Below are 56895 nucleotides of genomic sequence, written 5' to 3'. Positions count from 1 at the left end.
GCTGATCCCAATTTTCAGGTGGAGCTTCCGGATCAAGTCCGGCTTCTTTGAATGCGTCCTTATTGTAGTAAAGGACGATCGTACTGCGCTGGAACGGCAAGCTGTACACTTTATCACCAATGGAAGAGTTCGCCATGAATCCATCATAGAAATCATTCAAGTAATCTTCTTTAAACATCGGCGTCAATTCCTCGATCAAGTCATTCTCAAGCAACGTAAAAAGGTCGATGGAGAATAATACGGCAAGCTCCGGTGAATTTCCTGCCTGGGCCGATGCCATTACCTGGGTCATTGTCTCGGCATAACTGCCTCCGTATTTCGCATTCACCTTGATGTCGGGATTCTCTTTCTCGAAATCCGCCACAAACCCATCCACGATCTTCGCTACATCCCCGCCAACCGCTACCGGGAACCAGAAATCAATTTCAGTCGTTTCACCTCCAGCGGTATCACTGCTGCTGCATCCGGCAAACACAACCATCAACACTAAAACGAATGATAAAAGCCTGATCTTCATGTCATTTCCTCCCCTTTTTTTTCATAAAAAAACCCATGAACAATAAACTGCAGCACAAAAATGTGGCATGCATTTTATTGGTCACAGGGATTCTCCTCATCTCTACCCTTAGACTAAAACCTGTCTAATATATATGTCTGATTATTCATAATAATACAACATTAACTAAAACTTGGCAATGGAATTCTTGTTATTTACAACAAAATAAAAAGCGGGAACTGATGATCAGTTCCCACCCTGTATTCAATCCTCTTTCTCATCACTTTTCTTCCTCAGCTTCGGCAGACTCATCGCCTTGATCTCCCGTTCTTCAAAGAAGTTACCAATCCTCGTCATGATGAAGGTGACAAGTGTGGCGAAGATGACAATCGAATAAAACCCTGCTCCGATGCCGATTCCGATACCCCCGACATAGAAAATCATCGCAGCCGACGTGAGCCCTTTCACCCGCAGTCCATCTTTCAGGATCACCCCTGCACCCAAGAACCCAAGCCCTGAGACGATCTGGGCAGCGAGACGGAGTGGATCCATCATCTTTCCGCTATCCGGTTCACTGAGCATATCGGCACCTTCGATCGAGACGATCGTGATCAACGTACATGCCACCGAAACGTACGTATAGGTTTTCAAACCGGCCGGCTTATTCTTCGATGACCGGTCCCATCCGATGATGAACCCCAACACCGCACTCACCACAATCCGGAAATAGATGTCGTGCTGCCAGAAGAAGTCTGTCAATTCATTTATGTAATGTGCCATGCCCGGCTTCCTCCTTAAACAAAAAGGGACCCCTTACAAAACGAATCTGCCTATTATGAAAAATCATACCGCTCGCTTTGTGAGTGTCCCTTCTATACTTTCCATCATGATTCGTTCGTTAAAATTTCTTTTTATCGTACACTAATTATTTTATGATAGCAATGCTGTATTTAGTGGGGAGGATGTTCGTGGAATCTTCCACTCCCCTCTTGTCTCAAACCAAAAATATATTTAAAGTAGAACCAGCCGTAGTAAATTGGCCGAGCTTATAAGCGGAGACGTTCCGGTTATAAGCAGCTCGGACCTTGTTTTTGGGATCAATAGGCGGAGGATTTCCGCTTATGCACAGAAAAATCCAACCATTTTTGTATTTTTAGGTAAATAGGCGGAATACTTCCTTCTATTTCAGCCTTTTTTAATAGAAATAAGTAATTAAGCGGAATCTTTCCGTCTATTTATCAGCTCTGATGCTAGCCTGAAAACGGAACCCTTAATTTTATCCCACAGCTTTAAATTTGAAACAACTATTGATTTGTTATCTCCACAAACGACTTCCCATTCTTCAATAAAAATTCAATCGTATACTCATCATCGTGTATTTTCTCCTGAATTTCTGGTAAAGCCAAATAGTCTTGTACGGCTTTTTCAATTTCAACGATCTGCTCTTGGGGAAGCGGTTTATCCAGATCCGTTTTTATCCAAACATAAGAGTGGCCATCCTTCACTTGGTACGACAGTCCTGCTAAATGAAAATTTTCTTCATATTATCCTCCTCTCAATTAAATTATATGGTAAAACTTTCATAAACTGCCCTTTAATGGAATATTCGCTATCTTTCTCTATCCTTATTTTACCACAGGGTAGACTGCCGATTTAACAGTTTATGAAGTTATCTGTGACAGACAAAACGGTCAGGTAATAGACTCTGACTCTCATTATGGCACTTTTTCGAAAGGGCAATTGCTGTTGTCCAGAATAAAAGTGTATTCATTTGACTTGCCATTTTTTCGTTAAAAACCTAATGAAGCTTGATATAATAAGAAACTGACCTATGCCAATTCATAAGTCAGTTTCAATGTCATTTATTCGAAAAGCACCTCAAAACGGAAGCCTTTATTAAAAAAGGTTCTGCTTTTTACCATCAAACGCATTATAAAGGTGGATGTTCAACGCCAAACTGAGCCCAGTCTTCTTTTGGCGGACCATACACTCCGAACGGTTTCAAACCTGCCTGTCTCATAAGTACGGTGATTTGTCCACGGTGATGGACAATATGCTTGATCAATCCCATCAGGTTTTCAGCATTTGTTTCCTGTCTACCGAAAGCCATTTGATGGTGACTCAAGGATTCATCTGTCCATTGCACTTCAAGTGCTCTGGCAGCCGCAGCACTGATCTCTTTAAACGCATCTGCCAGTTCTTTCGCAGTGGTTGGCACTGGTTCTTCATTTCTCCCTTCCATTTTTAATCCGAATTCAGTCAAGTATTCAGGAATGTTTATGATTAAATGCCAAGCAATCCTTCCCAAGTTCCGTCCTTCCGGATAAACCTGTTGTTTTAAGGACTCATCACTCAATCCTTCTAATACACTTTGGGTCATGGCAGCTTCCTTGTTCCACTCTTTTATGAAGTCCGAAATGGTTACATACATATGACATTCCTCCATTTGATAAAGAATCTTTCTCTAATCGTGATTATATAGTACAATGGTGACAATTTATGTCACTGTTATGGATATTGGAGGAATATATGTCCCGAGCTAAACGATTAAATGAAATGATCATGTTGGTGAATCGCAAAAAACGGTTTACCGTTGGGGAACTGGCACAAGAATTCGATGTTTCGAAACGAACGATTCTGAGAGATTTACAGGAATTAAGTGAAATGGGCGTACCATTATACTCTGAAACGGGTCCACATGGAGGATATCAGGTATTGAATGAACGAATTCTTCCGCCAATGGTCTTCAGTGAAGACGAAGCCATTTCCATCTTCTTTGCCATTCACGCCTTAAGGCATTACCTGTCCCTCCCCTTTGACATTGAGTACGCTTCCATCAAAAAGAAGTTCTACCTCAACCTCTCAGGCGATATCCGGGATGCCATTGATCAAATGTACAATCGAGTGGATTTTGTTTCTGCCCCTCAACAGGAAGAGATTCCGTCTCTTAGACGGCTCTTAGATGCCTCCATCCATCAGGAAGTCCTGATCATGGATTACGAAACCGGGGAAAAGACAAGTGTAAGAAGCATTCAGCCCATTGGCATCTACGCCAACGATGGAAAGTGGTATTGCCCAGCCTATTGCTTCCTGAGACAAGATTATCGGGTGTTCAGATGTGACCGGATCAAATCGCTCAAACGTGACAAAGTGAATGTTCCGATTGACCTCTCGACTATTGACTTGAAAAACCGATTCTCCATTCTGCACCGCAACAGTGAAACGTTGAAGCTACATGTGGAACTAACAAAAGCCGGAGTGGAAAAATACAGAACTGTGAATTGGACGGATATACATATATCCAAAAGAAAAGATGGTTCCGGGTATATAAAAGGAACCATCGCAACACATGACTTGAACTTTTACGCAAACTATTTTATCGGGTTCGGGGAACAGGCGGTTATTAAGGAGCCTGTTGAATTAATTTCATGTATAAAAGAGACATTGCAGAAGGTATTGAATCAGTATGACTGATTCTATACTTTACTATTAAAGCCAAAAAGTCTTGGGCATCTTAAGCTTTTTGGTTTGGATGTGTTGTTCTTATTACATTAGAGCCCCTTTAGCTGAATCCTATCTCAATGAAGATTTTTCTACTTTGGATTTTGTGAATGTGCTAAAAGGTATGTAAATGTATGTTTCTTCACAAAACTGAACTACTTACTTTTGAATGCACTGCCCTATCCTCTTTTCACATACAACACCCTGTACCCACCATCATCTTCCTCCAAGGAAATGCCGCGCCATCCTTCTTTCAATAATGCCTGCTGGCCCTCGACATCTCCCATCGGAACTCTGGCAATCTCGGAAATCTCTCCTCCACTGCCCTCTCCATCAAGTCGTTTAATGAATATATAGCGCAATTGATCGACGTATTTGATCTTAAGGGCAGCTATCTCCATTCCCTGCTTGAACTTATCTTTCAAACTGGGAATATTAAAGGGCGCGACCGTGCACGCCACATAGGTGAACCTTTGATCCTGCTTTCCCAGTTCCTGCATGATTAAATGAGCCAGTGTTTGCTGGAGCCGGTTGCCTCGGTAATCCGGGTGTACATTCGAAATTTCCTGATAGATGACCCGTGGCAGTTCCTCTGCTTCGAGTCCTACATCAAGCCCCAGATGCTCGTCATCAATAGGGGGGATCAACAAGGCGCGGAATGCGATTAATCCCTTCTCTGTAAATGCTCCGATCATCAGTCCATTTCCGGTTAATATATAGTCCAATTCCTCATATGTCAGGGGCTGTAAATTCTTTTTTTCCGTCAATGTATCCACCACTAGCTCCTGTAGCTGCTGTAATTGGCTCATATGCTCTTTACTTAACAAACGGACGTTGTATGATTCATTGTTTTTATCAAGAAAACCTTCGAATAGATGATCCATGATTCTATGCTCCTTACTCTATAATACTCTTGAACTCAGTCAACTCTTCCAGAATATCTTTATCTACTTTCACACCGAGACCCGCTTTATCCGACAGTCGGATATATGGGACGTCATACTGCAGGTCTCCGATGTCCTGTGAAAATTTAATCGGTCCCGTCAATTCTACACTAATGATGACCTTTTTGGAAAAAGCCACATGGAATCCGGCTGCTGACGCGATCGATGACTCGACCATCGAACCGACCTGGCATTCCATCCCTGCCATCTCAGCCATGTGGGCCAGTTTGACTGCCGGGTAGATTCCTCCGCTTTTCATCAATTTGATATTCACTTTATCCGCTGCCTGCTTCTGGATGATTTCACGCATGTCACGTACGCCTTTCAGCCCTTCATCGATCATGAGCGGGATATCTGTCCTCGATTTGATCCGGACCATCCCATCTACATCATCTGCCAAGACGGGTTGCTCAAGCCAATCGATGTTCAGGTCTTGAATATGCCGCAGTGCCTTCAGCGTCTGACTGCTGTTCTTCCAGCCCTGATTCACATCCACCCGGATCGGCACGTCCCACCCGACACGTTCCCTGACCTTCCGTATTCTTTCAATATCCTGATCGATATCGGTTCCAACCTTCATTTTAAAGGATTGAAATCCTTCCTCGATCATACTGGCCGCTTCGTCTGCCATCGTATCCGGCTCTGTTATGCTCAGGACGTGGGTAAGCTGGAATTCGTCATGATAACGGCCGCCTAGCAGCTGATAGACAGGCTGATTCACTTTTTTCCCAATGGCATCATAGCAAGCGATATCGATGGCAGCCTTTGCTGTCGGGGCATTGTAAATGGCTTTATCCATCAGCTCATGAATTCGTTCAATATGAAAAGGATTCTCCCCGATCAGTTTCGGGGCGAGGGTATGCTGAAGCACTTGAAATGTGCTTTCCCACGTTTCGCCTGTCACATGTTCATCAGCCACCGCTTCCCCATATCCAATAATTCCTTCGTCCGTCTCCATTTCCAAAATGATAGAAGGCATATCATCATATGTATGGTAACTGATGATAAAAGGCTGTTTCAGTGGTAATCGGATGGCATACAGATTTATTTTCTTTATAATCAAAAGATAAACACTCCTTAAACTAACAAATTTTATTTCTCCTTGGTATAATGTCGTTATATAGTCGTTAATTCAGAAAGGAGCTTGTCATGAAAACGAAAATCGCCCTGATTGGGTCCAGGGAGTTCCTAGAACGTGTCCAGACGTCCATTGCTTCTGATTTGAATGGTATCGAACTGGTCCCCTATATTTACGGTGAACCCCAGGAAGCAAGTAAGCTTATGAAAGACATCACACCCTGTGATGCCGTTTTGTTTTCCGGGGCACTGCCTTACTTTTTTTCAGAACAAGCCTGCCGCACACTTACTGTCCCGGTCCTTTACCTTGAACAGGATGAAACGGCCCTTGTGACATCACTGCTTTATATCCTGCACCATCATAGGATTGAACCAGACCGCGTGTCCATCGATTTGATGGATCGTTCTTTCATCGATCACGCCCAGTCAGACTTACACCTCAAGAACCCGCCCCAATATGTGATGGATTATAAAGAGAGCCTGCCCCACAACTTTAACATCAACGACTATACAGACTTCCACCGGCAGTTATTTCAAGATGGTAAAACGGAGATGGCCTTAACGAGCATCCATGCTGTTTATGACCGGCTCATCGAGTTGCAAATTCCTTGCATGAGAATGATCGACCCTGCCAAGTCACTGATACGGGCCATCGATGAAGCATATTCCCAATCCCTTCTTTCTAAACGAAAAGCAGCCACGATTGCTGCTGTCCGTCTTTCAGTCCAACAATGGGATGGCGAACATGAACATCTTCATGAGTTTGCCCGCTTGATGAAGGGATCACTTCAAAAACATGGGGATGATGCTTACACGATTTACAGCAATAGGGGAAGCATCGAACATTTCCTGGAAAGTACCGACTTCCCTTCCCTGTTTCAACTTGAACACCCCGTGCTTGCAGGATTCGGATACGGTCATACGGCAGCGCAGGCAGAGGCAAACGCAGAGACCGCGTTGTCATTTGCCAAAAAGGTTGATTGTGATGGCTGCGCCTTTATTCTAAATGAGGATAAAGAGTTGTCAGGACCTTATCCTGATAAAAGCAAGAAACAGCATCTGAAAAATGATACTCCCGAAATGCTGTCCCTTGCCAAACAATTAAAATTAAGTCCGTCGAACCTATCCAAAATCATTCAATTCTCCAAATCCCGTTCGTCCCGTGATTTCACTGCGGCAGAGCTTTCTGACTATATGCAAATCACCCGGCGCTCCACGGAACGGATCTTGAAGAAGCTTGTCGACAACGGTTCGGCGAAAATCATTGGCGAAGAAATGACGTATGCTCAAGGAAGGCCGCGGGCCATTTATGAACTGACCTTCCCCATTTATTGACCGGGTCAGGAGGAAAGTGTGGCATCCTCCTGCTCGGCGGCTTTCATTTCGGTTTCAGTCAGTTTGGTGATGCTGAAGCCCGTGAAGGCATAGATGATGGAAATGATCGGCACGATAAAATTCAACACCGCATAGGGAGCATAGTCAAATGCATGGACCCCTAGCGTTCCTAAAATAAAGACCCCGCATGTATTCCATGGGATGAAGACCGATGTCAACGTCCCCCCGTCCTCAAGGGCACGCGACAGATTCTTTGAATGCAGCCCTTTTTCTTTATAGGCATTCGCATACATCCTTGAAGGCACCACGACAGAAATATACTGTTCAGAGCATGATGCATTCGTGGCAAAACAAGAAACCACAGTGGAAGCCACCAAGCCTTTCGATGTCTTTGTCACCTTAAGGATCTGGTTGACGATGGCACGAAGCATACCTGTGTGTTCCAAGATCCCCCCGAAGGTCATCGCGACGATCGTCATCGAGACCGTGTACATCATCGAATCGAGACCTCCGCGGGAAAACAGATCATCGACCATCGTATTCCCCGTCTCGATCACGTATCCGCTTTGAAGAGCCGAAACTGCATCCGCAAACGAATCATGCTGAATGAATACCTGTGCGCCAAATCCAAGAATGATTCCCACGATCAGAGCCGGGATGGCCGGAACCTTTCGTGCAACGAGCACAATGACAAGCAGCGGTACAATCAGTAAAAATGGTGAAACAACAAAGCTGTCCTGCAGAACCCCGATCGTTTTTTCAATGTCCTCCGTATTGACCCCACTTTTCCCAAAGTTCCTTCCTAAATAAGCATAAACAGCCAGGGCAATCACAAAGCCCGGGATCGTCGTGTAAAGCATATGGCGGATATGTACAAATAGATCTGTGTTGGTCAGTCCCGAAGCCAGGTTCGTTGTATCTGACAGTGGCGACATCTTATCACCGAAATAAGCACCGGAAATAATGGCACCCGCAATCATCGGAGCCGGAATCCCCATGCTGATGCCGATTCCCATGCCCGCAACACCGATTGTCCCCATTGTTGACCAGGAACTCCCGATCGCCAGCGACACAACTGCACAAATGACGCTAATTGATAAAAGGAAAAGCGAAGGTGTGATCATCTTCAGACCATAATAGATCATCGTCGCCACGACTCCGCCGCCGATCCACGCACCGATCGTCAATCCTACAAGCATGATGATGACGACGGCAGGTAAAGCAAGACGAATCCCCTTATACATCGCTTCCTCTATATCCTTCCACTTGAACCCCGAAAACCAGGCGACAAGTGCAGCCGTGACCGTACCGATGATCAGAGGAATGTGCGGCCCCTGCTCCAAAACCACGATTGTAATGGCCATTACGGTGATCATGACAAGCAATGGTATGATTGCCAGCCAAAAAGACATTTCTTTCTTCATCCAAATTCCCCCTTGAAAGCACTCAGTTTTTTGACTATTCCTAATTGTCGTTAAATAGTCGCTATATGAGTATCATAAGGGCAGAAGTTGGAGTCGTCAATCCGTTTTTGGTACCGTTTCCAATCAGAATGATGCCTTTTTTAACGTCTCAGCTATTATTTTTGCAGCTTGATTCAATGCTGAAACATTAAACGTCATGTCCGGATGATGAAGCCCGGGAGTCAAATCCGCACCGACCCCGATCATCGCCGCCTTCACTTCCGGATGCTTGATCGTGTAAAAATGAAAATCATCACTGCCCGATGTCATGACCGGCGGAGCCAATGCTTCTTCACCCGCGATGGATCGAATCGCTTCCCTCGTGACAACCTCAGCATCAGCAGACACTTCCGCCCCAGGTGTATAGTCTGTCCATTCATACTCAATGGTGACTCCGTACAGATTGGCGATAGCATCGACCCCATCCTCGAGGCGGCGCTGTATTTCTTCCATCACTTCATTCTTCTGGGCACGTACATCGATTGCAAACTCCGCATTTCCCGGAATGATGTTCAGATTCCCCCCTCCTGCAGCAAGCTTTGTCAGTTTGGCAGAATATGATTCAAATGGAGACAAATAGATCGTTTTTAAAAAGGAATGAATGGCCGCCAACACATCGATGCTATTCTTCCCCTGATGGGGTCTCGCACCGTGCGCATCAACCCCTCTTATTTTCCCTTCCATGTAAATGCCTGCCCCATGATGAACTGAAGGCGAAAAGGACCCATGACCCAATTCTTCTTTCGGTCTCAAATGAACCCCGAATAAATAACCGACATCCTCAAGTGCCCCTTTCTCAATCATGGTCAGCGATCCATTCCCCTTCTCCTCTGCAGGTTGAAAAATGAAACGGATCCGCTTATCTTTTGGAGGATCCTGAAGGCAATAAAGAAGTGCTCCGAGAACCATCGACATATTGGCATCATGACCACAGGAATGATTCGCCTGCATCACCCCGTCCACCTCTTGCCAAAGGGCATCGATATCCGCGCGTACAGCCGTCACTTCATCTCCTTCACCTATTTCAGCGATCAACCCTGTCACATCAGAAAATCTCCTGTAGCTCACATTCAGTTCATCGAGGATCCCTGCAAGCGTATTCGTCGTTTCGTATTCATTCCAGCTCACTTCCGGGTGAGTGTGAAAATGAGTGAACCATTCTAAAATCTGTTTCTCAACATTCATACCCATTCTCCTTCCATTCCTTTTTCACTATGTATTCTGAGATGGGGAGGGAAAATCCTGCTTTTGTTCAAAAAGCAAGGGGCTGCACTATTACTTACTACCTTTTAATTGTCTATCACTATTTCCCCTTCTCCTTTAGGTATTTCAAAACCATTAAGATATGACGTTAAAAGTTCTTCTGAAATAGGAAAGGAATTTGCATCAAAACGCTGGTTCCGTAACGTAAGTCGTTCACGTAAAACATGTGGTTGAACCTTTAAATAAACAAGTATCCATTTACCTCCGGAATCCTCGATCAGTTTTTTATATTGATTCCTTCTTGCACGGTCCCAAAAACTAAAGTCAATCACCACCTGCTGTTTATCTTGAATGAATTCTATTAAACGATGGCGCAATTTTTCTTCTGCATCTTTTCTATATACCTCAACCTTTTCCATTGGGAAATCAATCCCCCATCGGCCATTAGTTGTCCATATTTCTTCATCGATTGAAAGGCGGGCAAACCCAGATCGCTCCAATATTTGTGAAAAAGTCGTTTTACCAGAACCAGCAACACCACACATCATGACCACTAATGGGGTTGCATCATTTCTTTCATGATAAATCAGGTCAAAATTAAATGTATCAAACATTTGTAAACCTCCTATTTCAACAGGATCTGACTAAACTAAATCGCTTATCAATGCCCTATTCGTCTTCACCAATCGCTCCGGAAGATCATTTCGAATGCTCTTCAACCCAAAATGAAATGTCTCCGGTTTATCTTCAAGCAGGCAATCATGAAACGTAACATCTTTATTCGTAAGATTGCCAACTAATTCCTCTACGAATTGAGCCTGTGTCATCATATCGATCGCACCCAGATGAAAAACTCCTTTAAGGTGATGAAGAATGATGTATTTCAACTGTTTGGCCAATAATTCATCCGTCAGATGATTACACACCAGATTACTGTACACATCAATCGTGCCTTCCTCAATCCCACTCTTGAGTTGGTCAAGTCTCGGAGACTTCTTCCCCCATATTTGCGGAATTCGTATCATGACGGCCTGTTCCAGTAATAATTCCTGCAACATTTTTTCACACCCTATCTTGAACTTTCCATAAGGTGATGCAGCGTTCGGGGTGTCTTCTTCCGTATGGTGCTTCGTGAAATCCCCATCGAACACGTTGGCCGTGGAAAAATAATAAAGTGTACTTTCTGTGTTTCTGATTTCCAATGAGAGCTCCCGATGAAATTCAAGCTGTTGATCGAACTCGCCTCTTAGGCATGAAATGATGGCATCTGGCCGTAAAGCTTTGACCATATCCTTCATCTGATCCGTATCGCTGACCTCTAATTGAAATTGTTTTTCTTGAGGCAGATCTACCGGTCGGGTTGCATAGGTCCCATATACATCAAAGGAATCTTTACATTCCTCCACCAGCGCTTTCCCCACTAATCCACTTGCTCCGAAGATAAGCAGTTTTTTCATTCTGAATGCCTCCATTCTTGAAATTGCCTTTACGCATGTTTATTCTACTAAACAGCTGTGAAAACCTGTAATGCCCAATAAAAAAATGAAAGGAGCAGGGATCGTCCCGCTCCTTTCATTTAATTTGATGCCTTCGACTTCTCCCCCACCATTACCGTCAAACTAATCAACGTAACCAATATGGTTGCACCCATATCAGACAGGATGGCAATCCATAGTGTCAGTAGTCCCGGAATGGTCAGGAGTAATGCAATCAATTTTAACCCCAATGCCAGGGAAATGTTGATCTTAATGATATTATTGACCCTTTTCGCAATCTTGATCGCGGAGGGAAGTTTGCCGAGATGATCCTGCATCAGCACGATATCGGCCGTTTCAATGGCGCTGTCTGTTCCCTTGCCCATGGCGATCCCCAGATCTGCCGTGGCAAGAGCAGGGGCATCGTTGATTCCGTCACCGACCATGGCCACTTTACCCTGACTTGTGAGTTCTTTTACTTTAGCGACTTTTTCGTCTGGCAGGAGACCTGCATAATAATTTGTCAATCCCACTTGCTTTGCCACTTTTTCAGCCGTCTTATCATGGTCTCCCGTCAGCATCACTGCCTGTTTAATACCGGCAGAATAAAGGTCTTGGATGATTTCCTTACTTTCTTCCCTGATTTCATCCGTGATGCCGAATAATCCAAGAACTTCTGTATCGCTTGAGACGATCACAAGGGTATACCCATTCGCTTTCATCGTTTGGATCTTTTGCTCGACTTCAGACGGAATGGGGCATTCGAGGCTTTTCTCGTTTCCGACTCTGTAGTTTTTCCCTTCGATCATGGCGGATACGCCTTGACCCGAGATGGTGTTGATGTCTTCAGGTTCCGAGAATGCCTGGTTTACTGAGTCTTCGCTGATCTTTTTCATGACGGCCTTTGCAATCGGATGTGATGATGATTTTTCGATTGAACCGGCAATTCGGAAAAAGTTTTCTTGATCGTAAACGGTCATTTCTTCTACATACGGATGTCCTTTGGTGAGCGTACCCGTTTTATCAAATGCAACGGTATCAATTTTCCCGAGTTGCTCAAGGAATACGCCGCCTTTCACAAGGATTCCGTTTTTCGCATTGCGGGCAATCCCGGACACGATCGCAATCGGAGACGACAGAATCAATGCACACGGACATCCGACAATGAGTACCGCGAGCCCTTGATAAAACCATTCTCCCCAATCCCCATTTAATAGAAGGGGAGGAACGAGTATCACCAATGCGGACACGATCATGATGATCGGTGTATAATACCGTGCAAATCGATTGATGAATTGTTCTGTCGGGGTCTTGGTTTCCTGCGCCTCTTCAACTAAATGCAGGATTTTCGCAAGGGAAGAATCTTTGTACTCTTTCGAAATCCTTACTTTGAGTACCCCTTCGTTGTTGATGCTTCCCCCGAACACTTTCTCATCCTTTTCTTTTTCCACCGGCATGGCCTCACCCGTGATGGCCGCTTCATTTACGGAACTCTTACCGGATTCGACGATTCCGTCTGACGGAATTTTCTGTCCTGATTTCACAAGGACAAGATCCCCTGTTTTCAACGAACTGATCGGAACGGTTCTTTCCTGGTCCCCTTCGATCAGGATCGCCTCTTTCGGCGCAACCTTCAATAATTCCTCCATGGACTTCCTTGCCTTTTCCATGCCCATTCCTTCAAGCAATTCATTGACGCCGAATAGAATGGCTACAAGCGTCCCTTCTTTCCATTCACCGATAGAAAATGCGCCTATCAAGGCGATCGTCATAAGGGTATCAATATTGAATTTGAATTTCAGTACATTCTTTGCTCCCTTGATGAAGGTGGGATATCCGCTTGTCGCAGCAGCCGTCAAATACATGATGACCGGTACCAGATTATTCAACTGCGAATCCACATAGATCGCTGAAAAAAAGATGATGGCTGAAATCCCAAGCAGGATCTTCATGTGACTGCTGTTGGTATGCTCGTGGGAATGGTCGTGGGAATGTTCATCCCCGTGATCCTTCACGAGGGCGGCTCCATCCGAAGAAAGGATCTTCTCCACTTTTTGCATATCCACGCCTTTATTCAGGATTAATTTGCTGCTGTTATAAAGAATTCTCGAGCCTTCTCCATTTTCAAGCTTATTGATTTCCTCTTCCATTTCCCTCGCACAATTTCCGCACGTGAGTCCTTGAAGCTTATATTCGTCCATTTTGAACTCCCCCAGTGTTCCTTAGTGGTGTCTCGCATGGTGCATCGTTTGCTGAAGCATGTTCATGACATGATCATCATCGGCAGAATAGTACAGTGTCGTGCCTTCGCGTCTATATTTGACCAGTCGTAAATTTTTCAAGAACCGCAACTGATGAGATACGGTCGTTTGAAGCAGCGACAGCTTTTCCGCGATATCATTAACAGAGTGTTCCTTTTGCGCCAAAAGATGAAGAATCTTTACACGAGTCGGCTCGGATAATGCTTTAAACGTTTGAGTGACGATAAATAACGTTTCTTCATCGATCTCCACACACGGTTCATCTATTTTTTCATCCTGTTTATGCCCATTCAGCCCCACTACATTTTCTTCCTGATTATTATTCTTTCGCATGTCGACACTCCTATTCTATTTCAATATATGACAATGTGTTCATGTATTCTTATTTATATGATAAAAAAAAGAACATGCTCCTGTCAAACAGTTTAGATATCCGGAAGAAATCTCACCGTCTAATTTTTTTTGCAAACCAGCCTTCCAATCATTTCTACCCATAGATGAACGTTATGTGACATTGACGTCAATCGATTGTGTTCCTTCTCACAATCCTGTTAGTATATGAACAGATATCAATATATGATTGATTCTAACACGAAAGGACTACAATGATATGAAAAATAGATTTTCGTTCTTTACGATCATCGTCACCATTGCTGCATTAGTGCTCGGCAACCTGGTCGTAGCGACACATTCAGGCGATGCATGCGGGAGTGATTGGCCGATCTGTAACGGGAAAATCATCCCGGATATCACCAATTATCGCATCGTGATCGAATACTCTCACCGGTTATTCACGACACTGCTCGGACTGGTCATTCTGATCAATGCCATCATTGCCTGGAGAAAGACAACGGATAAAGCTGTCAAAGTCATCTCGTTACTATCCCTGGTTCTCTTATTTACTCAGGCGATGATTGGCGGGATGAATGTTCTGCTCGGAACGCCGACCGGTTTCACGACACTCGATGTTATGTTCAGCCTCTTTCTATTAATCTCTCTTATTTTCCTTCATGAAGGATTACAAAGAGGAACTGGAAACATGAAGTTGAATGAAGTAAAGAAACCCTTATTGATTGGGTTTTCAGCACTCATGCTCGAGGTGTTAATCGGTGCCTTGTTTAAACATTTTCAGCTCAGCCAATTACTGTTTGAAGTCAAGAACACGGATGTGGAACTGGCCAACTTCACTTATGTGATACACGGATTGCTCGGTATGATTGCGTTATTCTTCATAGGATATGCCGTCTTCCTTGCGTTGAGGTTTAACGTCATGAGGAAATCCTCCTTACTCTTGATTCTCCTATCCATTCTGACAACCTTTGGTGGATTTGTTGTAAAAACGGAAGAATTGAGCCCTGTCACATCGTCCGTTCACATGATCCTGTCCATTCTTACCGTCGCTCTATTGAGCCGGATGACGGCAGTCAGTTATTTTAATCAGAAGAAGTAAGCCAGGCAGAATGAATTGCCTGGCTTTCTTGTGTCTTCGCACCCCCACACCGCATAATTCTCCTGCCATTTCCCTATACTATTCCAGATTGACCCATTGAATTGAGGTGAGATCCTTGGAATCAACTGGTTTGACTGCAAACGAACTATATACCATAACAAGTGCGATAGTCATCGGAACAATGGCCAGGATCCTGACGATCAAAGAAGACTTCAGGCAGTATCCCAGCTATCCGAACGGCTTTTTCATTCAAATCATCACGGGTTTTGTAGCAGCGGCTTTGGGAGCTGTGGCGATTCCTGCTCTATTAAGCAAAAACTTTGTGGCTGTAACGTTCCTCACACTTGCCCTCCAGCAATTCAGGGATGTCCGAAAAATGGAGAAAGAAAGTTTGAGCGACTTGGAGGAAACAGAGTTCACCTACCGGGGGAAAGCCTACATAGATGGAATCGCCAAGACATTCGAAGCCAGAAATTACTTGGCATTTATCGTGGCACTCGTCACGTCCCTTACGATATCCCTTCTCCAAAACGCATTCGATCTGGATAACCTTTTGATCTGTATTGCAGGGGGTGCCCTGACAGGTTTCGCTCTCCTCTATTATTTGCAGAGATTCACCAAGGGAAAAACGATTGGCGATATTGCAGAAGTCAAAGAAGGAAAAGTGGTCGTAAAACATTCTTCCCTGTATGTGGATGACATGTATGTCAGCAACCTCCTTGGTACGGACAATGCTGAAAAGCTATTTTCTGAAGAAGGAATGGCTGTCGTCATCTACCCGAAAGAAAATCATTTCAGGATCAATCTTGATAACTTCGGTCAGCGTCAGGCCGCCTTATTTGAAGCATGCAGGGCATTGGGGGTCAAACGTTATCAATTCACCAGAAAAGACTATGAAGATGGAAAGGTCATGATCACCCTTGTTCCGATCAAACGCGACATCGATGCTTTCATCGAGGCCGTCAAAAAATGTCCATTACTCGAAAGCACGAAAAAATCTCATGCTGTCATGAAAACCAACTTGAAAGGGTGATCCTTCTTGGGCAGGGAAAATTCAATGAAACCACCTTATCAAATACTAGCCTACTTAACGTCAAACCGGGACAGAGTGATCAACGGGGGACCGCTGCTTTTATACAGCGATGATCGTGAGGAATTGAAAGAAATGACCGTTGATATCGCAAAAGGATTAAAGGCTGACGTAGTCCAGATGACGAACGGGGATTACTTGGTCATCAGAATATAGAATAAGCCATGGGGCCATGGCTTATTCTTATTTCTACTCATTTGTTCCTTCTATTCAAACTTCACCCTTCTCAACCCCACCATCAAAAACACAACCGCAAACCCAAGGAGGATCCCAACCGGGGTAACGATATCTCCAATGCCGCCACCTCTTACAGTCAACTCAGCAAACCCTTCCATCCCCCAATACTGGGGAAGGAATTTCGCGACGTTCCGGATTCCGTCCGGCATGATGTCAACCGGCCAGTAGACTCCTGCAAGCATGCAGGTGGAAATGATGATCAGGTTCCCGAAAACTGATTGCTGTTCTGACGTTTTGACGAATCCGGCAAGAAAGAGACCAAGTCCGATGCTGCAGAGAAGCAGACTTGAAACGAGAACCATGTTGGCGAACGTGTTGCCCCATTCGATGTGAAAAATCTTCTGTGACAGAGTCATCAGTATTCCGAACTGGATCCAGCCGATGAGGAAGAATGCCAGCATGTATCCACATAAGAGTTCCAGCTTGGTGGCAGGAGTGGACATCATCCGATACCAGACTCCGTTTTGTCGCGCTTCGAGAAGAATACCGGTGCTCGATAGCATGGCGATCATGACGAACATGATCGTGAAGCCCGCTGAACGCGCAGTCAGATTGTTCATCGATTGCATGTTTTCATTTTTCGTAACGGAGACGGTTTCAACAGCTGCCGGTTCAGGCGTCAGTTCATCTGAGATTTTTTCCTGGATGGCGGCCGGATTTTCACCCGTTGTTTCTTGATAAAGGTTGGCAGCAGCCGTGCTGACATTCTGTTTCTCGAGGCTGTCATTGATGAGCTGTTCCACAAGGGCCGCCCCTTCGAAGGAAGGAGCTGAAACAAAGACGACTTCCGGTTTTTCCTGATTTTGAAGTTTTGCTTCGAATCCTTTTTCCACAGAGATATATCCCGTTATTTCCTGGTTGTCGAACTGATCGGCAACTCTCTTGGCCTCTCCTTTTGAGAAGGTAAAGGCATCGCTTGTTTTCATATCATTGATCAGTGCCTGTGACGTTCCCGTCTGGTCTTCGTCCACCACGGCAATCTCCGGCTTATATCCCCCATCCCCGTTTATGACTCCTCCGAAGATGAACGTGAATAACAGGGGCATTCCGAACAGCAGAAGGAATGTCCGGCGATTTTGAAAAAGTCGTTTCACTTCAAATCGGGCTATGCTGATGATTTTTCTCATCCGATTTCTCTCCTTATCTAAGCTTTAATTTCAGTGAACCGATCCACAATGAGGCAATGCCGATCAGTACGAGTACCATTGCAGGCAGGGTAATGGTGTCCCACGACGTCCCGTTCATGATATCGAGAAAGCCGCCGAGGGCCCATTTATTGGGGGCGATGGAGGCGAATTCCTGCATAGCCTCTGGAAACGAAGCCAACGGAATCATCGAACCTCCGAGAAGTGCGAGAACCTGAACACCAATTCCACCGATGGAGTCAACCGTCTTTTCTTCAGTCATGAAACCGGCAAGCATCATGGCAAGCCCCGAAACCGAAATGGAGTATACGACTCCGAGTAGGATGAGCTGCGCAACATTACTGCCCCAGTTTACTCCAAAAAGATAATGGGTAGCAATGACAAACACTGTGAACTGAAGGAAGGTGAACGAAAGGGTGCCAAGGAATTTTCCTCCTATGATGGATGAGTGGCGGATGGGACTGATCATGAGTCTCGCCAATGTGTCCGTGTTCCGCTCCTGAATGATCATTTTGGCTCCCATGGTCGTGTTGAACAGGAGGAACATAACTCCCATGGCAGCTGCGTAATACTGCATGCCGGAAAGGGGTTCTTTGCCGTCTTTTTGAGTGATGACCCCGTTTTCCTTTGAATTTGCAATTGCAGTAAGTTCTTCTGATAGATCCTTCATTGTAGCGGAAAAGTCGATATTCTGATTGGACAACGGTACAGCCGAGCTTAACTCCTGACCCACGGTCCGTGTAGTAGCTGATACCGTTGTTACACGGTTCGTGAAGGATTCGGTGATAGTGGAAAGGATGGAGTACTGAATGTCTTTACCAGGATCTTTGAATATCTTGACCGGTACGGTTTCCCCCTTCAATATCCCTTCTCCCCAACCGTCAGGGATTACGAGGCCGGCATCCACTTTCCCCTCCTCGGTGGCGTTCCGTAAGGCGGCTTCTGTTTTATAATTCTTTAAGGTGATGCTGTCCTTCAATTCTTTTCCCTGCAAAGTGTCGTGAAGGAATTGGTCTGTCAATTCATCGTGTGTGTTCACGACGACACCAGCAGTCAGTTCTGGAAGCGATCCACTTTCACTGAATGCCCCGCTTAAGGCTGATCCGAGGATGGCTGTCAGAACGATCGGCATAAGTAATAGGGTGATAAAGGACTTTCGATCCTTGAGGCGGATCCTCATATCTTTCCATGCAATGGTGAACATGCTCATTTCTTTCTCCTCCTAATCCCGTAACGTTCGTCCTGTCAGCTGCAGGAAAAGTGTTTCCAGATTCGATTCTTTGATTTCAACAGATTCGATCTTCAATCCGGCGTGGACCGCTGAGGTGATGACTGTGGCCACTGCTTCCTGGGGGTTCGGTGCAAACACTTCGAGGATGCCGGCTTCTTGTTGAAAGGAGATTTGAACCATTCCTTCTACCTTTTTCAACTCCAGCATCGCCTCATCAGATAGGTTTTCCACTTTTATCTGGATGAAGCTGCTTCCCGCAAGGCGGCTGCACAGTTCCGACTTCGTCCCGAGGGCGATCACTTCTCCATGATCCATAATGCCTACACGGTTACAAAGGAACTCCACTTCCTCCATGTAATGACTCGTATAAATGATGGTCATGCCTTTTTCATTCAGTGCTTTGACGGTCTCCAAGATGTGATTGCGTGACTGCGGATCGATCCCCACCGTCGGCTCATCCATGATCAACAACTCCGGTTCGTGCATCAGGGCGGCTCCTATGTTGATCCTCCGCTTCATCCCGCCTGAAAAAGTTTCAATCCGGTCTTTCCCCCGCTCCTTCAGTCCGACGATTTCGAGTACTTCATCCACCCGTTTCTTTGCCTGTGCCCCGGTCAGTCCGTACATCTTCCCCCAGAACAGCAGGTTATCCCTTGCCGACATCGTTGGATAAAGGGCAATTTCCTGGGGAACCACCCCGATTTTCTTTTTGATGAGGACCGGAAATTGTTTCACCGATTGACTGGCAACGAACACTTCCCCGTGATCATACGGCACGAGACCGCAAATCATCGAAATCGTCGTGGATTTTCCCGCTCCGTTCGGTCCAAGCAATCCGAACGACTCCCCCTTTTCGATCATAAAGGATACGTCCTTCACAACCTCTTTTTTCCCGTAGCTTTTCTTCAGCTCTTTCACCTCTAACATATCTCCACACCCTTTTTTCTTTGACTATACTTAAAGTATAGCGGGGATTCCCTCTTTCCAAATCCCCCCCGCGATAGAATTTGAACGTAAAAAAATACAGCTGTGATAGCTGTATTTCATAGGAGTACTATGCTAAAAGTCATGGATCAATAATGCGTGATGTGGTAACGGACGGCAAAAATCGCCGCCTGAGTCCGGTCCCTCAATTGGAGTTTGCTGATAAGGTTGGAGACATGATTCTTCACAGTGCCTTCGGATATATATAGCTGCTCTGCAATCTCTTTATTGTTCATTCCGAGCCCGAGGTATTGAAGAACCTCCCGTTCCCGTTCCGTCAGTTCCTTTACGATTTCCGGCACTGTGTTGATTTGTTCTGCCGGCTGATTTCGTCTCATTTCCTTGACGATATCCGCCGTCAGTTCTTTCGGTAGCACCATGCCACCCGATTGAACGGTCATGATCGCCTGGACGATGGCATCCGTCGGCATATCCTTCAATAAGTAACCGCTTGCCCCCTCCTCCAATGCCTCAAAGATGAGCTCACTGTCATTAAAAGTCGTGAGCATGAGGACCTTAATGTCCGGATAGGCGGTTGTGATGAGCTTCGTTCCTTCCACCCCGCTCGCAATTGGCATGCGAATATCCATCAGCACGATGTCCGGGCGAAGCTCCCCTGCTTTCTCGAACGCTTCCTTTCCATTCGAGGCAACACCTGCCACCTCGATTTCCTGTCTCAAATCCAATATGGTGGCAAGTCCGTCCCTCATTAATTCCTGATCATCCACGATTAAAATTCTGACCATTATGATCCCCCCATTTGCCATTTCATCTCTATTAACGGCACCGTTGCTTTCACACGGAACCCTTCTTTCGTGCTTTCAAATACGGTGGTCCCTCCATGTTCGTGGATTCTGTCCCGCATATGCTTCAAACCGAAACCGGGATTGATGTCCGAAGTACCTTTTCCATCGTCTTGAATCGTGATTTGAATCTTGGACTCGAAAACTTCAAGAACGACGCTGCATTCTTTTGCCTGACCGTGCCGAACCGCATTGGTGATTGATTCCTGAATGACCCGGGTCAGGTCGAGTTGGATGGAGATCGGGATTCTCGTAACATCCCCTTTGACCATGAAGCTTGCCGTGAGACCCGTCATCATCTGATAATCCTCCAACAATTTGCGCACCGTCGTAACGAAGGATTGCGGCTGGTCGTGATCCTTCAATGTCCTGACCGACAGGCGGATTTCCTGAAGGGTTTCCCTCGCAAGGTCCTCACAGAGCTCCATCTTCTGTTTGCTCATGTCAGGACGGGAATCCATCACCTCTTTCGCAACCTGAAGCTGAACGAGGAGTGCCGTCATCTTATGGCCGACCGTGTCATGGATTTCCCCTGAGATCCGGTTCCGTTCCCGGATCAAGGTCAACTCCTCCACTTGCTTTGAGTAATGATGCAGCTGCTCATGAGCCGCGGTCAACGCCGTATGGGTATCCTGCAGCTCCCCGTACTGAGCTTCAATTTTGGCCCGTGCATGAAAAAGCTTGTAGATCAGGCGACCGACGACTGCTTCAAACAAGATTAAGCTGAAATTAATCAGATTCTCAATGAGGGAAAACTCACCTGTAACCAAATAAATATAGTACATCGAAGCCGTCCAAATGATGAAAAAGGCGACCGTGAAGCCCCAAAGGATCCGTCTGTTCTCAGTAAACAAAAACAGTGTCACTGCATTTACCCCGAACAGGATCAAGTATAGGGACGAGGCCGGGTAAACAATGACAAACCCGGTAATCAGGATGAAATCGAGAGCAAGAGGATAATAAATCCTTCTCCTCGTGGACGCCATAAGGATGTGATTCAGGATAAACCCGACTCCCGCTATGAACACATAAACGAGTTGAGCCATTGTAAGATTGGCTACAGAAGAATAATAGATATAACTGATCATGATGAACATGACGAGACGAAGACTGCTTAGGAATGTCAGTTTCATGGGATCACCCCCTTTTGTTTTTTCAGGTAGAAGATATTCCCATTATAATCTTATTTGGGTGGTTTGGTAAGGCGGGAATGAAATGCATGGACCTTCCTGCTCAATGTTACGTTTTCCCTTTTTATCAAAGGGTAAATAGTGTGTATCTCATATTCGAAGGGGGTGCAAGATAAATGGGTCGATACGTTGAAGTAGAGCCATACGTTTCATTATTTGTAGAAGATATTGGAAAAGGGCAGCCGATCGTGTTTATCCATGGATGGCCGCTGAATCATAAAATGTTTGAATATCAAATGAACGAATTACCTCAAAAAGGTTACCGTTTTATTGGAGTGGACTTAAGAGGGCACGGTCAATCAGACAAACCTGTTCATGGATATGATTATACTACTCTTGCAAAGGATATAGACGCAGTCGTCAAAGAACTGAATTTGGAAAGCTTTTTTCTTGCAGGCTTCTCGATGGGTGGACCAATTGCGATCCGTTACGCAACGAAATTTGCGACCGACAGCTTAAAAAGATTGATCTTAATGGGACCAGCTGCACCGCTTTTCACCCAGAGGGACGATTTCCCCTATGGAATAAAAAAAGAAGAAGTAAATATGCTCATTCGAGACATTGAAAATGACCGACCGGCAACATTAGCTGATATTGGCACTAACTCCTTCCACTCTGACGTTTCTGATCATCTCTCCTCATGGTTTGATGGACTCGCTCTCGAAGCCTCTGCCCACGCAACCATCGCTTGCGCCAAATCTTTGAGGGATGAAGACCTTCGAAAGGAACTGAGTGACATTGGCGTCCCAACACTTCTCATGCATGGCAAACATGATCAGACATGTGACTTTAATTTCTCTGTCGAACTCCACAAACACATTAAGGATTCTTCATTGATTCCATTCGAGGAGAGCGGACACAGACTGGTTTATGATGAGAAAGAAAAGTGCAATGAGGAATTGTTGAAGTTGATCCGATAATTTATTATTCACCAAGCGGCAATAGGTGCAGTCGCTTGGTAATTTTACGTTGGAATACGTTAGGTTAGGTGGTGACGATATGAATCGCTGGTACTTTCCATTTGTGGTCGGGATCATAATATTTTTGTTCTTATTCCTACTTGGGAAATACGAGATGACATTCATCCTCACATTGAGCGGTGGATTTACACTGGGCTTTTTTCTTATGTATTGGTTTAATCGTGGAAGTGATGAGGGAGCAGAAGGGAAATAGCTGGGCGTGGCGCAGAACCAAGATGGGGTTATTTGGAAAATAACGCAATTAATTTGAAAATGACGCAATTAACGAAAAAATGACGCAAATATTCTAAAAATGACGCAATCATGGCGGAAAATGGCGCAATTAATCCCTATCCCCTCTTCTCTTCAAGAAAAATATGACCAAATAAGAGTTCCAACCCTATGAGAAAGGGTGGAACTCTTTGGCTTGAACGGAATCTTGGACCATATTAGCCATATTTAAAATTTTTATACCTTTTTCGTTAACGGAAACAATACACAGTCCTTAATGGAATCACTATCTGTCAGAACCATCAACAACCGCTCAATCCCGAACCCCCATCCAGATATGGGAGGCATGCCATATTCCATGGCGGTTAAATAATCCTCATCCATTTCCATTGCCTCACCATCTCCACGGGCTTTTAATGCGGCTTGGGCTTTCAGTCTTTTTCTTTGCTCGATCGGATCCACCAGTTCAGAATACGCATTAATGACCTCTGCACCGTTTATAACCAGTTGAAACCTATCTGTCAGATTTGGGTCTTGATCGTTGCTCCTGGCTAACGGCGACAATTCAATCGGATGCTGAATTAAGAAGGTCGGGTCGACAATATGTGACCTGCACGTTTTTTTGTATAGCAAGTCAATAAAGTTCCCTCTTCCTAATGAAAGGATATCAGGATGGTCCAGTACAATTTTTCTTCTTTTGGTTTCCTCATACAGGTTCTCCAAATCAGGAAAAAGATCTATATCTATTCCGGTTCTTTGAAGGATCAAGTCCCTGAAAGAGATGACTTCCCATTCCTTTGCAAAGTCAATGCTTTGACCGCTTACGAGTACTGAAGTTGCTCCAAACGTCTGGTCTAATATATACAAGACCATTTCCCTCATCAGTTTCATCGTATCTTTATAGTTCCAGAAAGCTGCATATCCTTCTACCATTGAAAACTCTTGAAGATGCTGAGGGCTGACTCCTTCATTTCTAAAGCATTTGGCGATCTCAAACACTTTCGTGAATCCACCGACTATCAACCTTTTTAAGTAAGTTTCTGGTGCAATCCGTAAATTCAGTTCAGTGTCTAAAGAATGATGATATGTTTTAAACGGAGTGGCCAAGGCTCCGGATGAGGTATGTTGCAGAATCGGTGTTTCCACCTCAAGAAAACCGTGTTCTTCAAAAAATCTGCGGAGCACTCTGACCATTTTGCTTCTTGCAAGCATTCGGTTTTGGGTCTCTTTTGTCATCATCAAATCTAAATACCTTTGTCGATAACGGGTTTCTATATTACTCAAGCCGTGCCATTTCTCCGGAAGACTGCGTAATGCTTTCCCAAGAAACGTATAGTTTTGGATGCGCAACGTTTTTTCCAGAGTCCTGGTCGTGTACATTGCTCCCTCCACGCCGATAAAGTCCCCGATGTCTATACATTCAGTAAATCGATTAAATAGCTCTTCACCGACCTCATCCCTCTTTAACAGAAGCTGCAGGCGCCCTTCAATATCTTCAATCGTGATGAATATCAACTTTTTAAAATTTCTTATGCTCATGATTCTTCCGGCGACACTGACTGAAGACGTTCCATCTTCAAGGGTAGCAGCTTCATGAATTTCATAGTTAACCCTAAAGGTATCGGGATATACGGAAACACCCCTAGACTCCAACGTGGCCACCTTTTCTCGTCTTCCCTCTGTTTGTTCTCTGTTCACTTTACTTCAACTCCATCCACTTATGACTTTTATTCATTCTCACCTGCGCTTTTTATATACAACAAAAAAACTCTCACCCCCAAGATCTGCATCTTGAGGACGAGAGTTTATCACTCCGTGGTACCACCCCAGTTTATTGATATGTTGCCATACCAACCTCTTCGGGTACGTCAACGATGTGATTATACCCTATCTCTTTAACGGGAGATCCCGTCGCAGTATCACCAAGAAACAACTCAGATCCGTGCGAAGCTCAGAGACTTTTTTCATTAAGACGATTATTACTCCTTTCCACCAACCGGAGCTCTCTTTGAATAACCAATCAAAACTACTCTTCTCTTCATAGCCGTAAACCGTATTGAAAATTACAAATATTGTATGGGATATCCAGTAATAAGTCAATAGTATTTCTATTTTATTTTCCCAACTCCGTCCACTCTTCCTCCCAAGCTTCCCTCAATGCCACCCTGAACAACAGGTTCAATTCCGCCGTTGCATCAGGAATGTCTTTATTTATCGACTTCGTATACGCTTCTAAGCGTTCGATTTCTTTATGAAGATATTCATTGAAGTTATCGATCCCCGTTTCGAGATAAATCTCTTCTCCCGCTATCTTCCGTTTTAACAAGTTTGCGATCGTTTCTTTCCATTCACCCGGTGGCACCAGATCTTCAAGCAGCTCTTGGAAATCAATCGGCGGGATCGAATGGTGTTTCTCAATCCACTGGGCAGCCAGCAAGGGACGAAGCACGTTGAAAAATTTCTTGACCTTGACTTCTTCACCTTGAAAATGAGCATGAAAGTTGCTCTTCACCATATTTAAATAATGATACAGACTGGAGGCGGGTGAAAATAGTTTCTGAGCCAGTTCCTTTAATTGATCAACAACAGAATAAGATTGGCAATACACCATTCTTGATGTAAGCCATTCGAGAATAGACGGGTTTGATTTTCTGAGTAACCTCAGAGCCTTCGTAAGCTCCCATCCGCTCATATCCAACAACGGGTCAATTGGAAGCGACACTGAGTCCCTCGCAGGAATTTCAATCACGTCCTGTTTCTTATCGATGGATAAATACCAGTCTGGCTTATGGATATAGATGAAGCGGACGTCATAGTCGCTATCCTTTGATGGAAAGCCCCACGCCCTGCTCCCGGATTCGCAGGCAAATAAAATTTTCACTTCATGATCGATTTCGATTTGTTTGATGACGTCCGTTATGTGATCTTTCATGGTTATGACCTCCATTGGATGACCCAGGATATCGTTTTGTTCACTTAGATTCTACTCCCAAAGATACACCATCATCGTCGTTCCTTGTCCCAATTCACTCTCAACCTGTATCTCCCCGCCGTGCAAGTCGATGATTTTCTTCACGATCGATAAGCCCAGTCCGCTTCCACCCAACTGACTACTTCTGGACTCGTCTGCCTTGTAAAATCTCTCAAAGATATGCATCCTGCTTTCAGAATCCATCCCGATTCCCGTGTCCTTTATGGTGACTGTGACATTATCACCAGGTTGTGCAAATGCCCGAATGGTGATGGTCCCTTCATCCGGAGTGAATTTAATGCTGTTATGGATGAGATTCGTCCATACCTGATCCATCAGATCTTCATCGGCATGGATGGTGGCCTTTTCTAGGTCAATATCCATGTTGATTTTCTTGTTTGTCCATTGAGGTTCATTGGCAAGGATTATCCGGCGAAGCTGATGATCCAACCGGTAATCTTCCCGGTCCAGGGTGAAATGGTCTGCTTCAAGAGAGGTCAGTTTCAAGAGATTATCACTCACTTTAGACAGTCTCACGCTTTCCATTTCGATTATTTGAAGATACCGTTCTCTCTCCTTAGGGTCGAGACTGTTGTTCTTCAATGCATGGGCAAAACCGCTGATTGATGTAAGGGGGGACTGTATTTCATGTGAGACATTCGAGATGAATTCCTGTCTCATCTCTTCCATCTCCCCCAATCGTTCCGCCATATGGGTAATGCTGTCGATGATTTTGTAATAAGGATGATCCCCCCGATCATTAAATTGATTTCGATAATACGAAAGATCAATATTGAAGTTCCCTTCCGCCATCATCTTCATCGCATGAATCATCGGATGGAGGAATTTATCCTGCCGATTTTTCACCCATTTAATGTGTGTAATGCCGTACATACTGCATCCAAAAAGGAAGAACCCAAGGATGGAATTGATGAGTAGCCTTGCCAATTCATGAGGGCGGGTATGAATGGAGTCATATAAATTTTCAGTGATCCAATAGGAAAAGGACCACATCACGATCAAAGCTGACGAAACAGCTATCATCCCGAGTATCCGTTTCATGTATTCAGGCAGTTTCATCGCGTAACCTCCAACCGGTATCCGAGACCCCGGATTGTGGTAATGTTGAATGGACAATGGACTTCAGCGAACCGCTTGCGAAGACGCTTGATGTGAACGTCAACGGTCCGTTCATCCCCTTCATAATCATATCCCCAAATATCTTCAATCAATTGCTCCCTTGAAAATGTCTTTCCTTGATTGAGTGCCAGCTTAAATAATAATTCAAACTCTTTTAATGGCAGAGTGAGATCCCGCTCCCCGATCACCACTTTGTAGCAAGCACGATCGATCACCACACCGTCTAATTCTATCCGGTTCGCGATTGACACCTGTGATCGTTTGAGAAGGGCCTTTACCCTTGCTACCAGCTCAGCCGGTGCGAACGGTTTGACCATATAGTCGTCTGTTCCGAGGTCAAACCCCTTCACTTTCTGTGCAACCTCTCCTTTTGCCGTAAGCATTAAGATGGGGACAGTCTCTGAATAATAGGTTCGGACCTCATTACAGAACGTCCAACCATCCATATTCGGCATCATGATATCCAGGATGATAAGGTCCATTTTCATAGAATGAAGGATTTTAATGGCTTCTTCTCCATCTGCAGCTTCTTCGATGGCGATTCCCTCTTTCTTAAGCAGGGCACGGATTAATTCCCGTATATGTGAGTCGTCATCTACGATCAATATTTTCGCCATATTTTTCATTCCTTTTTAACAAGATGTTCTTCCAGGGAAGCCATAACCATTAAGGGAATGGCTGTGTTTAACCGAATCTGTTTTGATACACCCATTTTACTCTATTTTCATGTTCGTTTCATATAGGCTTTTACTGTGACAGGAGCGAACACTGCTACAATCAATACAGCACCGAGGAGGGAAATGGTGAGATCCAACCCTATGGTCCCGGTGTTTGTCAAATCTCTGACAGCAGTGACAAGATGGGAGATCGGATTGAATTTGACAAACCACTGGAGCCAGTTCGGCAGCGTTTCCGCCGGCACAAAGGCATTCGAAAGAAATGTGAGTGGAAATAAGACGATCATGGAAATTCCCTGAACACTCGAGGCCGTTCTAGAGATCACGCCAAAGAAGGCAAAAATCCAGCTGACTGCCCATGAACAAACAATGACGAGAAGTCCGGCGGCAATCACGAATCCAAGACCCGCTTCCGGTCTGTAACCCATGATATATCCCATTGTGAACGTCAGTACCGTAGCAATCGTATATCGGATCGTATCGGCAAGCAACGCCCCGGCGAGTGGAGCAATCCGGGCAATCGGCAGTGACTTGAACCGGTCGAAGACTCCCTTATCCATGTCCTCCCTCAATTGAACACCTGTGACGATCGAAGTTGTGATGACCGTTTGGACTAGTATGCCGGGGATGATGACAGGTAAATAGCTCTGCACATTTCCTGAAATCGCTCCGCCAAACATATACGTAAACATCAAAGTGAAGATGATCGGCTGCAGTGTCACATCAAACAACTGTTCAGGTGTCCGGCGTATCTTCAATAATCCTCTAACCGCCATGGTCAATGAATGGTTCACCGTCTGCTTCAATGATGTCCGGTTGCTCAGTCTTGCCCGGGCTGATTGAGTAATAGTAGATTGTTTCATCCCAGTGCCTCCTTTTTCGTTTTCCATAGGTTATTTGCCACATCTTTCTTCTCGCTACCTGTAATAGTCAGAAAGACTTCATCCAGTGATGGCTTTTGGACACTCATCTCCGCCAGCTCAATACCAGACTCTCTCAAGGTAATCAGCAGATCTGTCACGAGGTTGATGTTCCCCAGTGGTGCTGTGATTTTGCCTCCTTCTGCTGATACAGCCGACCGCACACCCAAGATCCGTTCCACTAATTGGCGCGTATCGTGAATTTTTCGTTCATCCTGAATACTGACATGTAAGGATGAAGTCCCCATTGATCCTTTCAATTCATCGACCGTCCCTTCTGCTACCACTTTTCCATGGTCGATGACGGCAATCCGGTCGGCCAATTCATCCGCTTCCTGCAGATACTGTGTAGTAAGGAGTACAGTGGACCCCGATTTCACCAGTTTTCGAATTGTGTCCCACATTTGATTTCGCGTTCTGGGATCGAGACCCGTTGTCGGTTCATCCAGAAAGATAAGCGGAGGGCGGGATATCAGGCTCGCCGCCAGGTCTAAACGACGTCGCATCCCTCCGGAGAAATGCTTCAGCGGCCGTTTCGCCGCTTCCGATAAACCGAACTCTTCAAGTAATTCCTCCGATTTTCGCTTTGCCTCACTTCTGCTCAACCCCAACAATCGAGAAAAGATCATCAAATTCTCTGTCGCACTCAGTGACTCATCAACGGATGCATACTGGCCCGTCACGCCAATCAATTGCCGTACAATATGAGCCTCCTTGACGACATCATGTCCGAAGATGCGGGCTGTTCCTGCGTCTGCTTTAAGAAGTGTCGCAATCAACCGAATCGTGGTTGTCTTCCCGGCACCATTTGGACCAAGCACTCCATAAATCGTCCCCGGCTTCACATATAGATCGACCCCGTCAACTGCCCGGTTGTCACCAAAAGATTTAACCAGACCGTGTGCTTCCAGGGCCCATTCCCCGTTACCTTTTGATATATCTTTCATCATAAATCTCCTCCTCATTTTTAGCCCCTTGAAATGAGATATTCCTTTCAAGCAGGGGCATTTCGTTCCTAATCGGAAGTATAAATGATTTATATGAACTGAATATGAACTTGGCAGGACTCGAAAACCCTTTGACAAAAACCAAACAAAATTATATTATGTTTATAAAATAACAAACAAATTTAAAATAAGTTTGTTTTATTATTAATGAACGAATAGGACGTGTGAAAAAATGGAGCTTTCCAGCCTGTTTTGGAGTGCCTCTTTGGAAGAAATGAAAAGAGGCTTTATTGAAGATGAAGATTCATTTATTTGCCTCATGTGCGGGGAAACCATTGAAAAAGGCATGGTTTATCCTTACGAAAATCAGTTTTACCTCGCTGAAAAATATATGGGTCTTCATATTGAACGTGCACACACATCCGTATTCGATTATTTAATCGGAATGGATAAGAAGCTCACGGGGCTTACCGATCATCAGAAACGTTTACTGACCCTTTTTTACCAAGGGAAAAACGATAAGGACATTCAGGAAGAACTGGATATCGGCAGTGCGTCCACGATTCGCCATCACCGGTTTGCTTTAAAAGAAAAAGAGCGTCAGGCCAAGACCTTCCTGACCATGATGGAATTACTGAAAGAAAGAGATGAGAATGCCCCGACATTTGTACCCGTTCATAAAACAGCCACCATGGTAGACGAACGATACAATGTCACTCAGGACGAACAGGATAAAATACTGAAGAAATTCTTCACTGACGGAGCATTGACGAAATTTCCACCAAAAGAAAAGCAGCGGCTGGTCGTTCTTCGTGAGATTTCAAGGCAGCTGAAGAACGACAATGTATACGATGAGAAAGAATTAAATCAAGTATTAAAAGGGATTTATGACGATTATGTTTTAATCAGAAGATATCTCATTGAATACGGCATACTGGACCGGAAACCTGACGGAAGCAAGTATTGGGTTAAAAAATAAACTGGAGGTCAGAACAAATGGATCGAAAAAGAGAGTTAAAACAACAGTATAAAGAAACACCCGTTGAAGCAGGTATCTTTCAAATCAAGAATCAGCAAAACAATAAGATCTATATCGGCAGCACGAAAAACCTGAAGACCCTGAACGGGATCAAATTCATGCTTGAAAACAACGGATTCACTACCAGCAAGGCGTTACAAACTGAATGGAACCAGTTCGGGAAAGACGCTTTTACCTTTGAGGTGCGGGAGAAATTGAAAAAAAGTGAAGATCCGTTTGTAACTGAAAAAGAAGCTTTGGCGGAGTTGGAAGAAAAGTGGTTGGAGAAAGAGCAGCCGTATGGGGAACGGGGATATAATTAGAAATGAGCCATTATCATATAAAGACAGGCAAGATGAATATCCTGCCTGTCTTTTTTTATCATTCTTTCTTTTACTAGTTCTAAAAATATAGAAACAGCTGCACCATATAAAGATTCCACAATGAATGAGCCATCATTGCTGGCAATATCGATTTGGTTTTATAAGCCGTGATCGTTAATAGGAAGCCTGCCAGTACAGTGAACATCCAAATATCCGATGGGTGGATGAGTCCAAACAAAAGGGACGTTATGGTGATTGCCCAAAACGGTTTTATAATCCTTAATAGGAGCGTCAGCAAGATACCCCTGAACACAATTTCTTCAGAGATTGGCGTAAGGATTGCCACATCGATTGTCTGCCTCCAGCTGCCTGCATGCATCATATGGTTGTTGAAGTAAAAAATAAAATATTTATCGAGGATCACTTCAAAATAAAGACAAAGATGCAATAAGGTATAAGGGAGCATAAAGGTGAGAACAATCCACAGCCACGTTCCCGGCTTCTTGAAGGCTTTGACGTTCAAGAGTGGAGAGATGAAGGTTCTGATTTCCTTGTAGCAGAGAGTCACGACCATAAAATACGTAAACCATATAAGTCCTTTGACTCCTTCATACTCAGCACCCTCAAGAGGCAGTTTATTAATAAAGAAACCGGGAACCGCCAATAGAATCAAATAGATACATAGAGTTTTAAACCGAATGGCCGATTCTTCTTCCTTCAAAGCAATCGGTTCATTTGTGGACAGGCTATTTTGCATAAAAATCCTCCCGCTCTGCTATAACTTTTTTTCCAGAATGATCTTATGTATGCCTTTCTCATTTGTATAGGTATCGATGACGTCAAAGCCATTCTTGATATTGAGAATCAGCATACTTCTCCATTTATTGTTTGCGCGACCTTATACCCACGGTCCTTCAAGGTTTGATGCTGCCGTTTCATCAACTCAGCCGCAATGCCCTGTTTCCGATATTCCGGATCCACGCCGCCCAACCAGCTGTAAAAGGTGTCGGGGTCCAGTTCGTAGCCTATTTTATATCCAATGATTTTCGAATCGTCCATCGCTATATCTATTAATATTCCAGGTTTATTGGCCATTTTAGTGATCAGGTCGTCCGAAGTTTCAAATATGGATTGATGCAATGACACCATTCCATTCACGATAGGATCTTCGGGTAACGAGCGAAACTGATGATAATGAATACGCAAGGTGTTGCCCCCTCATCAAGTGAATTGCTTAGGAGTAAGATAATGTAACAGTTCATCCAGCGACTGAATCTCTTCATCTGGCTTTATATCAGAATCGTTGTCGATTCCACTAGGATTGAACCATATACCCTTGAGGCCCGCACCTTGTGGCCCACCCACATCCTTCTCCAGATCATCCCCGACGAATAATGCATCTTCCGGCTGGACTTGAAGCTTATTCAGCGCCAATTGGTATATGCGTTGATCGGGCTTCTCCAATCCGACTTCTTCAGAAATCAAGATAACATCAAAACATTCATGTAAACCGGTATTCATGATCTTCGCTTTTTGTCTATGTGTGGTGCCGTTTGTAATGATTGCTATTTTCATATGTTCTTGAATTGCCTTCAGCAGATTGACGGTATGCTCACTAATCGAAAAACACTGAGGAAATTGTTGATTCCAGAATTCTTGAGGCTGTGGCAACCGGAGAAGCGGTGGGAATTCATTAAAAAAAGATTCAAATACAGCTGTTTTATCACTGACGCCGTAGCCTCTATTGTCATACATCTTGAACTTACGCAGCATTTCCGCTTTCAACATATCCTCTACATTCCCATAGCACTCTTCCAACATGATATGAAATATGTTATCCACTGCCTGGTTTCGATCGAGTAAGGTATCGTCTAAATCAAATAGTATGGCTTTGTATTTGCTCATATGCATTTACACCCCTTTAATACCAATTATTTCAAATTACATCCAGTTACTCAAGAGAAATCTAACTAGAAAAGGGCTTACCCCGGTTTGGGTAAGCCCTTCGTTGCATTACACTCCTACAAAAATCCCTAAACGATCTCCATCCATGTCGACGGCCTTCATGTTTTCTCTCTTCTCAAACGTCATGCTCTTGATCAAGAGGCTGCCTTGCAGTAAATCTTCAAATTGCTCCACTACCTCTTTCATCCTATCATCCACATCCAACACAAGATGCACGCGCTGTTCCACCGGCAGATTCAATTCTTTCCGGTATTGCTGAACGGCACGAACAAGTTCCCGGGCTTTCCCTTCTTTCCGCAGATCCTCTGTGATCGTTGTATCAAGAAAGATGCTGAAAGTTGAGTTTGATGCCATTTCCAACCCTTGATGTGTCTTTTGATGAACAATGAGATCAGCCTTCTCTACAGAAACCTTTTCTCCGGCTGGAGATTCAAAGTCAACGTACCCTTGTTCCACAACCTTCTTTGCTTCTTCAGAAGATAACGTTTGTAAATGCTTCTGCGCGACGCCGACTAACTTACCAAGCTTCGGACCGGCAGTCGGGAAATTAAGCTTCAGTTCATACTGTACGGAATCCCCTGCATTGTCCTGTAATTGAACGTTCTTCACATTGATTTCATCTTTAATGATGTACTCATACTTCTGAAGTCTCTCTGTATCCTGTTTCGAACCAACTACCGTAAGTGCTGATAGGGGCTGCTTCGTTTTGATGCTTGTCATATTCCGGGCAGACCGGGCAAGCTCGACGACTTGTAACACATGATCCATTTCCAGTTCTAGGACTGGGTTGATCTCATCTTGTTCAGCTTTAGGGAAATCAGCCAGATGCACGCTTTCACCTGTTAAGTTCATGTGAATATCTTCTGCGATGAACGGCGTGAACGGTGCAAGCAACCTGCTCACACTGACCAATACCCGATGTAACGTGTGGTACGCCGCCAGTTTATCTTCATTCAATCCTTCACGCCAGAAGCGTTCACGTGACCGGCGGATATACCAGTTACTCACTTGATCAACCAGGACGGTTAACTCCCTGGCTCCTCCAGTAAAGTCATACCCATCTAAATGCTCCGTTACATTTGTGATGACCGTATTCAATCGTGATAACATCCACTGATCAAGCAGAGAAGGCGTTCCGGCTTCATGCTTTTCAGAATCGAACCCGTCGATCACGGCATACAGGGTGTAAAAGGAGTGAACGTTATTCAGTGTGTCCACAAGCTTCGATTTTGCCTGACTGACGACGTTTTCTGAGAAGCGCTTATTATTCCAAGGAGCGCTATCTGCAAGCAGTGCCCATCTGAGAGCGTCGGCCCCAAACTTCTCAACGAGCTCCATTGGATTCATGACATTTCCTTTACTTTTAGACATTTTCCGTCCGTCTTCATCCAGGATATGCCCGAGTGATAAGACGCGCTTATAAGGCGCTTTTCCTGTGAAGAGAGATGAAACCGTCAACAGGCTGTAGAACCACCCCCTCGTCTGGTCCACTCCTTCTGCGATCACATCTGCCGGGAATTGTTGTTGAAATAGCTCTTCATTCTCGAATGGATAATGATACTGGGCAAACGGCATTGAACCACTGTCGAACCAGACATCGATGACTTCTTTCGTCCTCTTCATCCCATTTGAGCAGGATGGACATTCAACGGTCACTTCGTCGACATACGGTTTATGAAGCTCAAGACCCTCACTCCAGCCGCTTTTCGCATGTTCTTTAAGCTCCTGAACGCTTCCCGGGACGAACTGATGGTCACAGCTCCCGCAAACCCAGACGTTCAGAGGAGTACCCCAGTAACGGTTCCTCCCCAGGTTCCAATCCACCATATTGTCGAGGAATTTCCCGAAGCGGCCTTCTTTCATATGATCCGGGTACCACTCGACGGATTGATTGTTCTTGATGATGGTGTCTTTTATAGCGGTTGTTTTGATGAACCAGCCTTCCATGGCGTAGTATATGAGCGGTGAATCACATCGCCAGCAGTGTGGATAGCTGTGTTCGTACTTCTCCTTGGAAAAAAGAAGATTGCTGTCTGCCAGCATCTTGATGATCTTCACATCGCTGTCCTTTGTGAATTCCCCTTGGAGAGGCTTGAAATCACTGGTGTAACAACCCTTTTCATCGACGATATTGACGAAATCCAGTCCGCTTTCTTTGATCGCATTGTAATCATCTTCCCCGTGAGCGGGTGCCAGATGGACGATCCCGGTTCCACTGTCGTCGGTTACAAACCCTGCGGAAATCACTTCATGGCCGCGACCAAGCGTAAGATTGTCGAATGGCGCTTGATACGAAACACCAACAAATTCGTGTCCTTTATGCTCACTTACCAAATCGAAATCGTCTCCAAGCACAGTGTTCACCAGGTTTTTCGCCAGGATGTACGTCTCTTCTCCACGCCTAGCTTTCACGTAATCCACGTCATTATGGACGGCAAGGGCCACGTTTGACGGCAGTGTCCACGGTGTTGTCGTCCAGCCGAGAAAGTATTCCTGCTCTTTTCCTCGCACCTTGAACTTGGCTGTCGCTGACAGATCATTTACATCCTTGTATCCTTGAGCTACCTCATGAGAACTGAGGGACGTTTGGCAGCTCGGGCAGTATGGGACAACCCGATGCCCCTGATAGAGCAACCCTTTCTTATGGATGTTCGAAAGGATGTGCCAGACGCTTTCGATATAGTCATTTTCAAGGGTCACATAGGGATCATCCATATCCACCCAGTATCCGATCGCCTCTGTGAACGTACGCCACTGCCTCTCATAATCGAACACACTTTTTTTACATTCCTCAATGAATTTCTCTACACCATATTCCTCGATTTCCTGTTTACCGGATACGCCGATTTTCTTTTCGACCCCGAGTTCCACAGGGAGGCCATGAGTATCCCAGCCTGCCTTTCGTTTCACTTGATACCCACGCATCGTCTGAAACCTGGCGACGAAATCTTTGATTACACGTCCGAGGACATGCCCGGCATGTGGCAGGCCATTGGCCGTCGGGGGACCTTCGTAGAAGACGAATGTCTTTTCCCCTTCACGGTTCGCCACTGACTTTTCAAAAATATGATTCGAATTCCAGAATTCCTGGATCCGCTTCTCCCTATCTACCGACTTTTCGTTTACATTTACCTTCTCCATGTCATCACACCTTCATTTTTTATAAAATAAAAAAACCCGCCCCTAACCTAAGTTAGGGACGAGTTTGAACCCGCGATACCACCCTGATTCTGCCTATAAACCATTCGTAGGTTTAGTTGACAGCGCTCATGCAACGTACAATCATACGCGTTCCTTGTAACGGCGGAAACCCGTCAAAGCTTAAAGGACCTTCAGCTTTGCTTCTCGGAGAGGATATTCAATATGATCTGAACGCTGACTTCCACCAAATCGCCAACTCTCTGTAGAACAGACTCCATACCTACTCGTTCTCGTCATGGAATGTAAGTGTTATGTTACACATAATCTATACGAAACAGGTTAAATTTGTCAATACTTTATTTCATTTTTGACGGAAAATGATCCATTTATTCACTATTCTTTACTAACGAATCAATTTATGTATATAATAAAAGTAGTTAAGTACACTAAAAAAGGAGCCCTGACGGCAATCAGGACTCCTCCACAACATAAACTGCATGGAATGCAGCGGCTCACTTTAGAGTCAATCGAAACAGAAGTAATCATCAATGATCCTCATGAGCGGTGGGGACGATGGTTACTTCTTTTTTTGTGTAACCGCGACAATTGCTACAATCAATGTTCCAAAGGCAATCATGATTTGTAATACATCTCCTACAGCAATCATTAGCGTATCACCTCCCTTCACTCGGGAGTGTGAGCCGCTACCCCATCTTCCGTATTATGTTGTGTCCTTCCATTATATCACACACAAACATGCGTTTGCTCCCTTCCAAATGGACCAGTCTGAAAATTTGGCGGGGTTTGCCTCTTCCATTCTTAGAAGAATAATTTATTGTGAATTTCAACGAAGACGAGTGGTTTCATAAACAAATTCAATCTCAATCGCTTATGAATAGCATATAAAAACGCCCTATAGTAAAAAAGTAATGGTAAAATATACTCTGTTCACTGAGAATGGATCGATCCTCTTCAAGGAGAGAAAATGAAATATAATCTCGGCGATATTGTAGAATATGAAGATGAGTTGTACACGATATTCTGGATCTATGATTCTGAATATCTGGAATTGAGTTCAGATGAGAAGAAATGTGTGTTGGCAAAGGCAGAAGATCTTAGGTTGGTTAAAGCGAAGTAATTAAGACTGAAAGAACGTGATACTTACAGGAATCGTCCATCTCAGTGAATCATCTAATGGGTGTAACATACACCCATTAGTACCATTCCACCTTATTAGACACTTTCAATCTCCATATGCTTGAAACAATAGGCAATGATTTCTCTCCGTCTGATGATCCCTATAAAATGGTCTTGATCGTCCACGACGGGCACAAAATTCTGTTCCAATGATTTTGATAGGATATCTTCCATTTCCGCATCTATATGGATCGGCTTATGCTGCCTGTGCAATGGAATATCAGAGACCATCACCTTGTTCGTATTTTCAAACGTCATCCCCGGTGTGTTCTTTATTTTCCATAGCAGGTCCCCTTCCGTAAGGGTTCCAGCATACTTTCCATCTTGATCGACCAATGGGACGGACGTATAGCGGTGATACTCCATCTTCTCAAGCGCCTGCCTCATCGTCGATTCGTATTTAATATAAGCCACGTCCCGCTTGGGGACTAAGAAAAACGCAATGTTCAAGTTCCGGCCTCCTCTTTATCTTCCATCTGCCACGATGTGTATATCAATATTGGTTGTTTCCCTCATGATCATGTTGACGATCGACCCTTTCCATATTTCCTCCCACCTCGTTCTGGCTGACTGACCCAGAAGGATTTGAGTCACATTATATTTTTGGGCCACTTCAATGATGACGGATGCAGGCTTTCTGTTTCCTTGTTCTTCAACTAACAACGTCGCATTGAACTGTTCGGTTAGCAATTTCCATTCTTGCATTTTTGGTTCGTTGACCTGGTGGGCATTTGAAACTTTATTCGCCATAATGTTCAAAATATACAATTCTGCCTTCAGGCGATGGGCCATTCTCCAGCCTCTCCTGATCAGCTTTTCTGCAGTGGGTCCGTAATGGATGCATACCAGGATTTTCTCGTTCACTCCGATGGGGCCATTCTTAAGGTCGCCGCTTATTTGTTCAATCCTTTCGTCTACATCATTGGCAATCTCCCTTAAAGCCAGTTCACGAAGAGCTGATAAATTGGCAGTGGTGAAGAAATGGGTTAGACTTTGTTGAATTTTCGCAGGGGCGTAAATTTTCCCTTCCTTCAGCCGCTTTCTCAACGTTTCAGGAGTAACATCAATCAGTTGGATTTCGTTCGCCTTCTGGACAAAAGTATCCGGGACTCTTTCTCTTACTTTCACTCCAGTAATCTGTTGGACGATATCATTGACACTTTCCAGATGCTGAATATTGACTGCTGACAGGACATCAATCCCCGCCTCAAGTATCAACGCTACATCTTCATATCTCTTCGTATTAACGGAACCGGAAATATTCGTATGGGCAAGTTCGTCGATAATGACGATATCCGGTTTTCTCTCGATGATATCTTCTACATTCAGTTCATAGAATTTCTTTCCTTTGTAATCCATGACCTTTAACGGTATCTGCTCAAGATCTTTCAATTGAGCTTCCGTTTCTGCCCGTCCATGTGTTTCGATTAATCCGATGACCACATCTTTGCCTTCTTTCTTTAAATCTGCAGCGTCCTGGAGCATTTTATATGATTTTCCGACACCTGGAGCAGCGCCGACATACAATTTCAGTTTGCCCCTTGCTGATTCTGTGATGTCATGGAGAATTTCTTCCGGGGTCTTTCTCCTGAAATATGGGTGATTCGTTTCCACACTTTTTCACCTCCGGGCAGCACACGTCAATTCGATACCCCGACCAACGGGTTGGTCAGGGTTCTGTACGAGTTATAATAACTTCTGTAAATCCAGATTAAGCAAGAGGACATTGATGCGTTCTTCTCCGAAAATCCCCCATTCCTTCCCTTGGGTATTGTCTTCTATCAATTTCTCCAACTTCTCTTTGGATAAGCCGGTGAGCTCTGAAATTCTATTCACCTGAGCCATGGCACCCTGAACGGAAATATGTGGATCAAGACCCGAACCTGAGTCTGTCACAAGATCGACCGGAACCTCACTGATCGGTGTATCCGGATTTGCTTTCTTCCAGACGTCCAATGATTCCTCTGTGCGGTTGATCATAACCTCATTGGACGGGGCATAGTTATTCGATCCTGAACCTGAGGCATCGTATTCAATGGCGGACACCCTTCCATGAAAGAGGGTGGGATCACTCACGCTCTGCCCGATCAATTTCGAGCCCACCACTTCATTTTCTTCATTATAAACCAAGCTTCCATCCGCCTTGTCCGGCATGATGGCCTGTGCGATTCCAGTTGACACCAGTGGATACACCAATCCTGCAAGCACCATGATGGTGAAGCTGGAACGGATAATCGGTCCGGCAAATTGACTGTGTTTCATCTTACATCTTCCTTTCTATCCTTTTTATATGAATAATGAAATCGCCATATCAATCAATTTAATTCCTATGAATGGAACCAATACACCTCCAAGACCATAAATCGTTAAGTTCCGTCTCAATAATGAGTTGGAGCTCATCGGTTTGTATGCGACCCCCTTCATGGCTAGGGGAATCAATAATGGAATGATCACGGCATTAAAGATCAGTGCCGACAGGATGGCCGATATGGGTGTAGACAGACCCATGATATTCAATGCTGTCATCTCTGGAATCGCAAGCATGAACATGGCAGGGATGATGGCGAAGTATTTCGCGATATCGTTGGCGATACTGAACGTGGTCAGCGCCCCCCTGGTCATGAGTAATTGCTTACCTATTGAAACCACTTCAATGATCTTTGTCGGGTTGGAATCCAAATCCACCATATTCGCCGCTTCTCTTGCAGCTGTGGTCCCGCTGTTCATGGCGAGCCCCACGTCTGCCTGGGCGAGTGCTGGCGCGTCATTCGTACCATCACCTGTCATCGCTACCAATTTCCCTTGGGATTGTTCATATTTGATCACTTCAATTTTGTCTTCCGGTTTACACTCCGCAATGAATTCATCCACCCCTGCTTCACGTGCAATCGTGGCAGCCGTAAGCGGGTTGTCCCCTGTAGCCATGATGGTCTTGATGCCCATTTGCCGGAGTTTTTCAAAGCGTTCCTTCATTCCCGGTTTCACCGTATCTTTCAAATAGATCAATCCATAGATTTGTCCTTCCACCGCTACAGCCAATGGAGTACCGCCTTCTTTAGCGATTTCTTTCGTTTCTTCTTCAAGATTTGCAGGGATTGTGCCTCCTTGAGCTTTCACCCACGTCTTGACTGAATCCACAGCCCCTTTACGTACTTGTCGGCCATCTTTCAAATCCACCCCGCTCATTCTCGTCTCGGCTTTAAATTCAATGAATTGTCCATCTGCTGCCATGGAAGCATCGAGCTCGGTTCCCTTCTCTTTCAACAATTCAATGATGGAACGTCCTTCAGGTGTTTCATCCTGCAACGAACTGATTCCTGTCCAGTAGAAAAACTCTTCTTTCGATGAATCCCCTACTGTTATGAACTCACTGGCCATACGGTTACCGAATGTGATGGTACCGGTTTTATCCAGAATGATCGTGTTGATATCCCCTGCCGCTTCAACTGCCTTACCGGACATGGCGAGTACATTGTACTGAGTGACACGGTCCATTCCCGCAATCCCGATTGCCGATAACAATCCACCGATGGTCGTCGGGATCAAACAGACGAGGAGTGAAATCAATACAGGAATTTCAAGGGAGAATCCCAGATAATTCGTAAAGAAAGGAAGAGTGACGACCACAATCATGAAGATTAGCGTCAAACTGGTTAAAACCGTATTCAAGGCGATTTCGTTCGGGGTTTTCTGACGCTCTGCCCCTTCCACCAATGAAATCATCCGGTCTAAGAACGATTCACCAGGGTTACGTGTGATTCGGACTTTGATCTGGTCACTGACGACTCTCGTTCCTCCGGTGACAGAATTGAAATCGCCACCGGCTTCTTTGATGACCGGAGCAGATTCACCCGTAATCGCAGATTCATCCACCGAGGCAAGACCTTCAATCACTTCTCCGTCACCTGGAATCATCTCACCTTGTGAGACGACAACCACGTCCCCTTTCTTGAGAGAGGTGGAAGCCACTTTTTCCGTTTTTCCATTTCCCCGAAGCAGATTGGCGGACATCTCCTGTTTGGACTTTTTCAATGAATCTGCCTGTGCTTTCCCGCGGCCTTCTGCCAATGCTTCGGCGAAATTGGCAAAGAGCAGTGTAAATAATAGAATCAGGCTGACTGTCACATTGAACCAGGGTGCTACATCACTGGGTCCAAATGCATCAGGTGCAAAACACAATATGAATGTAATGATGAATCCAATCTCCACTACAAACATGATTGGATTTTTTATCATGATTCTTGGATCAAGCTTAACGAAAGAATCCTTCAAGGCCTGCTTGACCATCCCTTTATTCTTCATGTCATTTCCATCCTTCTGTTCATTTAGATTGGGCCGCTCGGGGGAAAGACGGTTTCGTTCTCTCCCTCTAAATTCAGCGACCTTATTTGTCTCTTTCAATAATGGATTTGCCACTTCTTCCACTCCCATCTACAATGTCAGATATTCTGCTACCGGACCCAATACGAGTGTCGGGAAGAACGTTAACGCCCCGACGACAAAGAATGTCCCAATCAGGATCACTCCGAATAAGGACGTATCCGTTCGGAACGTTCCGATCGTCTCAGGAACCATTCTTTTGGATGCGAAGGATCCTGCAACAGCGAGCATCGTCACCAGACCGAAGAATCTTCCAATGTACATCACGACGCCCGTCGAGATGTTCCAGAATGGAGTGGCATCCCCAAGTCCTTCAAATCCCGATCCATTGTTTGCAGCGGATGACGTATATTCATAAACCACTTGGGATACACCATGAAATCCACTATTTGAAATGGCTCCCACCCCAAGAGGAGTATAAAGCGCAAAGGCAGATGCCCCCAATATCAACAGGGGATGCATAAGCATCGTAATGGCAATCATCTTCATTTCCCTGCCTTCGATTTTTTTGCCAAGGAATTCCGGAGTGCGTCCAACCATCAATCCTGAAAGGAACACAGCGATCATGGCATACATGAGCACATTGATGAAACCGGCGCCAACTCCACCGAATACGGTGTTCAACAACATATTCGTAAGGGCCAGCATCCCGCCGATCGGGGTTAACGTATCATGCATCGTATTGACGGCACCTGTTTCCGTCGCCGTCGTGACCATGGCATAAAGAATCGATTGACCGGTACCGAAGCGGACTTCCTTCCCTTCCATACTTCCTTGATCAGTTTGGATCCCCATGGCATTCAGTGCCGGATTTCCTTGTGTTTCATAGAATAGGGCCGTTGAAAGAAATACAACGAAAACCATCACCATCGATACAAACAGGACACGTCCTTGCTTCGGATTCCCGACCATCTTTCCATACGTAAAAGGGAGGGCGGAGGGAAGCAGGAACATCAAAAGGATTTGAATGAAATTACTGATGGCGTTCGGATTCTCAAATGGATGGGCCGAATTGACACCAAAGAATCCTCCCCCGTTATTCCCAAGTTCTTTAATGGACAGGAATGTTCCGACAGGGCCACGGGCAATCTCCTGGGTACCACCCTCAACCGTATTCACTGTAACCGATGGCTCAAGCGTCTGCGGAACTCCGAGCGCTATGAAAATAAAGCCTGTAATAAAGGCGATTGGCAATAGCACGCGGGTAATGGCCCTGAATAAATCGACAAAGAAGTTACCGATTTCTGCTCCTGATAGTCCCCTGACAAAGGCGATGGCTACTGCCAGGGCAGTTCCCGGTGCAGCGAACATCATGAACAGAATCCCGATCATCTGTCCGAGATAGGAAAGACCGGATTCCCCGCTGTAATGCTGGAGGTTCGTATTGGTCATAAAGCTGATGGCTGTATTAAAGGCAAGAGTGGGATCCATCCCCGGATTTCCACCCGGGTTCAGGGGAAGGACCCCCTGCAGCCTGAATACAAGATACACAAGGAAAATCATGAAACCATTCGTGAAGACAAGGGCCAATGCGTATTGCTTCCACGTCTGGTTCACTTTTTTTATTCCACTGACTTTGAAGAGTAGATGTTCGAATGGGCCAAAAACTTTATCTAAAGGCGTTTGATTATAGTCGAACGCCTTTGCCAAATAGACCCCTGCAGGCTTTGCAATCAGAATCATTGCCGCTAATGTAATGATGATCGATAGAATGGTCGTAATCACCTATGATACCTCCAACTAATTAGAATTTTTCTGGATGAAACAATACATAAAATAAATACAGTGTAATCATGGCAGTAATCCCAAGTAGCAACATCATGAGTCCTTACCACCCTGATCGACAACAGTGGAAGACCAATTAATAAGTCCCGACATAAGCGCCGGAAGGATGATGAATAGAACGATCATTATGATATCCAACATGTGTATAACCTCCTGATATTATTTGAAGAAAAACGAAACATTCCTGCTCTTTGTATACACCACATATCTTGCTCCGATGGATTGATACAGTCTTACTGGATACCCTGGTGTCATCGTGACGACAATGATGGGTGCTGATGTACTGTTATGAATGATCCTCATCATCGTTAACGTATCGAAAAAGTGATTCTCAAACACGATGACCTTATTGAGGTGGTGGCGGTGATCAATGAATTCTTCATTCACCCCCAAACCCATGACATGTTGGAACCCCCGCCACTTCAGAATCTCAACCACTTGTGGACTGGGGGAAACAAAACAACAATCATGGGAAAGATTTAAGCAACCCTCTATTTCCTGCAGCACCTCATAAGAGGGAATACAAACAAGCGTTGTGTCCTTTTGCCGTTCCTGCGTACACACATAAATCCTCCTTTCGTTCTGTATCATCACACCTCTACCATTTCAAACTGCAGAGAGTCATACCCTCGAAAAAACATGGGCCGTCTCTTCCAACAGATCCCCTCATCAGGAAGAAAAATCCGTCTTCAGAAACAAAAATAGACCAACATACACTTCTCCCCCAGACGATTGACAAAAGCAAAGAACAATCAGCACCCTGTATAGATGCGATTTTCTATCATCTCTTGTTCATCTGGAGAAAAAGTATACATTGGTCTACTTAACGCCTAGCAGGCTCCTTTAAGCCTTCTATGCATTCTGTCTTCCATGTTCACTTTTTCGAAAATAGGCATTATAAAAAGACCTACTTGATCATCAGGCTGCCCCTTTTGCCATTATGAAACAACAAAAAAAGCCCCCTGAAAAAGGTGGTCTTTATGACCTCCTTCGCTTTAGCCGACGAAGTTAGCTGACGGGTAGGATGGCGAAAGAGTTTAATCTCATCCCTTCTACACTTGTAGAATTAACCCCACTTGATTGGGTCCTCCGTTCTCGTTTCCGAGACTAGGCCGAAATATTGAGTTGTGCTTTACAAGGACTATATTACTCCCGGCTTATGAAATTTGTAAACGGATAAAAAACGCCGTATCCAGCTAAATTTGAATGTTTTTCTGACAAAAACCATCGATTCCTTTTAATTCCTAATCGAATCGGATTTTTTCTCTTAGTCTACTTAACTCAAAATTATAGATTGACAACTTTTAACACACTTGAGTAAGATAGTCCATGAATTATTACGTTAGTCATTAGGGGGAAGGAAATATGAAAACGACTAAACGCCGATTAGAGGCTGAATTGAGTGAAGCATTTATAAAGATGCAAAGAGAACTGATCGGCCGCGGTCCACAGGAAACACGAACGTACATCCTAGAGGACATGGTCATTGCCCGATTCAAAGGGGTGCTAACCGTTGAAGAAAAACACCTTGTCGAACATGATAAAGGCAGAGTGCTCGTTAAACAGATGAGACAGGTACTGCGGGAAATGTACAGCCAAAACATTGAAGAAATTGTAGAGCAACATACAAATTGCAAGGTCTTATCGAGCCATAGCGACATCAGTACAAAAACGGGAGAGCGCATGGAGGTATTCGTACTCGATAAGAACTTGGAAAAGCTGTTAGAAAACTAATCAAAATTGTATAATCATTCATTTTCTCAACTTGGAAAGCAATGAAGATCTTCATCACATCTGAACTAAGTCGCTGAATCCCACAGGAGCGGAGAAACCAAAGGAATGGATGACACCTATTCATGGGGTGAAGTCATATGACCGGGAGACTTATACCTCCCGAATCCGTCAGCTAACTTCGTAAGCGTTGTAGAAGAGAGGAGATTAACCGGCTGTATAACTATCTAAAATATAAAGCCCTGAATCTATTGAATGGAGGACTCAATGATTCAGGGCCATTTTGTGTTAGATTAACATTACTTACAATGAACACTCCAATGAAATGCCAATATTGTCTTTTCTACCATTGGAACCTTATCGTTACTTATACAAGCATCTTGTGCTTTTCCGAGAGAATCAATATTTAATAAAGCCAAGAATAACAGTATGGCCAAAAGAATGACTGGTAAATAAATTTTTCTCCACGAACCAACCTCCATCATTTCACCACCGTTCTTCCGTACTTCACCAACACATGCCACAAAAGCTTTAATTCCTGCAGTACCTCTTCATATGTTCCCCGATCCTTCCAGCTGCCCGGATTCTGCTTCACACTTAGGACTGCCTGCCCGATTGTGTGTGCATCAATCCTATTTTCATCTGCTATCCGCTTTGAAAGTGAAGGCATGGATGGCCCCCTGAAATCAGAAGGAACATCATCTACATGGAGGATAAAACCCATGTGCCACTGAAGATCAATGGAAAATTTGGAGCACAGTTGCTCCAAAGTTTTACCGACTGTTGTACCCTTAAAAGATGGATCGGCAATCAACACTTCCACATCTTCTTTCAGAGAAATCGGCCCGTGAATCTGGGATTCTATATAATGATTCAAATTTCGATTGGCCAAGCTTTCCTTCCTGCCATGTTCAAGATGATTCAATAGGTGATGAATGAACTTTGCCGGAGTCAAATCCTTTTCTCCAAGTGCAAAATCTCTTAAAAATATCTCTTCCAAAAGCGCAGCTAATATCATATCAAATTCTTGATATGTCCCCTTCTCAAGTGGGTTTTGATGTGAGTCCAAATATGTAAAGGTTGAACGGGATGAAACTTTAGGTGATAACAAAAAATAGCACGACCCAAACCGCGGGGAAGGACCATCCGGATGTAACATCAGATTCAATGCCCCGTACTTTGGCCGATCGCTCATCAAGGTACCGTCCGATTGGTAAGCTCCTCCAAACATACTCTCTTCCCACCTATCCCGGTCACCACCTGAATGGGGGGACACCTTCCCATTCGATATGAATGTTTCGAACTGACTCTTATATTCCCCATGTTCAAGAAGGGATTGGGCAACGGTCTTCATCGTGGAAGTCGGTCGATCCGGATGGAAGTGCAAACCGATCTGTGCGTGGGTTTTAATAAGATTGACTGCCTGTTCAAACACTTCAACTGATATATTGGACATGTTCAGGACATGATGAATGGTAGCCTTCGCATCCGCTTTATGCTTTAAGGCATTGGCCGTAAAATAATCGATTGCCTGACGCTGTGACGATGTTAATTCCATAAAGAAACGACGCTCCTATCTGCATGGCCACCGCCCATTATTTCTCCCAAAGCTCAATCAGCCTGCCTTCAGGATCTTTAATCCAAATAAACTGACCAAATTCACTCACTTCTTTGTCCTTTGCAAGGGGTACACCCATTCGTTCAAGATGCTCCATTGTTTCGTTTAAGTCATACACCTGGAAATTCAACATCACCTGCTGTTCTGTCGGGAAATATGGATCCTCTTCCGTAAAGAAAGAAAAGATTGTTTCATTTTCTGGATCCTGTTTAATCATGGTTCCGTTCCAATCTCCCATTTCAAGCTTTAATACTTCTCTGTACCATTTCTTTAAAGCATCCAGGTTTTTCGTTCTCCAGAATATACCTCCGAAACCTTTTATCATCTATAATCGCTCCCTTTCGTTTTTCACTTACAAGTCAATCGTTCACTAGATCATTCATCTTTTCCCTTCTGTTCCGTTACTTAGAAGACTTGCCGCAATTCCACCTGTCCTTCCCCATACCCTTGAGGGTCCGGCACACGCAGGGCCCACTCGATGGCTTCTTCCCTCGACTTCACATCGATGAGGAAGAACCCTGCCACTAACCCGTCCACTTTAAAAGGACCCTCTGTCACGACCGGCTTTCCTCCTGGTTCCGGGTACGAAATGCGGATACCGTTCGAACTCGGATGAAGTCCTTTCGCCATCACCCGCACGCCTGCTTCCACTAGATCCTCATTGTACTTCGTCATTGCGTCCATGAGTTCTGGGCACGGAAGATTTCCGCCTTCGGAATTTGTCGAGGCTTTGACAATCATCATAAACAACATAGGAACGACCTCCTTCCCGATTTTCTCGTTATCTTCACTTCAAAATACACGAATTTCATGTAGATCATAATATAAGCCAAATACTATACTAATGGTATTCCATTTCCATCAAGATACTTCCTCCATTCAGCGAAAAATTCTATGAAAACATTCATGTATTCACCACATTTCAATAAAAAAAGAAGACACAAAAGTCCGTTTGGTTACCAAACTCTCTTGCGTCCACCCACATCCAGGAGGTTATAAAGACTATCCATCTTTTTTGTTATAATATTTTTCTGCTTACCTTTTGAGCTCATCCTAACTGGCGTTTGAATATCTTACTGGCAATAAAATAAGCGATGACCATGATACCGATGCACCATGCAAGGGAGGTCCAGATATCGTTACCAACCGGTCCCCCATTCAAAAGGGCACGAATCGCATTCACGATGGACGTCACGGGCTGATTCTCAGCAAACAACCGTACAACGGTTGGCATCGTTTCCGTAGGAACAAAGGCTGAACTGATAAACGGGAGGAAGATCAGCGGGTATGAGTATGCCGTCGCCCCTTCCATCGAGTCTGCGGTCAATCCCGGAATAATTGCAAGCCATGTCAAGGCAAGCGTGAACAGGAGGATTATCCCGATGACTGCGAGCCATTCCAATATATCAGCACCAGAACGAAAGCCCATCAACAGCGCAACGAGAATGACGACCATAACGGCAAGAAAATTCGATACTAAGGAAGTCAGTACGTGTGCCCATAATATCGAGGAGCGCTTGATCGGCATTGTACTAAACCGCCCCATCAGTCCGCTCTTCGCATCCGTAAAGAGTCGGTGCGATGTATAAGCGACACCAGATGCAATCGTAATCAGCAGAATTCCGGGTAACAAGTAATTCACGTAGCTGTCCGTCCCTGTCTCGATGGCACCGCCAAATACATAAACAAACAACAGCAACATCATAATCGGCGTAACAGCAACCGTGATAATTGTATCAGGACTCCGTAAAATGCCACGCATCAGCCGTCCAAATAATACCCCTGTGTTACTGTTCATTTTCATTTCCTCCTTTTTTGCCAATGATCGAGAGGAAGATTTCCTCGAGCGTCGGCTGCTTCTCGATATACTCCACTTTCGCAGGCGGGAACATGGCTTTCAGTTCAGTAAGGGTACCCGTCGTAATGATTTTCCCTCCATGGAGGATGGCGATCCTGTCCGCCAGCTGCTCTGCTTCCTCCAGATACTGGGTCGTCAGTAAGATAGTCGTTCCGCCACGGGCAAGCTCCTTAACCGTTTCCCAGACTTCCATCCTTGCTTCCGGGTCAAGGCCAGTCGTCGGCTCATCGAGAAAGATGACAGGCGGCGCCCCGATCAGGCTCATGGCGATGTCAAGCCGGCGCTTCATTCCGCCAGAGTACGTATCCGCACGTCTGTCGGCAGCGTCCGTCAGACTGAATCTTGTCAGGAGATCCTCTGCGATTCGGGACGGATTGGACACTCCCCGTAACTTCGCAATCATGATCAGATTTTCCCTGCCGGTCTGGATACCATCCAGGGCTGCAAACTGTCCTGTCAGACTGATGCTCTGCCGAACCTGATCCGGCTGGTGCTGCACATCAAAGCTGCACACACTCCCATTTCCGCTATCCGCCTTCAATAACGTCGAAAGGATATTGACGATCGTTGTCTTCCCCGCCCCATTGGAACCGAGAAGCGCGAATACCTCCCCGCGCTTCACCTCAAAATCCACACCCTTTAAGACTTCCTTGTCTTTGAACGACTTTTTCAATCCTTTTACTGAAATCGCTGCATGACTCATGTGTTTTCCTCCTTTTTTATCTATCACTACTTAGTGTTACTGGTAATCAGTAACACTTACTACTGTGGTAAAAAAACAACTGAATAGTGCCGGATCAGACTTTATCACCCAGCATTCAGTCGGTATAACTGATTGGATTCACTTTTTCCCACGACCGATCGTATCGTTCAACTTCGCCCGATGCTTGTCACTCCACTTTTCCGAGTCTTTCACCAGTTCATCACAGAATCCGGCAACGTCTTCCCCAGTGAGATCAGTGACTTCCTTACCTTCTGCCGCTCCTTCTTCGAACAGATCCAGAATGCCATTAAAGATCCGGCTCATATCTTTCCAGTCTGTGAGACCACCTGCAGTCCACATGTATTTCTGAATCGCCTTGTAGGCATTCAGGTACTCATTTGGCAGTGTCTTCGCACGGGCTTCCATTGCTCTCCATTCACGTTTGTCGGCCATACTTCCCGTAATCTTTTCAATAAATTTCATGTTATCCTCTCCTTATGATTTCTTTTGTTTTGAGTTCGTTCATCTTGCTTGAAAGGAATTCCCATTTCCCCCAAAAAATCTCGAGCTTCTCCTGCCCTGCTTCATTCAGAGTATAGAATTTCCTCGGAGGCCCTACAGTGGATTTCTTCTTTTCAATATTCACCAGATTGTTTTTCTCAAGTCGCATGGTAATGGTGTATACGGTGCCTTCCACCACATCCGTGAAACCAAGTTCCCTCAACTGCTGTGTGATCTCATAGCCATACGTTTCACCACGGCTGATGATCTCAAGGACACAGCCTTCAAGAACCCCTTTCAACATTTCTGTTAAGTTTTCCAAATGTTCACCCCCTACTTCATACTACGTACTCAGTAATACTAACTACCACTATATAGTATGACAAAGTAGCGGATGGTGTCAACCTAATTTATAAAAAGCTGAAGATGTTTAATTCGATCTTCAGCTTTTGCCGTGGTTATTTAAACATTCAATTCTCCCGTAATCCATCCTTCAATAAACTTGTCTAGAGACGTTGACACTACTCGTCGATTTCGATCTTCGTGATTCCATATGTAGATATTCTCAGACTGTATTCTGCCCTTTACAAGCGAATAACCAAATAAATCACCATTGCCTGCATCGGAGAAAAACAACAAAGAATTCATATTTTCACTAAATTCAAGACCTGTTCTACAAAATATATTTTCCCTAACCACCTGTTCTGTTGACCAAATATATGATATGCCATAGTTGCCAAAGACTCCATTTGTCTCATTGTATAATTGGGCAAGTTTCCCCGGCAGTTCAAGCTTCAAGGTTTCTTTGATTGTCGAGATCTCAGATTCAGTTGCTGGTGCTTTGAACTGACATTCTTCCGATAAACTGCCTAGATAATTTCTCCACTTCATTGCTTCTTCCCACCTGAAATTTTTATTGAAAAGACTCTGCCATTTGAATCAACTGTGTTTTACTCACTTCTTTTGGGGATAGTTTAGGATAATAAATCAATTCATAATACTTTACATCTTTCCAGGCAAGGATTCTTCTGCCGGAGTCATCCGAGATGAAATCACCATACATATCATGTCCGATTTTGACCCTTTCGATCTTATCTGCTTCATACTCTGGCTTTGATGACGAAATTCGGATGTCCATCATATTTATATCAGCGTTCAATAACGAAATTTCTGCTTCCTGTTGCACTTCTCCAACTGAGAAATCGGTCACTTTCATTTCCGAAAATGGAACCTTTGTTGGCGTCTTGAACTCAAATGACATTTGGCTTGCCTTTGGAGTGTAATCAAGATCGTACATCCTGCCACGGAGCTCTGACCAGACAAACATAATGGCTCCTATGGAAGCCAACAGTATCACAGAAACTATTATTTTCCGTTTAGTAACATTTAATAATCCAATCTTATTAATCATTGACCCACCTATAATTTTTATTTTTATAAAGAGGTATTAACCCTTATGAAAACAGTCTCCAATTCCCCTCCGAAACCAATTCGATTTCTCCATCTACCACTTTAATGGCAGTCTCATCATCGATTGCATATGCAGGACCCTTCATTCCTTCAGCCCATTTCTCTGCATCAGCCATCGTGTTTTCCGGCAGCATCTCGTGATCCAGATGCGGGAAGATTGAAAAATCAACCATTCCGAGCGCTGCATCCCCGCCGTTTGGAGGGTTCCAGCCAACAAAGTCTTCCCCGATGTTAGGAGCCATCACCATGCTCCCTGCGCTCATTCCCACATAAACTGCGTTCAGCGAAGGCAAAAGATCCCCAAGGCCGGATTGTCGCATCCAGTGAGCCAAGTAGAGGGCATCGCCGCCCGATACAAGAAAGACGTCAGTTTCCCTTACAAGGGGCACCCAGCGGTCTCTATTGATGCTTGGCAGTGCTGTGAGTTCAAGCACGCCGACAGACTTCCATCCAAGGTCAACCATTGGATTCTCGGAATTCCCGCTGATGAATTCCCATGTCCTGACGCCGGGGCCGACCCAGGGGTGTCCATACATGGCTGTGGGGATGCAGAGGGCCGTGGAATCCTCGATCGGCTTGTCGAGCATCGTAACCAATGCTTCATGTATGCTTTTGTTATTGACGCCTGCGGATGTAAGCAGTAATTTCATGACTTCATCTCCTTTATGTGATCAATCCCTTATATCCTTGCATTTACCAGGTTGTTATTTTGGTTTTTCCTTCTTCCATTAACCAGAGCTACTTGTTACTTAAGGAATTCAACAAAAATAGCCGTTTATCCTTCTTGGATGAACGACCGTGTTCTCGCTGTTATTCCAGTGCTGTCTGTTGTCGGTGGAGCATAGATAAAACGTTATACATCTTTTCTATAATGGTTAGATAAAAATTCATCCAAAATCACTTTATGGCTTTTCACACTATTGCTTGGCAGTTCATCTGGATCCATAGCCCTTTTAAGAGCCAATGTACCTGACCGCGTGGTTCCCTTGTAAAAATAGTCAACCAAGAACCGTCCCCATCTTACCGAAACAGGGCATCCACGAAAGGGATGCCCGGTGAACATCAAGTGAATCGAAAGCTGCCAAAGGCATGCTTTGAGTTTTCAGCCTTAACCTTTTTCATCAAGATCAATAAAATATTGATCCTTTCGATAAGCCACCGCATCCATAGTCGCAATCATTTTTTCATCATGAAAGATATCAATCCTATAAAACCCTGTGCGGAAGTTCCGTTTAATTTCAGTTGTTCGTGCTGTAATTTTGTCCCCTGGAATGGCTGCAGCAATAAATTGAATATTGGTCGAAAGACCTACTGACGTTTTCCCATAAGCATTGCAGGCCACAGAAAAAGCATGATCAGCCAATGCGTAGATGACTGCCCCGTGTACAGTTCCGTGTGCATTGACCATATGGTTTTGCACTTCCAGCACAGCTTCAGCAAAGCCAGCCTCAAATTTCGTTAACTGAATGCCTAATGACAGGGCATACTGATCATTTTTTACTTTTTCGTAAATCTGGTCGTAGTTTTCTCCATGAATTTGTTGTTCGTCGATTTTCTGCACTCCAATTCCTCCTTTTTTCTATTATTGTATTTGTTTCCTGCCATTGCAATAGAAGTATTACAGAGATTATGGGTTGACAAATGAAAAAAACACCTGCATTTCGGTTACAACTATTCGGTCTCTTTTTTTAAATAACCAAATGAAATACCTTTTTTGGCCCTCTCATACGGAACTTCTGTGTGAATTGTGCTAAAACAAGTTCTCTTATATCTCTTGCTTATACTTCCAAAAAACGTAACTTTTTTAAAGAATACCTCCACTCCCTCAGGAGACACTACAATCGTAACAAGTAGTGATAAAGGAGGTCAGTTTCATTGGATAAGTATCAATTGGCACCACACGAATCACTGGATCTGCATGAAGTGATAAATTTCAAAACATTATGTGTAGCAAAGTCTAAATTGATGCAGGGTGTTGTTTTTGACCAGGACCTAAAAGAGTTGATGGAAAAAGATATGCAGCAATCCATGCTGGATCTTGCTGAATTACAGCAGATCTATAAACACGCACCATTCGAAGCCCCGGTTCCCCAGAGCCGCCCGACACCAATCATCGATGATAAGGAGGGTAACGTACATTGAACCAAGATTATTTAGATCCCATTAATGCACTGAATATGCCGGAACTTGCTGACATGACATTTGCAATGGATTTTCTCGTTCGTGCAAAAGAGGGTGTTAGAAATACGGCTGTTGCTTTAACGGAAACCACGACACCACAATTAAGAGCAGCACTTCGGAAACAGCTTTTTCAAGGCATCGCCATGCACCAGGAAATCACAGAGTTGATGGTGCAGAAAAAATGGTTCCATCCTCATGACCTGAGTGAACAGTATCAATTGGATCAGCTCTCTGCCAAGAATACGAATATGATCGGAAATATGAACCTGTTCCCAGTTGACACTAACAGAAAAGGAATGTTCGATCGAACACCGGATGAACAATAACACTGGAGGTAAATCAGCATGAAAGCAGTAACCTATCAAGGCATCAAGAATGTCGAAGTGAAAGAAGTTCCAGATCCAAAGATTGAAAAGCCGGATGATATGATTGTCAAAATCACCAGTACCGCTATTTGCGGATCAGATCTTCATTTGATCCATGGAATGATTCCCAATATGCAAGAAGACTATGTCATCGGACATGAACCGATGGGAATCGTCGAAGAGGTTGGTCCAGACGTAAAGAACTTGAAAAAAGGAGACCGCGTCATCATACCGTTCAATATTGCATGTGGGGAATGTATTTATTGTAAAAATCAGCTGGAAAGCCAATGCGATAATTCCAATGACAATGGCGACATGGGAGCCTATTTCGGCTACTCAGGTACTACCGGCGGTTTTGCAGGCGGTCAGGCTGAGTATCTCAGAGTCCCTTTTGCCAATTTCACCCACTTCAAAATTCCTGAATCCTGCGAGGAACCGGATGAAAAATTAAGCTGTATTGCGGATGCAATGTCCACAGGGTTTTGGAGTGTTGACAATGCAGGTGTTAAAAAAGGAGATACGGTAATTGTTCTTGGCTGCGGCCCGGTTGGATTATTCGCTCAGAAATTCGCCTGGATGAAGGGCGCAAAACGGGTAATAGCTGTAGATTATGTCAAATACCGTTTGGATCATGCAAAACGAACAAACAAAGTAGAAATCGTCAATTTTGAAGACCACGAAAATGTTGGCAGCTATCTTAAGGAGATTACCAAAGGAGGCGCCGATGTTGTCATTGATGCGGTCGGGATGGACGGAAAGATGAACGATATGGAGTTTCTTGCAACTGGATTAAAACTTCAAGGCGGTACCATGAGTGCCCTCATCATCGCGTCCCAGGCAGTACGGAAGGCAGGAACCATCCAGATCACAGGTGTATACGGCGGCCGATATAATGGTTTCCCGCTTGGAGACATCATGCAGCGAAACGTCAATATCCGCTCCGGACAAGCCCCGATGATACACCTTATGCCTCATATGTATGAATTGGTCACGTCAGGAAAGGTTGATCTGGGAGATATCGTTACCCATGTAATTCCCTTAAGCGAAGCCAAGCGTGGATATGAAATCTTTGATACAAAAACTGATAATTGCATTAAGGTTGTTCTTAAACCATAAAAAAAGACCTGTCATTTAATTCGCAATCAATAAGTATCTGATTAAACTGCATCAAAAGCAAAGGAGGTCACTATATGGATCATGCATTACATGAAGTCCTTGAAGTCCAGGAAATGGCGGCTTTTAAAACCAATTGTTTGACCAAGTCTAAAACAATGAGAGTCCTTGTTTCCGATGAAAAACTGAAAACAATCATGGAGAAAGATGTAGAAATTTCTACTCGTCAATTAGGTGAATTCTCCGATATTCTATCCAAAGCAAAACAATGATGAGGAGTTGAACATACATGAATTTTGTAGTAGAAAACTTAACTGGGATGAAAGCACTCACAGACCAGGTCGTGGCGATGGACCTTCTTATTGCAGCCAAAAGCGGCGTGCGAAATTACGCCATGGCTGTCACTGAATCGGGTTCGCCGGAAGTCAAAGAAATGCTGACCAAGCATTTGGAAGAAGCGCTTGATTTGCACGAACAAATTTCGAGTTATATGGTGGAACGAGGCTGGTACCATGCCTTTGATACCAATAAGCAGCTGGATCTCAACCTTAAGAATATTGACACCGCTTTACAACTTCCGACACTATAAGAAACCGAGGAGCAGATTTGATGGAACGTCAGCTGTTCCTCGGTTCTATTTCTAAAATGATACAGATAAAACAACAATTGTTGTCCGTCCAGAGGTTTTGGAAGAATTCACGAAAAAAAATAAGCGTTATGCTTCATAGAATTTAAGAATATAATAAAAACGCGTCAAATAAAGCTTGCAGAAACATTCACTGTCTCTGCAAGCTTTTCCTTTACCTACTCTTCATATTGTTCGTTTTCATATGTCCCATACTGACCATTTTCCGTATCGATGACACCGCTTGTATACGAATCCATGATCTGCTGGCTAACCTCTTGATTCGCATTTTCATCATATGTGAACTGTTCTTTCGGATCCTTCTTCTTCATGGTGATTCCCCCTTAAAAATAAGTAGTCTATTCACTCTTATTGTTCGAAAATTGGCTACAGATATAAGTGGGAAAATATAGTATGATGAATATAAGGAGGGGATCACAATGAGTTTAAAATATCACAACATATTAGTAGCTGTAGATGGATCAAGGGAAGCAGAATGGGCCTTCAAAAAAGCGATTGCCATCGCCAAACGGAACGACGCCATTCTTTCCCTGATCCACGTCATCGACACCCGCTCTTTCGCGGCCATCGAATCCTACGACCGCACAGTAGGTGAAAGAGCCATCAAGTATGCTGAAGAATTATTAAACGAGTACAAAGAAGAAGCGGTTAAAGCCGGATTGACCAAAGTCAAAACCTATGTCGAATACGGCTCCCCGAAAGTGATCATCCCAAAAGAAGCAAACAAAAACGTCAAAGCAGACCTCATCATATGCGGAGCCACCGGCCTCAACGCCGTCGAACGCTTCCTCATCGGCAGCGTCTCCGAACACATCACAAGAGCCGCCCACTGCGACGTACTGGTTGTCAGAACGGAAGAAGTGGAAGATTGATTTTACCATCTTTCCAACAAAAAAAGAGTGGTTGAAGGAGGAAGTTCCTTTTTCAACCGCTCTTTTTATTGGGATTAGAAAGAAAAACTCTAATAGTTGATTGAAGCGGAAGGTGCTCGACTCCTGCGGGAAATGCTGGACAGGTGAGACCCCACAGGGCAAAGCTGAGTTGCACCCCTATTGTTGGACACCCCAACCAACAATAGGAGGTACCAGCACAAATGGCCAAGTTTACTCAAGAATCTAAACTGAACGCTACTAAACGTTATCTTAATGAACTCGTTAGTTATCGAGATCT

The 56895-nt window shown here is 44.5% G+C and carries 64 protein-coding genes, 2 riboswitches and 2 other annotated features (1 of these 68 only partly in view); of the genes, 17 read left to right on the top strand and 47 right to left on the bottom strand.

All coding sequences use genetic code 11. The features are described from left to right. The 4 genes from NQ095_RS07700 to NQ095_RS07685 all read right to left on the bottom strand — a co-directional run. A protein-coding gene (locus NQ095_RS07700; RefSeq protein ID WP_258262908.1) for an ABC transporter substrate-binding protein crosses the window boundary here: on the bottom strand, positions 1-517 show its 5' end (the start). It extends 758 nt beyond the left edge of the window; only the first 517 of its 1275 coding nucleotides appear in the window; it begins with the start codon at positions 515-517; its stop codon lies beyond the left edge, outside the window. Positions 518-760: 243 nt separating this feature from the next. Beyond that, entirely contained in the window at positions 761-1276 is a 516-nt protein-coding gene (locus NQ095_RS07695) for an MgtC/SapB family protein (RefSeq protein WP_258262907.1), read from the bottom strand. A 524-nt stretch (positions 1277-1800) separates the two neighbouring features. Further along, positions 1801-2001 carry a hypothetical protein gene (locus tag NQ095_RS07690; RefSeq protein ID WP_258262906.1) on the bottom strand — a complete coding sequence of 67 codons (201 nt, stop codon included), beginning with the start codon at positions 1999-2001 and terminating at the stop codon, positions 1801-1803. A gap of 425 nt (positions 2002-2426) precedes the next feature. Beyond that, positions 2427-2927, bottom strand: a complete 501-nt coding sequence (locus NQ095_RS07685; RefSeq protein ID WP_258262905.1) for a DinB family protein — start codon at positions 2925-2927, stop codon at positions 2427-2429. Positions 2928-3025: 98 nt separating this feature from the next. On the opposite strand from NQ095_RS07685, the gene NQ095_RS07680 reads away from it, so the two are divergent. After that, entirely contained in the window at positions 3026-3970 is a 945-nt protein-coding gene (locus tag NQ095_RS07680; protein ID WP_258262904.1) for a helix-turn-helix transcriptional regulator, read from the top strand. A 206-nt stretch (positions 3971-4176) separates the two neighbouring features. Here NQ095_RS07680 and NQ095_RS07675 read toward each other — a convergent pair whose 3' ends face one another. After that, positions 4177-4881, bottom strand: coding sequence for a GNAT family N-acetyltransferase (locus NQ095_RS07675; RefSeq protein WP_258262903.1), 705 nt, complete (start codon positions 4879-4881; stop codon positions 4177-4179). A 13-nt stretch (positions 4882-4894) separates the two neighbouring features. Beyond that, positions 4895-6004, bottom strand: a complete 1110-nt coding sequence (locus tag NQ095_RS07670) for a mandelate racemase/muconate lactonizing enzyme family protein (protein WP_258262902.1) — start codon at positions 6002-6004, stop codon at positions 4895-4897. An 86-nt stretch (positions 6005-6090) separates the two neighbouring features. On the opposite strand from NQ095_RS07670, the gene NQ095_RS07665 reads away from it, so the two are divergent. Beyond that, the gene (locus NQ095_RS07665) at positions 6091-7353 is read left to right on the top strand and encodes a transcriptional regulator (protein ID WP_258262901.1); all 1263 of its coding nucleotides are present in this window, start codon (positions 6091-6093) and stop codon (positions 7351-7353) included. 5 nt (positions 7354-7358) lie between these two features. On the opposite strand, the gene nhaC is transcribed toward NQ095_RS07665, so the two are convergent. The 6 genes from nhaC to NQ095_RS07635 all read right to left on the bottom strand — a co-directional run bounded on the left by nhaC (position 7359) and on the right by NQ095_RS07635 (position 14088). Continuing rightward, positions 7359-8777, bottom strand: a complete 1419-nt coding sequence (gene nhaC, locus NQ095_RS07660) for a Na+/H+ antiporter NhaC (protein ID WP_258262900.1) — start codon at positions 8775-8777, stop codon at positions 7359-7361. Positions 8778-8900: 123 nt separating this feature from the next. Continuing rightward, complete coding sequence (locus NQ095_RS07655; RefSeq protein ID WP_258262899.1) at positions 8901-10001, bottom strand: amidohydrolase; 1101 nt, start codon at positions 9999-10001, stop codon at positions 8901-8903. Between the two features lie 104 nt (positions 10002-10105). Continuing rightward, positions 10106-10633 carry a P-loop nucleotide/nucleoside kinase family protein gene (locus NQ095_RS07650; protein ID WP_258262898.1) on the bottom strand — a complete coding sequence of 176 codons (528 nt, stop codon included), beginning with the start codon at positions 10631-10633 and terminating at the stop codon, positions 10106-10108. A 30-nt stretch (positions 10634-10663) separates the two neighbouring features. Beyond that, positions 10664-11476 (bottom strand): sugar nucleotide-binding protein, encoded by an 813-nt coding sequence (locus NQ095_RS07645; RefSeq protein ID WP_258262897.1) that lies wholly within the window; start codon positions 11474-11476, stop codon positions 10664-10666. A gap of 119 nt (positions 11477-11595) precedes the next feature. Beyond that, positions 11596-13695 carry a heavy metal translocating P-type ATPase gene (locus NQ095_RS07640; RefSeq protein ID WP_258262896.1) on the bottom strand — a complete coding sequence of 700 codons (2100 nt, stop codon included), beginning with the start codon at positions 13693-13695 and terminating at the stop codon, positions 11596-11598. A gap of 21 nt (positions 13696-13716) precedes the next feature. Continuing rightward, positions 13717-14088, bottom strand: coding sequence for an ArsR/SmtB family transcription factor (locus NQ095_RS07635; RefSeq protein WP_258262895.1), 372 nt, complete (start codon positions 14086-14088; stop codon positions 13717-13719). Between the two features lie 277 nt (positions 14089-14365). Here NQ095_RS07635 and NQ095_RS07630 point away from each other — a divergent pair, with 277 nt between their 5' ends. The 3 genes from NQ095_RS07630 (at position 14366) to NQ095_RS07620 (ending at position 16451) form a co-directional block, all read left to right on the top strand. Then, positions 14366-15205, top strand: a complete 840-nt coding sequence (locus NQ095_RS07630) for a COX15/CtaA family protein (protein ID WP_258262894.1) — start codon at positions 14366-14368, stop codon at positions 15203-15205. A gap of 181 nt (positions 15206-15386) precedes the next feature. Continuing rightward, positions 15387-16238 carry a YIEGIA domain-containing protein gene (locus NQ095_RS07625; RefSeq protein WP_375162826.1) on the top strand — a complete coding sequence of 284 codons (852 nt, stop codon included), beginning with the start codon at positions 15387-15389 and terminating at the stop codon, positions 16236-16238. Between the two features lie 24 nt (positions 16239-16262). Continuing rightward, on the top strand, positions 16263-16451 hold the full coding sequence (locus NQ095_RS07620) for a capping complex subunit for YIEGIA (protein WP_258262892.1): 189 nt from the start codon (positions 16263-16265) through the stop codon (positions 16449-16451). Positions 16452-16501: 50 nt separating this feature from the next. Here NQ095_RS07620 and NQ095_RS07615 read toward each other — a convergent pair whose 3' ends face one another. The 5 genes from NQ095_RS07615 to NQ095_RS07595 all read right to left on the bottom strand — a co-directional run bounded on the left by NQ095_RS07615 (position 16502) and on the right by NQ095_RS07595 (position 21828). Further along, positions 16502-17659 (bottom strand): ABC transporter permease, encoded by a 1158-nt coding sequence (locus NQ095_RS07615; protein WP_258262891.1) that lies wholly within the window; start codon positions 17657-17659, stop codon positions 16502-16504. A gap of 13 nt (positions 17660-17672) precedes the next feature. Further along, positions 17673-18887 (bottom strand): ABC transporter permease, encoded by a 1215-nt coding sequence (locus NQ095_RS07610; protein ID WP_258262890.1) that lies wholly within the window; start codon positions 18885-18887, stop codon positions 17673-17675. 12 nt (positions 18888-18899) lie between these two features. Continuing rightward, entirely contained in the window at positions 18900-19835 is a 936-nt protein-coding gene (locus NQ095_RS07605; RefSeq protein WP_258262889.1) for an ABC transporter ATP-binding protein, read from the bottom strand. A gap of 146 nt (positions 19836-19981) precedes the next feature. Continuing rightward, the gene (locus NQ095_RS07600) at positions 19982-20638 is read right to left on the bottom strand and encodes a response regulator transcription factor (RefSeq protein WP_258262888.1); all 657 of its coding nucleotides are present in this window, start codon (positions 20636-20638) and stop codon (positions 19982-19984) included. Further along, entirely contained in the window at positions 20638-21828 is a 1191-nt protein-coding gene (locus NQ095_RS07595; protein ID WP_258262887.1) for a sensor histidine kinase, read from the bottom strand. Before NQ095_RS07595 ends, NQ095_RS07600 begins: the two co-directional genes overlap by 1 nt. Before the next feature lie 173 nt (positions 21829-22001). Here NQ095_RS07595 and NQ095_RS07590 point away from each other — a divergent pair, with 173 nt between their 5' ends. Together NQ095_RS07590 and NQ095_RS07585 are read left to right on the top strand one after the other, a co-directional pair. After that, complete coding sequence (locus NQ095_RS07590; protein WP_258262886.1) at positions 22002-22805, top strand: alpha/beta fold hydrolase; 804 nt, start codon at positions 22002-22004, stop codon at positions 22803-22805. A 79-nt stretch (positions 22806-22884) separates the two neighbouring features. Continuing rightward, positions 22885-23058, top strand: a complete 174-nt coding sequence (locus tag NQ095_RS07585) for a hypothetical protein (protein ID WP_258262885.1) — start codon at positions 22885-22887, stop codon at positions 23056-23058. 254 nt (positions 23059-23312) lie between these two features. On the opposite strand, the gene lysS is transcribed toward NQ095_RS07585, so the two are convergent. The 6 genes from lysS to NQ095_RS07555 all read right to left on the bottom strand — a co-directional run bounded on the left by lysS (position 23313) and on the right by NQ095_RS07555 (position 29733). Next, entirely contained in the window at positions 23313-24773 is a 1461-nt protein-coding gene (lysS, locus tag NQ095_RS07580) for a lysine--tRNA ligase (RefSeq protein WP_258262884.1), read from the bottom strand. A gap of 92 nt (positions 24774-24865) precedes the next feature. Beyond that, positions 24866-25126, bottom strand: a binding site (T-box leader). Positions 25127-25188: 62 nt separating this feature from the next. Then, positions 25189-26007, bottom strand: coding sequence for a nucleotidyltransferase domain-containing protein (locus NQ095_RS07575; RefSeq protein ID WP_258262883.1), 819 nt, complete (start codon positions 26005-26007; stop codon positions 25189-25191). Positions 26008-26058: 51 nt separating this feature from the next. Further along, the gene (locus tag NQ095_RS07570) at positions 26059-27126 is read right to left on the bottom strand and encodes a sensor histidine kinase (RefSeq protein WP_258262882.1); all 1068 of its coding nucleotides are present in this window, start codon (positions 27124-27126) and stop codon (positions 26059-26061) included. Continuing rightward, on the bottom strand, positions 27123-27803 hold the full coding sequence (locus NQ095_RS07565) for a response regulator transcription factor (RefSeq protein WP_258262881.1): 681 nt from the start codon (positions 27801-27803) through the stop codon (positions 27123-27125). The genes NQ095_RS07570 and NQ095_RS07565 overlap by 4 nt, the downstream gene beginning before the upstream one ends. 107 nt (positions 27804-27910) lie before the next feature. Further along, complete coding sequence (locus NQ095_RS07560; RefSeq protein ID WP_258262880.1) at positions 27911-28726, bottom strand: ABC transporter permease; 816 nt, start codon at positions 28724-28726, stop codon at positions 27911-27913. Then, positions 28723-29733, bottom strand: a complete 1011-nt coding sequence (locus NQ095_RS07555; RefSeq protein ID WP_258262879.1) for an ATP-binding cassette domain-containing protein — start codon at positions 29731-29733, stop codon at positions 28723-28725. The genes NQ095_RS07560 and NQ095_RS07555 overlap by 4 nt, the downstream gene beginning before the upstream one ends. 229 nt (positions 29734-29962) lie before the next feature. Here NQ095_RS07555 and NQ095_RS07550 point away from each other — a divergent pair, with 229 nt between their 5' ends. After that, on the top strand, positions 29963-30709 hold the full coding sequence (locus NQ095_RS07550) for a DUF2087 domain-containing protein (RefSeq protein WP_258262878.1): 747 nt from the start codon (positions 29963-29965) through the stop codon (positions 30707-30709). A 17-nt stretch (positions 30710-30726) separates the two neighbouring features. After that, positions 30727-31071 carry a GIY-YIG nuclease family protein gene (locus tag NQ095_RS07545; protein ID WP_258262877.1) on the top strand — a complete coding sequence of 115 codons (345 nt, stop codon included), beginning with the start codon at positions 30727-30729 and terminating at the stop codon, positions 31069-31071. 79 nt (positions 31072-31150) lie between these two features. Here the strand turns inward: NQ095_RS07545 and NQ095_RS07540 are convergent, their stop codons facing one another. The 5 genes from NQ095_RS07540 to NQ095_RS07520 all read right to left on the bottom strand — a co-directional run bounded on the left by NQ095_RS07540 (position 31151) and on the right by NQ095_RS07520 (position 36844). Next, a complete protein-coding gene (locus tag NQ095_RS07540; protein ID WP_258262876.1) occupies positions 31151-31828 on the bottom strand; it encodes a CPBP family intramembrane glutamic endopeptidase in 678 nt (225 codons plus the stop codon). 107 nt (positions 31829-31935) lie between these two features. After that, entirely contained in the window at positions 31936-32277 is a 342-nt protein-coding gene (locus tag NQ095_RS07535; protein ID WP_309137623.1) for a GNAT family N-acetyltransferase, read from the bottom strand. A gap of 15 nt (positions 32278-32292) precedes the next feature. After that, positions 32293-32976 carry an HAD family hydrolase gene (locus NQ095_RS07530; RefSeq protein WP_258262875.1) on the bottom strand — a complete coding sequence of 228 codons (684 nt, stop codon included), beginning with the start codon at positions 32974-32976 and terminating at the stop codon, positions 32293-32295. Between the two features lie 108 nt (positions 32977-33084). Next, complete coding sequence (gene ileS, locus NQ095_RS07525; RefSeq protein ID WP_258262874.1) at positions 33085-36177, bottom strand: isoleucine--tRNA ligase; 3093 nt, start codon at positions 36175-36177, stop codon at positions 33085-33087. A 51-nt stretch (positions 36178-36228) separates the two neighbouring features. Next, positions 36229-36483: a binding site (T-box leader), on the bottom strand. A 271-nt stretch (positions 36484-36754) separates the two neighbouring features. Then, positions 36755-36844, bottom strand: coding sequence for a putative holin-like toxin (locus tag NQ095_RS07520; protein WP_219927342.1), 90 nt, complete (start codon positions 36842-36844; stop codon positions 36755-36757). Between the two features lie 318 nt (positions 36845-37162). Between NQ095_RS07520 and NQ095_RS07515 the strand changes: the two genes are divergently transcribed. Beyond that, positions 37163-37315, top strand: a complete 153-nt coding sequence (locus NQ095_RS07515; protein ID WP_258262873.1) for a hypothetical protein — start codon at positions 37163-37165, stop codon at positions 37313-37315. 95 nt (positions 37316-37410) lie between these two features. On the opposite strand, the gene NQ095_RS07510 is transcribed toward NQ095_RS07515, so the two are convergent. The 7 genes from NQ095_RS07510 to NQ095_RS07485 all read right to left on the bottom strand — a co-directional run bounded on the left by NQ095_RS07510 (position 37411) and on the right by NQ095_RS07485 (position 44103). Beyond that, the gene (locus NQ095_RS07510) at positions 37411-37824 is read right to left on the bottom strand and encodes a CBS domain-containing protein (protein WP_258262872.1); all 414 of its coding nucleotides are present in this window, start codon (positions 37822-37824) and stop codon (positions 37411-37413) included. A 15-nt stretch (positions 37825-37839) separates the two neighbouring features. Then, a complete protein-coding gene (kdpDN, locus tag NQ095_RS07505; RefSeq protein ID WP_258262871.1) occupies positions 37840-38988 on the bottom strand; it encodes a KdpD-like non-kinase potassium sensor in 1149 nt (382 codons plus the stop codon). A gap of 72 nt (positions 38989-39060) precedes the next feature. Continuing rightward, on the bottom strand, positions 39061-39636 hold the full coding sequence (gene kdpC, locus NQ095_RS07500) for a potassium-transporting ATPase subunit KdpC (protein WP_258262870.1): 576 nt from the start codon (positions 39634-39636) through the stop codon (positions 39061-39063). Between the two features lie 24 nt (positions 39637-39660). Beyond that, the gene (gene kdpB, locus NQ095_RS07495) at positions 39661-41676 is read right to left on the bottom strand and encodes a potassium-transporting ATPase subunit KdpB (RefSeq protein WP_258263150.1); all 2016 of its coding nucleotides are present in this window, start codon (positions 41674-41676) and stop codon (positions 39661-39663) included. A 129-nt stretch (positions 41677-41805) separates the two neighbouring features. Beyond that, positions 41806-43467, bottom strand: a complete 1662-nt coding sequence (gene kdpA, locus NQ095_RS07490) for a potassium-transporting ATPase subunit KdpA (protein WP_375162825.1) — start codon at positions 43465-43467, stop codon at positions 41806-41808. A 31-nt stretch (positions 43468-43498) separates the two neighbouring features. After that, positions 43499-43549 (bottom strand): potassium-transporting ATPase subunit F, encoded by a 51-nt coding sequence (locus NQ095_RS22565; RefSeq protein WP_375162824.1) that lies wholly within the window; start codon positions 43547-43549, stop codon positions 43499-43501. Positions 43550-43698: 149 nt separating this feature from the next. Continuing rightward, positions 43699-44103, bottom strand: a complete 405-nt coding sequence (locus tag NQ095_RS07485; RefSeq protein WP_258262868.1) for a hypothetical protein — start codon at positions 44101-44103, stop codon at positions 43699-43701. A 418-nt stretch (positions 44104-44521) separates the two neighbouring features. Continuing rightward, positions 44522-44663: riboswitch (cyclic di-AMP (ydaO/yuaA leader) on the bottom strand. A 241-nt stretch (positions 44664-44904) separates the two neighbouring features. Here NQ095_RS07485 and NQ095_RS07480 point away from each other — a divergent pair. Continuing rightward, positions 44905-45273 (top strand): Na-translocating system protein MpsC family protein, encoded by a 369-nt coding sequence (locus NQ095_RS07480; protein ID WP_258262867.1) that lies wholly within the window; start codon positions 44905-44907, stop codon positions 45271-45273. 61 nt (positions 45274-45334) lie between these two features. Continuing rightward, positions 45335-45475, top strand: a riboswitch (cyclic di-AMP (ydaO/yuaA leader). Between the two features lie 276 nt (positions 45476-45751). On the opposite strand, the gene NQ095_RS07475 is transcribed toward NQ095_RS07480, so the two are convergent. From NQ095_RS07475 to NQ095_RS07425, 11 genes are all read right to left on the bottom strand, one after another. Continuing rightward, the gene (locus NQ095_RS07475; RefSeq protein ID WP_258262866.1) at positions 45752-46828 is read right to left on the bottom strand and encodes a DUF3626 domain-containing protein; all 1077 of its coding nucleotides are present in this window, start codon (positions 46826-46828) and stop codon (positions 45752-45754) included. Positions 46829-46865: 37 nt separating this feature from the next. Continuing rightward, positions 46866-47213 (bottom strand): VOC family protein, encoded by a 348-nt coding sequence (locus NQ095_RS07470; RefSeq protein WP_258262865.1) that lies wholly within the window; start codon positions 47211-47213, stop codon positions 46866-46868. Between the two features lie 80 nt (positions 47214-47293). Then, positions 47294-47641 (bottom strand): YciI family protein, encoded by a 348-nt coding sequence (locus tag NQ095_RS07465; RefSeq protein WP_258262864.1) that lies wholly within the window; start codon positions 47639-47641, stop codon positions 47294-47296. 295 nt (positions 47642-47936) lie between these two features. Next, positions 47937-48686, bottom strand: a complete 750-nt coding sequence (locus NQ095_RS07460) for an ABC transporter permease (protein WP_258262863.1) — start codon at positions 48684-48686, stop codon at positions 47937-47939. Further along, on the bottom strand, positions 48676-49449 hold the full coding sequence (locus tag NQ095_RS07455) for an ABC transporter ATP-binding protein (RefSeq protein WP_258262862.1): 774 nt from the start codon (positions 49447-49449) through the stop codon (positions 48676-48678). Before NQ095_RS07455 ends, NQ095_RS07460 begins: the two co-directional genes overlap by 11 nt. Positions 49450-49587: 138 nt before the next feature. Continuing rightward, positions 49588-49932: a DUF1048 domain-containing protein gene (locus NQ095_RS07450; protein WP_258262861.1), complete on the bottom strand. Its 345-nt coding sequence runs from the start codon at positions 49930-49932 to the stop codon at positions 49588-49590. A 1-nt stretch (position 49933) separates the two neighbouring features. Beyond that, positions 49934-50272 (bottom strand): PadR family transcriptional regulator, encoded by a 339-nt coding sequence (locus tag NQ095_RS07445; RefSeq protein WP_258262860.1) that lies wholly within the window; start codon positions 50270-50272, stop codon positions 49934-49936. A 140-nt stretch (positions 50273-50412) separates the two neighbouring features. After that, a complete protein-coding gene (locus NQ095_RS07440; RefSeq protein ID WP_258262859.1) occupies positions 50413-50841 on the bottom strand; it encodes an SMI1/KNR4 family protein in 429 nt (142 codons plus the stop codon). 22 nt (positions 50842-50863) lie between these two features. After that, a complete protein-coding gene (locus NQ095_RS07435; RefSeq protein WP_258262858.1) occupies positions 50864-51361 on the bottom strand; it encodes a hypothetical protein in 498 nt (165 codons plus the stop codon). Between the two features lie 43 nt (positions 51362-51404). Beyond that, the gene (locus NQ095_RS07430; protein ID WP_258262857.1) at positions 51405-52070 is read right to left on the bottom strand and encodes a Type 1 glutamine amidotransferase-like domain-containing protein; all 666 of its coding nucleotides are present in this window, start codon (positions 52068-52070) and stop codon (positions 51405-51407) included. A gap of 458 nt (positions 52071-52528) precedes the next feature. Next, positions 52529-52981, bottom strand: coding sequence for a PaaI family thioesterase (locus tag NQ095_RS07425; protein ID WP_309137622.1), 453 nt, complete (start codon positions 52979-52981; stop codon positions 52529-52531). Between the two features lie 314 nt (positions 52982-53295). Here NQ095_RS07425 and NQ095_RS07420 point away from each other — a divergent pair, with 314 nt between their 5' ends. The 5 genes from NQ095_RS07420 (at position 53296) to NQ095_RS07400 (ending at position 55668) form a co-directional block, all read left to right on the top strand. Next, on the top strand, positions 53296-53562 hold the full coding sequence (locus tag NQ095_RS07420; protein ID WP_258262856.1) for a spore gernimation protein GerQ: 267 nt from the start codon (positions 53296-53298) through the stop codon (positions 53560-53562). Beyond that, positions 53559-53927, top strand: a complete 369-nt coding sequence (locus tag NQ095_RS07415) for a spore coat protein (protein WP_258262855.1) — start codon at positions 53559-53561, stop codon at positions 53925-53927. Before NQ095_RS07420 ends, NQ095_RS07415 begins: the two co-directional genes overlap by 4 nt. Before the next feature lie 18 nt (positions 53928-53945). Further along, on the top strand, positions 53946-55082 hold the full coding sequence (locus NQ095_RS07410) for a zinc-dependent alcohol dehydrogenase (RefSeq protein WP_258262854.1): 1137 nt from the start codon (positions 53946-53948) through the stop codon (positions 55080-55082). 74 nt (positions 55083-55156) lie between these two features. Beyond that, positions 55157-55351, top strand: a complete 195-nt coding sequence (locus NQ095_RS07405; protein ID WP_258262853.1) for a hypothetical protein — start codon at positions 55157-55159, stop codon at positions 55349-55351. 17 nt (positions 55352-55368) lie between these two features. Continuing rightward, a complete protein-coding gene (locus NQ095_RS07400; protein WP_258262852.1) occupies positions 55369-55668 on the top strand; it encodes a spore coat protein in 300 nt (99 codons plus the stop codon). 215 nt (positions 55669-55883) lie between these two features. Here the strand turns inward: NQ095_RS07400 and NQ095_RS07395 are convergent, their stop codons facing one another. After that, the gene (locus tag NQ095_RS07395; RefSeq protein WP_258262851.1) at positions 55884-56036 is read right to left on the bottom strand and encodes a hypothetical protein; all 153 of its coding nucleotides are present in this window, start codon (positions 56034-56036) and stop codon (positions 55884-55886) included. Positions 56037-56144: 108 nt separating this feature from the next. Here NQ095_RS07395 and NQ095_RS07390 point away from each other — a divergent pair, with 108 nt between their 5' ends. Continuing rightward, entirely contained in the window at positions 56145-56597 is a 453-nt protein-coding gene (locus NQ095_RS07390) for a universal stress protein (RefSeq protein WP_258262850.1), read from the top strand. The last annotated feature ends 298 nt before the right edge of the window (positions 56598-56895 follow it).

This window comes from Rossellomorea sp. SC111 (genome assembly GCF_024733565.1).
Classification (GTDB): Bacteria; Bacillota; Bacilli; order Bacillales; family Bacillaceae_B; genus Rossellomorea.
Note: the sequence above shows the minus strand (reverse complement) of the source record. Positions and strands in the feature narration are given on the sequence as shown.

Bases quoted from the DNA above. Each gene is read 5' to 3' on its own strand.
- NQ095_RS07685 (WP_258262905.1), bottom strand. From the start codon at position 2,927: ATGTATGTAACCATTTCGGACTTCATAAAAGAGTGGAACAAGGAAGCT.
- NQ095_RS07395 (WP_258262851.1), bottom strand. From the start codon at position 56,036: ATGAAGAAGAAGGATCCGAAAGAACAGTTCACATATGATGAAAATGCG.
- NQ095_RS07630 (WP_258262894.1), top strand. From the start codon at position 14,366: ATGAAAAATAGATTTTCGTTCTTTACGATCATCGTCACCATTGCTGCA.
- NQ095_RS07605 (WP_258262889.1), bottom strand. From the start codon at position 19,835: ATGTTAGAGGTGAAAGAGCTGAAGAAAAGCTACGGGAAAAAAGAGGTT.
- NQ095_RS07480 (WP_258262867.1), top strand. From the start codon at position 44,905: ATGAAAACGACTAAACGCCGATTAGAGGCTGAATTGAGTGAAGCATTT.
- NQ095_RS07460 (WP_258262863.1), bottom strand. From the start codon at position 48,686: ATGAACAGTAACACAGGGGTATTATTTGGACGGCTGATGCGTGGCATT.
- NQ095_RS07515 (WP_258262873.1), top strand. From the start codon at position 37,163: ATGAAATATAATCTCGGCGATATTGTAGAATATGAAGATGAGTTGTAC.
- NQ095_RS07655 (WP_258262899.1), bottom strand. From the start codon at position 10,001: ATGAATGTTGAGAAACAGATTTTAGAATGGTTCACTCATTTTCACACT.
- NQ095_RS07430 (WP_258262857.1), bottom strand. From the start codon at position 52,070: ATGAAATTACTGCTTACATCCGCAGGCGTCAATAACAAAAGCATACAT.
- NQ095_RS07650 (WP_258262898.1), bottom strand. From the start codon at position 10,633: ATGTTTGATACATTTAATTTTGACCTGATTTATCATGAAAGAAATGAT.
- NQ095_RS07530 (WP_258262875.1), bottom strand. From the start codon at position 32,976: ATGAGCAAATACAAAGCCATACTATTTGATTTAGACGATACCTTACTC.
- NQ095_RS07645 (WP_258262897.1), bottom strand. From the start codon at position 11,476: ATGAAAAAACTGCTTATCTTCGGAGCAAGTGGATTAGTGGGGAAAGCG.
- NQ095_RS07440 (WP_258262859.1), bottom strand. From the start codon at position 50,841: ATGAAGTGGAGAAATTATCTAGGCAGTTTATCGGAAGAATGTCAGTTC.
- NQ095_RS07455 (WP_258262862.1), bottom strand. From the start codon at position 49,449: ATGAGTCATGCAGCGATTTCAGTAAAAGGATTGAAAAAGTCGTTCAAA.
- NQ095_RS07635 (WP_258262895.1), bottom strand. From the start codon at position 14,088: ATGCGAAAGAATAATAATCAGGAAGAAAATGTAGTGGGGCTGAATGGG.
- NQ095_RS07475 (WP_258262866.1), bottom strand. From the start codon at position 46,828: ATGGAATTAACATCGTCACAGCGTCAGGCAATCGATTATTTTACGGCC.
- kdpC (WP_258262870.1), bottom strand. From the start codon at position 39,636: ATGAAACACAGTCAATTTGCCGGACCGATTATCCGTTCCAGCTTCACC.
- NQ095_RS07560 (WP_258262880.1), bottom strand. From the start codon at position 28,726: ATGAAACAATCTACTATTACTCAATCAGCCCGGGCAAGACTGAGCAAC.
- NQ095_RS07550 (WP_258262878.1), top strand. From the start codon at position 29,963: ATGGAGCTTTCCAGCCTGTTTTGGAGTGCCTCTTTGGAAGAAATGAAA.
- NQ095_RS07470 (WP_258262865.1), bottom strand. From the start codon at position 47,213: ATGATAAAAGGTTTCGGAGGTATATTCTGGAGAACGAAAAACCTGGAT.
- NQ095_RS07435 (WP_258262858.1), bottom strand. From the start codon at position 51,361: ATGATTAATAAGATTGGATTATTAAATGTTACTAAACGGAAAATAATA.
- NQ095_RS07410 (WP_258262854.1), top strand. From the start codon at position 53,946: ATGAAAGCAGTAACCTATCAAGGCATCAAGAATGTCGAAGTGAAAGAA.
- NQ095_RS07405 (WP_258262853.1), top strand. From the start codon at position 55,157: ATGGATCATGCATTACATGAAGTCCTTGAAGTCCAGGAAATGGCGGCT.
- nhaC (WP_258262900.1), bottom strand. From the start codon at position 8,777: ATGAAGAAAGAAATGTCTTTTTGGCTGGCAATCATACCATTGCTTGTC.
- NQ095_RS07610 (WP_258262890.1), bottom strand. From the start codon at position 18,887: ATGAGCATGTTCACCATTGCATGGAAAGATATGAGGATCCGCCTCAAG.
- kdpB (WP_258263150.1), bottom strand. From the start codon at position 41,676: ATGAAGAATAAAGGGATGGTCAAGCAGGCCTTGAAGGATTCTTTCGTT.
- NQ095_RS07570 (WP_258262882.1), bottom strand. From the start codon at position 27,126: ATGAAACTGCCTGAATACATGAAACGGATACTCGGGATGATAGCTGTT.
- NQ095_RS07450 (WP_258262861.1), bottom strand. From the start codon at position 49,932: ATGAAATTTATTGAAAAGATTACGGGAAGTATGGCCGACAAACGTGAA.
- NQ095_RS07615 (WP_258262891.1), bottom strand. From the start codon at position 17,659: ATGAGAAAAATCATCAGCATAGCCCGATTTGAAGTGAAACGACTTTTT.
- NQ095_RS07400 (WP_258262852.1), top strand. From the start codon at position 55,369: ATGAATTTTGTAGTAGAAAACTTAACTGGGATGAAAGCACTCACAGAC.
- NQ095_RS07575 (WP_258262883.1), bottom strand. From the start codon at position 26,007: ATGAAAGATCACATAACGGACGTCATCAAACAAATCGAAATCGATCAT.
- NQ095_RS07545 (WP_258262877.1), top strand. From the start codon at position 30,727: ATGGATCGAAAAAGAGAGTTAAAACAACAGTATAAAGAAACACCCGTT.
- NQ095_RS07625 (WP_375162826.1), top strand. From the start codon at position 15,387: ATGGCCAGGATCCTGACGATCAAAGAAGACTTCAGGCAGTATCCCAGC.
- ileS (WP_258262874.1), bottom strand. From the start codon at position 36,177: ATGGAGAAGGTAAATGTAAACGAAAAGTCGGTAGATAGGGAGAAGCGG.
- NQ095_RS07565 (WP_258262881.1), bottom strand. From the start codon at position 27,803: ATGGCGAAAATATTGATCGTAGATGACGACTCACATATACGGGAATTA.
- NQ095_RS07695 (WP_258262907.1), bottom strand. From the start codon at position 1,276: ATGGCACATTACATAAATGAATTGACAGACTTCTTCTGGCAGCACGAC.
- NQ095_RS07640 (WP_258262896.1), bottom strand. From the start codon at position 13,695: ATGGACGAATATAAGCTTCAAGGACTCACGTGCGGAAATTGTGCGAGG.
- NQ095_RS07390 (WP_258262850.1), top strand. From the start codon at position 56,145: ATGAGTTTAAAATATCACAACATATTAGTAGCTGTAGATGGATCAAGG.
- NQ095_RS07665 (WP_258262901.1), top strand. From the start codon at position 6,091: ATGAAAACGAAAATCGCCCTGATTGGGTCCAGGGAGTTCCTAGAACGT.
- NQ095_RS07555 (WP_258262879.1), bottom strand. From the start codon at position 29,733: ATGATGAAAGATATATCAAAAGGTAACGGGGAATGGGCCCTGGAAGCA.
- NQ095_RS07680 (WP_258262904.1), top strand. From the start codon at position 3,026: ATGTCCCGAGCTAAACGATTAAATGAAATGATCATGTTGGTGAATCGC.
- NQ095_RS07590 (WP_258262886.1), top strand. From the start codon at position 22,002: ATGGGTCGATACGTTGAAGTAGAGCCATACGTTTCATTATTTGTAGAA.
- NQ095_RS07595 (WP_258262887.1), bottom strand. From the start codon at position 21,828: ATGAAACTGACATTCCTAAGCAGTCTTCGTCTCGTCATGTTCATCATG.
- NQ095_RS07600 (WP_258262888.1), bottom strand. From the start codon at position 20,638: ATGGTCAGAATTTTAATCGTGGATGATCAGGAATTAATGAGGGACGGA.
- NQ095_RS07520 (WP_219927342.1), bottom strand. From the start codon at position 36,844: ATGATTGCTGTAGGAGATGTATTACAAATCATGATTGCCTTTGGAACA.
- NQ095_RS07585 (WP_258262885.1), top strand. From the start codon at position 22,885: ATGAATCGCTGGTACTTTCCATTTGTGGTCGGGATCATAATATTTTTG.
- NQ095_RS07540 (WP_258262876.1), bottom strand. From the start codon at position 31,828: ATGCAAAATAGCCTGTCCACAAATGAACCGATTGCTTTGAAGGAAGAA.
- NQ095_RS07675 (WP_258262903.1), bottom strand. From the start codon at position 4,881: ATGGATCATCTATTCGAAGGTTTTCTTGATAAAAACAATGAATCATAC.
- NQ095_RS07620 (WP_258262892.1), top strand. From the start codon at position 16,263: ATGAAACCACCTTATCAAATACTAGCCTACTTAACGTCAAACCGGGAC.
- NQ095_RS07465 (WP_258262864.1), bottom strand. From the start codon at position 47,641: ATGTTGTTTATGATGATTGTCAAAGCCTCGACAAATTCCGAAGGCGGA.